This window comes from Klenkia sp. PcliD-1-E (assembly GCF_024124375.1).
In the GTDB taxonomy this organism is placed as follows: Bacteria; Actinomycetota; Actinomycetes; order Mycobacteriales; family Geodermatophilaceae; genus Klenkia.
Map to the genome: position 1 here is coordinate 1 of NZ_JAMXRZ010000024.1, position 42,279 is coordinate 42,279.

Here is a 42,279-nt window from a genome sequence, read left to right on the forward strand (position 1 = left end):
GGGCGCGTACCCGGCGCGGGGCACCTGCACCAGCACCGGTGCGCCGGCGGACAGCGCCTCGCGGGCCACCCGGAAGGCGAGGGAGGGCAACCGGGCGGTGCGGGCGGCCGGGTCGCGGGCCAGCTCGGAGTCCGCACCCAGCGCCTGCACCCGCGGCGCGGCGGCGCGCAGCACCGCCCGGTCGGCCACCAGCTCGTGCGCCCAGCCGGACTCCACCAGCAGCGCGGCCTCGGCGGTGCGGCCGGTCGCGGCCACCACCGCCGAGCAGCCGGCCAGGTGCGCGCGCTGCACCAGGACGTCGCGGGTGTGCGGGTAGGGCGCGCGCGGCTCGGCGTGCAGGTCGTCGCCGTCGTCCCAGACCACGACCAGGCCGAGGTCGCGGACCGGGGCGAACATGGCCGCCCGGGTGCCCAGCACCACCTGCGCGGTGCCGCGGGAGACGGTCAGGAACCGGCCGTAGCGGGTGTCGGGGGCGGCGTCGGCGCGCAGCACAGCGACCGCCTCCTTCGGCAGCGCCGCGGCCGCGGCGTCGGCCAGCCGGTCCAGGTCCTTGCCGTCGGGGACCACGACCAGCGCACCCCGCCCGCCGGACAGCGTCGCCCGGCACAGCTCGGCGAGACGGGTCGGCCAGTCCTCCCCGGGCAGGGCCGTCCACACCGCGCGCACCGGCCGGCCGGCGGCCAGCGCCTCCAGGAACGCCTCGCCGGTCGGGTAGCGGGCGAACCCGGCCGGGTCGGGCGGGTCCGGCGGCGGGGGCGGGTCGGCGACCGGGCGCTTCTCCGGCGCGCCCCGGCGGGGCGGCAGGGCCAGCCGCAGCACGTCGGTCAGCGTGCCTGCGTATCGGTCGGCCACCACCCGGGCGAGCTCGGCCACCTCGGGGGTGAGCACCGGCTCGGAGGACACCAGCTTCGCCAGGGGGGCGAGCTTCCCGGTGTGCTCGGTCGTCGTCCCCACCTCGAGGACGACGCCGTCGACGAGCCGGCCGGCGAACCGCACGCGGACCCGGCACCCCGGGACCACCCCGTCCCCGAGGTCGTCCGGGACGGCGTAGTCGAACGGGCGGTCCAGGTGCGCCAGCGGGACGTCGACGACGACCCGGGCGACCCTCACGCGGTCATGGTGCAGGGCACCACCGACAGGATCAGAGGGCTGCCTCGAGCGCGTCGACGCGGTCGGTGCGCTCCCACGGCAGGTCCAGGTCGCTGCGGCCGAAGTGGCCGTAGGCGGCGGTCGGGCCGTAGATCGGCCGCAGCAGGTCCAGGTCGCGCACGATGGCGCCCGGGCGCAGGTCGAACACCGCGGTGATCGCCTTCTCCAGGACGTCGTCCGGGACCGTGCCCGTGCCGAAGGTCTCCACGAACAGGCCGACCGGGCTGGCCGCGCCGATGGCGTAGGCGACCTGCACCTCGCAGCGGCGGGCCAGGCCCGCGGCGACGACGTTCTTGGCCACCCAGCGCATGGCGTAGGCGCCCGAGCGGTCGACCTTCGAGGGGTCCTTGCCGGAGAAGGCGCCGCCACCGTGCCGCGCCATGCCGCCGTAGGTGTCCACGATGATCTTGCGCCCGGTCAGGCCGGCGTCGCCCATCGGGCCGCCGATGACGAACTTGCCGGTGGGGTTGACCAGCAGCCGGTGGCCGGTGGTGGGCAGGCCGAGCGCGGCGAGCTCGGGCTGGACCACGAGCTCCTCGACGTCGGGGGTGAGCAGGGTGTCGATGGCGATGTCCTCGGCGTGCTGCGAGGAGACGACGACGGTGTCCACGCCGACCGGGCGGTCGTCCTCGTAGACCACGGTGACCTGGGTCTTGCCGTCGGGGCGCAGGTAGGGCACCGAGCCGTCCTTGCGGACCGCCGAGAGCCGCTTGGACAGCCGGTGGGCCAGCGCGATCGGCAGCGGCATGAGCTCGGGGGTCTCGTCGCTGGCGTAGCCGAACATCAGGCCCTGGTCGCCGGCGCCCTGGCTGGCGATGAGGTCCTCGGCCGCGGCGGCGCGGTCGGCGGCGGCCGTGCGGGACTCGTAGCCCAGGTCCACGCCCTGCGCGATGTCCGGGGACTGCGCGCCCAGGGAGACGCTGACGCCGCAGGAGGCGCCGTCGAAACCCTTGCGGGAGGAGTCGTAGCCGATGCCGAGGATGGTGCGCCGGACGACGTCCGCTATGTCTACATAGCCGGCGGTGGTGACCTCGCCGGCGATGTGCACCTGGCCGGTGGTGATCATGGTCTCGACGGCGACCCGGCTGCGGGGGTCCTGGGTGAGCATCTCGTCCAGGATCGCGTCGCTGATCTGGTCGGCGATCTTGTCGGGGTGGCCCTCGGTGACCGACTCGGACGTGAACAGGCGACGTGCCACTTCGGTGCTCCCTGGGGTTGCTGGTCGGACCCGCGACGGCGGGCCCTCTCTCGGCGTTCGTGGTGGGGACGCCCGGCGGACGAGGTTACCGGCGGGTGCCCACCCGCGCCGCGACGGCGTCCCAGATGCCGGCCGCCACGAGGTCCTTGGGGCCGGCCGGGACCTCGGCGGCCGAGCCGTCGGCGGCGAGCACGGTGACGGCGTTGTCGGGCCGGCCGAACACCTGGCCGGCGGAGACGTCGTTGACCACCAGCAGGTCGCAGCCCTTGCGGGCGAGCTTGGCGCGGGCGTGGCCCAGCACGTCGTCCTCGGCGTCCCCGGTCTCGGCGGCGAAGCCGACCACCAGCTGGCCGGCGGGCCGCGCGGCGACGAGCCCGGAGAGGACGTCGGGGTTGCGGGTGAGCGCCACCGACGACGGCTCGCCGGACCCGCCCTTCTTCATCTTGGCGGTGGCGACGTCGGTGGGCCGGAAGTCGGCGACCGCGGCGGCCATCACGACCACGTCGGCGTCCGGCGCGTGCTCGGCCATCGCCGTCCCGAGCTCGGCCGCCGTCCCGACCGGGACGACCCGGCAGCCGAACGGGGCGGGCTCCTCGACGTTGGCCGCGACCAGGGTGACGTCCGCGCCCCGGGCGGCGGCGACCCGGGCCAGCGCCCAGCCCTGCCGGCCCGAGGACCGGTTGCCGAGGAACCGCACCGGGTCCAGCGGTTCGCGGGTGCCGCCGGCGCTGACGACCACCCGGGTGCCGGAGAGGTCCTGGTGCAGCGACCCGCCGGCCAGCACGACGTCCAGGAGGGCGGCGACGTCAGCGGGCTCGGGCAGCCGACCGGGGCCGGAGTCGGGGCCGGTGAGCCGGCCCACCGCGGGCGGCAGCACGACGGCGCCGCGACGGCGGAGGGTGGCCACGTTGTCCTGCGTGGCCGGGTGCAGCCACATCTCGGTGTGCATGGCCGGCACGAACACCACGGGGGCCGCGGTGGCCAGCAGGGTGGCCGTGAGCAGGTCGTCGGCACGGCCCGCGGCGGCCCGGGCCAGGAGGTCGGCGGTGGCCGGGCTCACGACCACCAGGTCGGCGGTCTGCCCGATGCGCACGTGGGCGACCTCGGGGACGTCGTCCCACACCTCGGTGCTGACCGGGTTGCCGCTCAACGCCTCGAAGGTGGCGGCGCCGACGAACCGCAGCGCCGAGGCGGTGGGCACCACCCGCACGTCGTGGCCGCGCTCGGTGAGCGCACGCAGCAGCAGCGCCGACTTGTAGGCGGCGACCCCGCCGCCGACGCCCAGCACGATCCTGCTCATGCGCCCATCCTGCCCCGGGCACGACGAAGCCCCCGGCCCTGGGGCCGGGGGCTCCCCCTGGTGAGGTACTGGAACGGCCCCCTCGCAGGGTCCCGGCGGGCGCGGAGCGTCTGCTGGGGGGCGAGGGGGTCCTTCTAGTTCTCGCCCGCGGTGTGGGTCAGCAGGCCCTCGTTGATCTCGCGCAGCGCGATGGAGAGGGGCTTCTCCTGGGGGGCGGTGTCGACCAGCGGGCCGACGTACTCCAGCAGGCCCTCGGAGAGCTGGCTGTAGTAGGCGTTGATCTGGCGGGCCCGCTTGGCGGCGTAGATGACCAGCCCGTACTTGCTGCTGGTGCGCTCGAGCAGCTCGTCGATCGGGGGGTTGGTGATGCCCTCGGGGGCAGGTGCGACTCCGGACACGGGCGGGTGAGCTCCTCGGTAGGACGGCAGGCGCTGCAGGCGGGACGTCAGCCTGCGGGTGGCGCAGTCAGCAAGAGTACCAACTCGTCCGCGGCGCGGGCGAGGTCGTCGTTCACGACCACCACGTCGTAGTCCCCGACGGCGGCCATCTCGGCCCGCGCGATGGCCAGCCGGCGCTCGATGACCTCGGCCGGTTCCGAACCGCGGCCGGTCAGCCGGGAGGCGAGCTCCTCGAACGAGGGCGGGGCCAGGAACACCAGCTGGGCGTCCGGGGCGGTGGCCCGGACCTGGCGGGCGCCCTGCATCTCGATCTCGAGCAGGGCCGGCAGGCCGAGGGCCAGCTGCTCGTCGACCGGCGCCCGCGGGGTGCCGTAGCGGTTGCCCGCGTACTCGGCCCACTCCAGCAGGCCGTCGGTGGCGACCAGGTGGTCGAAGGCCGCGTCGTCGAGGAAGTGGTAGTGCTCGCCGTCGACCTCGCCGGCGCGGGGACGGCGGGTGGTCACCGACACCGACACCCACACGTCGGGGTGCCGGCGGCGGACCTCGGCGACCACGGTCCCCTTCCCCACGCCCGAGGGACCGGACAGCACCGTCAGGCGGGCACGCGTCACGACCACGGCGGGGCGACCTCGGGCGGGGGCGGGGGCGGTGCTCAGGCGGACTGCTCGCCGGCGAACTCGGCCTCCAGCGCCTTGCGCTGGTTGGCGCCCAGCCCGCGCACGCGGCGGGTCGGGGAGATCTCGAGGCGCTCCATGATCTTCGCGGCGCGGGCCTTGCCGACACCCGGGAGGGACTCGAGGACCGCGGAGACGCGCATCTTGCCGATGACCTCGTCGGTCTCGCCCTGCTTGAGGACGTCGCCGACCGAGGTGCCCTTGCTCTTGAGCCGCTCACGGAGCTCGGCGCGGACCTTGCGGGCCGCGGCGGCCTTCTCGAGGGCGGCAGCGCGCTGTTCGGGGGTCAGCTGGGGGAGAGGCACGGGGACTACCCAATCATCGTCGTGGCGGCCGGAACGCCGCCGGATCGGTTCGGACTGCGGGGTGGTGTGGGTGGGCAGCGGCCCACGGGCTGGAGCCTGGGGAGGAACCTAGTCACCCCGGGCGCGGGGCGGCAGCACCCCCCGGCACCGGATCGACCGGATCGTGCGCCCGGCTCACGAACAGGCGTCACAGTACAACCGACCCCCCTCTCCCCCGGCGGTGGTCCGGCTGGTCAGCCCCCCAGTTCGGCGGCCCAGCGCTGCGCCGCGGCGCGCAGCCCGGCCGGGTCGGGCCCGGCGGCCAGCACGTCCCTCGACACCGTGGGGACGACGGCCCGGCCGGCGCCGAACAGCCGCCGCAGTTCCGCCGGCGTCCCGCCCTGGGCACCGAGCCCGGGGGCCAGCACCGGCCCGCGCAGGCCGGCCAGGTCGACGTCCAGCTCGGTCAGCGTCGCGCCCACGACGACCCCGACGGACCCGGTGTGCGGCCCCCACCTGCCCTGCAGGTCGGCGAAGGCCGCCGGGTCCGGTGCCGGGTCGCCGACCAGCCAGTCGGGGGCGTTCCAGGCACCGACCTGGTCGACCACGGCCTGCGCGACGGTGCGGCCGTCGTCGAGGCGGGCGTGCTGGAAGGTGGCCGCGTCGGGGTTGGAGGTGCGGGCCAGCACGAACAGCCCGCCGCCGTGCGCCCGAGCGGTGCGCACTGCCGGCTCCAGTGACCCGGCACCCAGGTAGGGGCTCACGGTGAGCGCGTCGACCTGCATCGGGTGCCCGGGCGCCAGCACGTCGGCGTAGCCGGCCATGGTGGACCCGATGTCGCCGCGCTTGGCGTCCAGCAGCACCAGGGCGCCGGCGTCCCGTGCGGTGGCGACGGCGTCCTCGAGCACCAGCAGGCCGCGGGACCCGTGCCGCTCGTAGAACGCCGACTGCGGCTTGAGGACGGCGACGGTGCCGGCCAGCGCCCCGACCACGGCGTCGGTGAACCGGCGCAGGCCGTCGACGTCGTCGGTCAGCCCCCAGGCGGCCAGCAGCTCGCGGTGCGGGTCGATGCCCACGCACAGCGGTCCGCGGCCGGCGACGGCGGCGGCCAGCCGCGCGCCGAAGGGCTCGCTCACGCGTGCCGCCCGGGCGGTCCCTCGTCGGGGGCGCGGTGGGCGTAGCCGACGGCGTCGGCCAGCCGGCCGAAGCCCCGCTCCCCCAGCGCCTCGGCCAGCTCCTCGTGGATCCGGGCCGGGGCCGAGGGGTCGTGGAACACCGCGGTGCCCACCGAGACCGCCCCGGCACCGGCCAGGACGAACTGCAGGGCGTCCAGGCCGGTGCGGATGCCGCCCATGCCCAGGATCGGCACGTTCGGCAGTGCGGCGTGCACCTGCCAGACGCAGCGCAGCGCCACCGGCCGGATCGCCGGGCCCGAGAGCCCGCCGGTGACCCCGCCCAGCACCGGGCGCATGGTGTCGGGGTCGATGACCAGGCCCAGCAGCGTGTTGATCATCGACAGGCCGTTGGCGCCGGCGTCGGCGCAGGCCCGGGCGACGGACACGATGTCGGTGACGTCGGGGGTGAGCTTGGCGTAGACCGGGTGCGCGGGGTCGGCGGCCTCCCGGACGGCGGCCACCACCGCGGCGGAGGCGTCGGGGTTGCAGGCGAAGACCTCGCCGCGGCTCTCCACGTTCGGGCAGGAGATGTTGACCTCGATGCCCAGCACGCCGGGCGCCCCGCGCAGCCGGGTGGCGAGCTCGGCGAAGTCCTCGGTGCGCGCACCGGCGATGGACACGAACGACCGCACCCCGCGCTCGGCCAGCCAGGGCAGCTCGTCGGCCAGCAGGCCCTCGATGCCCGGCCCCTGCAGCCCGATCGAGTTGACCATGCCGCTGGGCGTCTCGGCCATCCGCGGCGTGGCCCGGCCCGACCGCGGGCGCAGCTGCACAGACTTGGTGACCACCGCCCCGATCGAGGTCAGGTCGAAGAACGGGTCCAGCTCCCGGCCGAAGGAGGAGCAACCCGATGCGGTCAGCACCGGGCTGACCACCGGCACCCCGCCGATGGAGGCCTGCATGTCCACGCTCGGCGTCTCGACCTCGGGCAGCGTGGTCACGGCGTCTCCCCTTCCTCCGCCGGCGTGTGCGCCAACGCCATCGCGTCGGCGCCCACCAGGTCCGGCGGCAGCGTGCCCACGTCGGCGAAGCGCACCCGGTCACCGGCGAACACCGGGCCGTCGGTGCAGGACCGGGCGAACCGGCTGTGGCCGTCGGCGCCCACCACCGGCAGCACGCACGTCATGCAGACCCCGACCCCGCAGGCCATCGACTCCTCGACGGCCACCCACGAGGGCACGCCGCGGTCGGTGGCGAGCCGGGCGACGGCGGCCAGCATCGGCATCGGTCCGCAGGCGTAGACCACCCCGGCGCCGCTGACCAGCTCGGTCACCGGTCCGGTGACCCGGCCGGCCCGCCCGGCACTGCCGTCGTCGGTGGTGACCACGAAGGGCGCGGCGACCGCGGCCAGGTCCTCCACCGAGCACAGCCGGGCGGCGTCACCGGCGCCGACCACCGCGGCCACCTCGTGGCCCCGGGAGCGCAGCAGCCCGCCCAGCCCGACGAGCGCCGCGGCGCCGTACCCGCCGCCGACCAGCAGCGCGGGCGTGCCCTCCGGGGGCAGCGGGAAGGGCCGGCCCAGCGGGCCGACCACGTCCACCTCGTCACCGGGGCGGCGCGAGGCCAGCCAGCTCGAGCCCTCGGCGCGGGCGCTGACCACCACGGAGAAGCGGCCCTGCCCCACCCCGGCGATGGCGATCGAGCGGCGCAGCAGCATCGCCGACGTCGGCCCGCCGACGGCGAAGGCGACGAACTGGCCCGGTGCCGCGGTGTCGGCGATGTCGGGCGCCTCGATGGTCAGCTCGGTGTAGGCACTGACCGGACGGGAGCCCACGACCACGGCCACGCCCTGCACCGGCGGGTGCGCGGCGGGGGGCGCGGGCTGCCCGAGCGGTGCGCGGGCGGTCCCGGGCACCGGGGGCAGCAGCCGGTCCCCGGACGGCAGCTGCACCACCCGGGTGCCGCCCTCGTCGTCCGCGCTCACGCCTGTGCCCTGCTCGCGGCGAGCGCGGCGTGCAGGTCCTGCAGGCTGCGCACCCCCAGGTCGCCCCGGCGCAGCGCCTCGACGCCCTGCACCGCCGCGGCCAGCCCCGGCACCGTGGTGATGCACGGGATGCCCGCGGTCACGGCCGCCGACCGGATCTCGTAGCCGTCCAGCCGTGGCCCGGAGTTGCCGGGCGCGCCGAACGGGGTGTTGACGACCATGTCGACCTCCCCGGCCAGGATCTTCTCCACGACGTTGCCCGGGCCGTCGGAGAACTTGCCCACCACGGTGGCGGCGACGCCGTTGCGGCGCAGCACCGAGGCGGTGCCGGCGGTGGCCAGCACGGTGAACCCGAGGTCGGCCAGCCGCTTGACCGGGAAGACCGCCGAGCGCTTGTCCCGGTTGGCCAGCGACACGAACACCGTGCCCCCGGTGGGCAGCGACCCGTAGGCGGCGGCCTGGGACTTGGCGAACGCGGTGCCGAACCCGGCGTCCAGGCCCATGACCTCACCGGTGGACTTCATCTCCGGGGAGAGCACGGTGTCCACGCCCGACCCGTCGGTCGAGCGGAACCGGTTGAACGGCAGCACCGCCTCCTTGACCGCGATCGGCGCGTCCTCGGGCGCGTCGGTGCCGTCGCCGGTGGCCGGCAGCACCCCGGCCGCGCGCAGCTGCGCGATCGTCTCCCCCACCGCGATGCGCGCGGCGGCCTTGGCCAGCGGCACCGCCGTCGCCTTGGACACGAAGGGCACGGTGCGGCTGGCGCGCGGGTTGGCCTCCAGCACGTAGAGGACGTCGTCCTTGAGGGCGTACTGCACGTTCATCAGCCCGCGCACCCCGATCCGGGCGGCCAGCTTCTCCGTCGCGGCGCGGATGGCCGCCAGGTCGGCGCCGCCCAGCGTGATCGGGGGCAGCGCGCACGCCGAGTCGCCGGAGTGGATGCCGGCCTCCTCGATGTGCTCCATGACCCCGCCCAGGTACAGCTCGGTGCCGTCGTAGAGGGCGTCGACGTCGATCTCGACGGCGTCCTCCAGGAACCGGTCGATGAGCACCGGGTGGTCGGGGCTGACGTCGGTGGCCTTGGCCAGGTAGGCCTCCAGGGTGCCGTCGTCGTAGACGATCTCCATGCCGCGCCCGCCCAGCACGTAGGAGGGCCGCACGAGCACCGGGTAGCCGATCTCGGCGGCGATCTCTCTGGCCTCCGCGAAGCGGACCGCGGTGCCGTGCTTGGGGGCGGGCAGGCCGGTGTCGGCCAGCACCCGGGAGAACTCGCCGCGGTCCTCGGCGGCGTCGATCGCCTCGGGGGCGGTGCCCAGCACCGGGACCCCGGCGTCCTTGAGCTGCTGGGCCAGCGCCAGCGGGGTCTGCCCGCCCAGGGTGCAGATGACCCCGGCGACCGGGCCGGCGGCGCGCTCGGCCTCGACGACCTCGAGCACGTCCTCGAAGGTCAGCGGCTCGAAGTACAGCCGGTCGGCGGTGTCGTAGTCGGTGGAGACGGTCTCGGGGTTGCAGTTGACCATCACCGCCTCGTAGCCGGCGTCCTGCAGGGCCAGCACGGCGTGCACGCAGGAGTAGTCGAACTCGATGCCCTGCCCGATCCGGTTCGGCCCGGAGCCCAGGATCAGCACCGCCGGCCGCTCCCGGGGCGCCACCTCGGTCTCCTCGTCGTAGGTGGAGTAGTGGTAGGGAGTGGTGGCGGCGAACTCCGCGGCGCAGGTGTCCACCGTCTTGTAGACCGGCCGGATGCCCAGCCGCCAGCGCAGTGTCCGCACGCCGTCCTCACCGGCGAGCTCGGGCCGCAGCGCGGCGACCTGCCGGTCGGACAGGCCGTGCCGCTTGGCCCGGCGCAGCAGGTCCGGGGTGAGCGAGGGCGCGTCGCGGACCTCGGTGCCGATCTCGTGCACCTGGAGCACCTGGTCGACGAACCAGGGGTCGAAGCCCGAGGCCTCCGCGACCTGCTCGACGGTTGCGCCGGCGGCCAGCGCGCGCTCGGCGGTGTAGAGCCGGCCGTCGACGGGGGTGCGCAGCCGGTCCAGCAGCTCGTCGGCGCTCTCCTCCGGCTGTACCGGCCCGGTCCAGAACCCGACCTGCGACGTCTCGGTGGACCGCATGGCCTTGCCGAGGGCCTCGGTGAAGTTGCGGCCCATGCTCATGACCTCGCCGACGCTCTTCATCGTCGTGGTCAGCCGGGGGTCGGCGCCCGGGAACTTCTCGAAGGCGAACCGGGGGATCTTGACGACGACGTAGTCCAGCGTCGGCTCGAACGCCGCCGGGGTGACGCCGGTGATGTCGTTGCGGATCTCGTCGAGGGTGTAGCCGATGGCCAGCTTCGCGGCGATCTTGGCGATCGGGAAGCCGGTGGCCTTGGAGGCCAGCGCCGAGGACCGGCTGACGCGGGGGTTCATCTCGATGACGACCAGCCGGCCGTCGACGGGGTTGACCGCGAACTGGATGTTGCAGCCGCCGGTGTCCACGCCGACCGCGCGCAGCACGGCGATGCCGACGTCGCGCATCGTCTGGTACTCGCGGTCGGTGAGGGTCATCGCCGGGGCGACGGTGACCGAGTCGCCGGTGTGCACGCCCATGGCGTCGACGTTCTCGATGGAGCAGACGACGACCACGTTGTCGGTGCGGTCGCGCATGAGCTCGAGCTCGTACTCCTTCCAGCCCAGCACCGACTCCTCGATGAGCACGGTGGAGACCGGGGAGTCGGCCAGGCCGTGCGCGGCCATCCGGCGCAGCATCGGCTCGTCGGTGGCGAACCCGGAACCCAGCCCGCCCATGGTGAAGCTGGGCCGGATGACCACCGGGTAGCCGACCTCGGCGGCGGTCTCCAGCGCCTCCTCGACGGTGCCGCAGACCTTCGACCGCGGGGCGTCGGCGCCGACCGAGCGGACGATGTCCTTGAACAGCTGCCGGTCCTCGCCGCGGTTGATCGCGTCGGCGTCGGCGCCGATCAGCTGCACGCCGTACCTCTCGAGCACGCCGTTGGCCTGCAGCGCCAGGCCGAGGTTGAGCGCGGTCTGCCCGCCGAGGGTGGCCAGCAGGGCGTCGGGCCGCTCGGCGGCGATGACCTTCTCGACGAACTCCGGGGTCAACGGCTCCACGTAGGTGGCGTCGGCGACCTCGGGGTCGGTCATGATCGTGGCCGGGTTGCTGTTGACCAGGCTGACCCGCAGCCCCTCGGCCTTGAGCACGCGGCAGGCCTGGGTGCCGGAGTAGTCGAACTCGCAGGCCTGGCCGATGACGATCGGCCCGGAGCCGATCACCATCACGTGGGAGATGTCGTCACGCCTCGGCACGGTTGTCCTCCATCAGGTCCACGAAGCGCTGGAAGAGCGGGGCCGCGTCGTGCGGCCCGGCGGCGGCCTCGGGGTGGAACTGCACGCTGAAGGCGGGGACGTCGAGGCAGCGCAGCCCCTCGACGACCTGGTCGTTGAGCCCGACGTGGCTGACCTCCACCCGCCCGTAGGGGGTGTCGACGGCGCGGTCGAGCGGGGCGTCGACGGCGAACCCGTGGTTCTGGCTGGTCACCCGCACCGAGTCGGTGACCCGGTCGAGCACCGGCTGGTTGAGCCCGCGGTGGCCGAAGGGCAGCTTGTAGGTGCCCAGGCCCAGGGCCCGGCCCAGGATCTGGTTGCCGAAGCAGATGCCGAACAGCGGCCGGCGGGCGTCGAGCACCCCGCGCACCGCCTCGACGGCGTAGTCGCTGGCCGCCGGGTCGCCGGGACCGTTGGAGAGGAAGACGCCGTCGGGGCCGGCGTCCAGCAGCTCGGCCGCGGTGGCGGTGGCAGGCAGCACCCGGGTCTCCACCCCGAGCTCGGCCAGGTGCCGCGGGGTCGCGGCCTTGATGCCGAGGTCGAGCGCCGCGATCGTGTACCGCCGCTCCCCCACCGCCGGGACCGTGTAGGGCTCCGGGGTGGTGACCTCCGGGGCGAGGTCGGCACCGGTCATCGACGGCGCCGCCTGCACCCGCTGGAGCAGCTCGTCGGCGGCCAGCTCGGTCGAGATGCCGACCCGCATGGCGCCGCGGTCGCGAAGGTGCCGGGTCAGCGCGCGGGTGTCGACGCCGCTGATGCCCACCACGCCGTGCTCGACCAGCTCGTCGTCCAGGGTGCCGGTGGCCCGCCAGTTCGCCGGTCGGCGTGCGGGGTCGCGGACGACGAAGCCGGCCACCCAGATGCGGCGGGACTCGTCGTCCTCGCCGTTCACCCCGGTGTTGCCGATGTGCGGGGCGGTCATCACCACCACCTGGCGGTGGTAGCTGGGGTCGGTGAGGGTCTCCTGGTAGCCGGTCATGCCGGTGGAGAAGACGGCCTCGCCGACCGTCGTCCCGGCGGCCCCGTAGGACTCGCCGCGGAACGTGCGGCCGTCCTCCAGGACGAGGATCGCTGTGCTCACTTCTGCACCTTCCCGTCGCGTACCGACAGTTCGCCGCGCAGCAGGGTGTGCACCACGCGGGCGGGCAGCTCGCGCCCGGCGTAGGGGCTGTTGCGGCTCTTGCTGGCCAGCGCCGCCGGGTCCACGACCGCGCGGGCGCCGGGATCCACGAGCACCAGGTTGGCCGGCTCCCCCACCTCCAGCGGGCGGCCGTGACCGGCGAGGCGGCCGATGGCGGCCGGGCGGACCGACATGCGGTCGGCCACCTCCCGCCAGGTGAGCAGGCCGGTGTCGACCATGGTCTCCACGACCACCGACAGCGCCTGTTCCAGTCCCAGCATCCCGGGCCGGGCCGCGGACCACTCGCACTCCTTGTCCTCCGCGGCGTGCGGGGCGTGGTCGGTGGCGACGGCGTCGACGGTGCCGTCGGCCAGCCCGGCGCGCAGCGCCGCGACGTCCTCACCGGTGCGCAGCGGCGGGTTGACCTTGAACGTGGCGTCGTAGCCCTCGGCCTGCGCGTCGGTGAGCAGCAGGTGGTGCGGGGTCACCTCGGCGGTCACCTGCACCCCGCGCGACTTGGCCCACCGGATGAGCTCGACCGACCCGGCGGTGGAGACGTGGCAGACGTGCAGCCGGGCGCCCACGTGCTCGGCCAGCAGCACGTCGCGGGCGATGATCGCCTCCTCGGCGACCGCGGGCCAGCCGGTCATCCCGAGCCGGGCCGACCGCTCGCCCTCGTGCATCTGCGCGCCGACGGTCAGCCGGGGCTCCTCGGCGTGCTGGGCGACGACGCCGTCCAGGGCCTTGGTGTACTCCAGCGCCCGGCGCATCAGGGCCGGGTCGGCGACGCACTTCCCGTCGTCGGAGAACACCCGGACCCTCGCGGCGCTGTCGGCCATCGCCCCGAGCTCGGCCAGCCGCTCGCCGCCGAGCCCGACGGTCACCGCACCGACCGGGACGACGTCGACCAGGCCGGCGTCGGAACCCAGCCGCCAGACCTGCTCGACGACGCCCGCGGTGTCGGCGACCGGGTCGGTGTTGGCCATGGCGTGCACCGCGGTGTAGCCGCCCAGCGCCGCGGCGCGGGAGCCGGTGAGGACGGTCTCGGTGTCCTCCCGTCCGGGCTCGCGCAGGTGGGTGTGCAGGTCGACCAGGCCGGGCAGCAGCACCAGCCCGGCGGCGTCGACGGTCTCGCCGGTGGTGGACAGGTCGGTGCCGATGGCGGCGATGACCCCGTCCTCGACCAGCACGTCGACGGCGTCCTCGCCGTAGGGCCTCGCGCCCTTGATGAGCAGGGTCATGCGTTGCCTCCGAGCAGCAGGTACAGGACGGCCATGCGCACGCTGACGCCGTTGCCGACCTGCTCGACGATGGTGGAGCGGGGTGAGTCGGCCACGTCGGCGGCGATCTCCATCCCCCGGTTCATCGGCCCGGGGTGCATGACGATCGCGTCGTCGCCCAGCCGGGCCATCCGCTCGGCGTCCAGGCCGTACCGGCGGCTGTACTCCCGGGCCGACGGGAAGAACGAGGCGTTCATCCGCTCGGCCTGGACGCGCAGCATCATCAGCACGTCGGCGCCGGTCAGCACGGCGTCCAGGTCGTAGGAGACCGTGACCGGCCAGCTCGCCACGCCCACCGGCAGCAGGGTCGGCGGCGCGACCAGGGTGACCTCGGCGCCGAGGGTGTGCAGCAGCCGCACGTTGGACCGGGCCACCCGGCTGTGCAGCACGTCGCCGGTGATGACCACCCGGACGCCGTCCAGCCGGCCCAGCCGCTTGCGGATGGTGAACGCGTCCAGCAGCGCCTGCGTGGGGTGCTCGTGGGTGCCGTCCCCGGCGTTGACCACGCTGCCGGCCACCCAGGTGGCCAGCCGGTGCGGGGCCCCGGAGGCGGAGTGCCGGACGACGATGCCGTCGGCGCCCATGGCCTCCAGGGTCAGCGCGGTGTCCTTCAGGCTCTCGCCCTTGGAGACGCTGGAGCCCTTGGCGGAGAAGTTGATGACGTCGGCGCTCAACCGCTTGGCGGCCAGCTCGAAGCTGATCCGGGTGCGGGTGGAGTCCTCGAAGAACAGGTTGACCACGGTGCGTCCGCGCAGCGTGGGCAGCTTCTTGACCTCGCGGCCGGCCAGCGCGGACTCGATCTGCGCGGCGGTGTCGAGGACCAGGGTGGCGTCGTCGAGGTCGAGGTCGCCGGCCTCGAGCAGGTGCTTGTGCGTCAGGGAGTCAGGCATCGGTGACGCTCACCCCGTCCTCGCCGTCGACCTCGGCCAGCCGCACCTTGACCTGCTGGGCGCGGGAGGTGGGCACGTTCTTGCCCACGAAGTCGGCCTTGATCGGCAGCTCGCGGTGCCCGCGGTCGACGAGGACGGCCAGCTGCACGGCACGGGGCCGGCCGACGTCGCGCAGGCCGTCGAGCGCGGCCCGGACCGACCGGCCGGAGAACAGCACGTCGTCGACGAGGACGACGAGGCGGCCGTCGATGCCGGCGTCGGGCAGCCGGGTGTCCTCGAGCGCGCGGACGCCGCGGGTGCGCAGGTCGTCGCGGTAGAGGGTGATGTCGACGGTGCCGACGTCGACGCGGGCGCCGGAGAAGGCCTCGATGCGGGTGGCGAGGCGGCGGGCCAGCGGGGCGCCGCGGGTGGGGATGCCGACGAGCACGAGGTCGGCGAGGCCGTCCCCGTCCCCGCCGGAGCTGGCCGCCCGCTCGATGAGCTGGTGGGCCATGCGGTCGACCACGCGGGTGACGTCGTCGGCGGTGAGCAGCTGACCGGGCGTGCCCGGCGCAGGGGTCGATGGCGCGGCCATCAGGCCTCCTTCCCCGCCTCACGGGACGGGTCGTTAAAGGAGCGGGTAGGACCGGGTGCGACGCTAGCGCACGTCCGGTTGTGACCTGCGCCCGCACGGCGATCACCCGATCGGGGTGCTCGACGTGCTGCACACGACCCAAATCACGTACTCTCCGTGACCAGCAATCGCCGTGCACGACGACACTGAGTGAGCAGGAACGATGAGCACCGACTACTCCCGAGCGCTGGGCGCTCGCCTCCGGGCGATCCGGAACCAGCAGGGTCTCTCGCTGCAGGGTGTCGAGGACAAGTCGCACGGCCGCTGGAAGGCCGTCGTGGTGGGGTCCTACGAGCGCGGGGACCGGGCGGTGACCGTGCAGCGGCTGTCCGAGCTCGCGGTGTTCTACGGGGTCCCGGTGGCCGAGCTGCTGCCCGACCCGCGGCCGAGCTCGGCGATCACGAAGTCGACCAAGATCGTGCTGAACCTGGAGTCGCTGGGCTCGCTGCCCGCCGACGAGGCCGGCCCGCTGGCCCGCTACGCCTCGACCATCCAGGCGCAGCGGCACGACTACAACGGCAAGGTGCTCTCGATCCGCACCGAGGACCTGAAGTCGCTGGCGATCATCTACGACATGAGCCCGGACGAGCTGACCACCCGGCTCATCGAGTGGGGCGTGCTGTCCCCCGGCGCCGACGGCAGCATCTACGCCGACGAGGACGAGGACGGCTGGAGCGACCGCCGCCGCTCCCCCCGCTGACCCCCGCACCGCAGAGGAGGCCCGCACCGGTGATCCGGTGCGGGCCTCCTCGCGTGCGGGATCAGGCGGTGGGGATCTGGGACTTCAGGATCCCGGCCAGGACGCCGTTGACGTAGCCGGCCGAGTCGTCGGTGGACAGGCTCTTGGCCAGCTCCACCGCCTCGTCCATGACCACCGCGTCGGGGACGTCGTCGACCCACAGCAGCTCGAACACCGCCATCCGCAGGATCGCGCGGTCCACGTCGGGCAGCCGGTCCAGCGACCAGCCCTGGGCGTGCTCGCCGATCAACCGGTCGACGTCGGCGGCGTGCTCGACGACGCCCTCGACCAGCCGCACGGTGTGCTCGTTGATCGGCGGGTGGCCGTCGGCGATCCGCTCGGCGAGCAGCTCTCGCACGTCACGGCTGCGCAGGTCGGCCTCGTAGAGGACGTCGACCGCGCGCTTGCGCGCCTTGGAGCGGGCGGCCACCGGTCAGCTGACGCGGCCGAGGTACCGGCCGTCGCGGGTGTCGACCTTCAGCTTCTCGCCGGTGGTCACGAACAGCGGCACCTGGATCTCCGCACCGGTCTCCAGGGTCGCGGGCTTGGTGCCGCCGGTGGAGCGGTCGCCCTGCAGGCCCGGGTCGGTGTGGGAGACGACGAGCTCCATCGTCACCGGCAGCTCGACGTAGAGCGGGGTGCCGTCGTGCACGGCGACGACGACCTCGGTGTTCTCCAGCAGGTAGTCCTTGCCGGAGCCCAGGGTGGCCTCGGAGACCGGGATCTGGTCGAAGGTGTCGCCGTCCATGAAGACGTAGTCGGCGCCGTCCTGGTACAGGTAGGTCATCGACCGCTTGTCGACGGTGGCCGTCTCGACCTTGACGCCGGCGTTGAAGGTCCTGTCCACGACCTTGCCGCTGAGCACGTTCTTCAGGGTGGTGCGGACGAAGGCGCCGCCCTTGCCCGGCTTCACGTGCTGGAAGTCGGTGACGGTCCACAGCTGACCGTCCAGGTTGAGGACGATGCCGTTCTTGAGGTCGTTGGTGGTAGCCATCTAGAGGACCAGCAGTTCCTTGCTCGTGAGGGTCAACAACTCGGGCTCGCCATCGGTCACGATCAGCGTGTCCTCTATCCGGACACCGCCGTGCCCCGGGAGGTAGACCCCGGGTTCCACGGTGACGGCCATGCCGGCGGCCAGGGTACCCGCGCCCAGCGCCGAGATGCCCGGAGCCTCGTGGATCTGCAGGCCCACGCCGTGCCCGAGGCCGTGCGTGAAGTGCTCGGCGTGCCCGGCCGCGGCGATGACGTCGCGGGAGGCGGCGTCGACCGCGGTGACGTCGGTGCCCACCGCGAGCGCCGCCCGGCCGGCTGCCTGCGACTCCTGCACCAGCGCGTAGACCTCGGTCTGCCAGTCGGCGGCGTGGCCGAGCACCAGGGTGCGGGTCATGTCGGAGTGGTAGCCGTCGACGGTGGCGCCGAAGTCGAGCTTGAGGAAGTCGCCGGCCCGCAGCTCGGTGGTGTCGGGGCGGTGGTGCGGGATGGCGGAGTTCGTGCCGGCGGCCACGATCGTCTCGAAGGACGGCGCCTCGGCACCCAGGGCCAGCATCCGGGCGTCGAGCTCGCGGCCCACGGCCAGCTCGGTGCGGCCCGGGCGCAGCGCACCCTCGGCGGCGAGCTCGGCCAGCGCCTGGTCGGCGACGGTGCAGGCCCGCCGCAGCGCCTCGACCTCGTCGGCGTCCTTGACCGCGCGCAGCGCCTCCACGGCCTGGCGGAGGCTGACCAGCTCGGTCGACCCCACCGCCCCCTCGAGGCCGCGCAGCCCGTCGACGGTGACCACGTGCGACTCGTAGCCCAGCCGGCCCACCCCGGCGGCGGCGCGGGCCAGCGCCCCGACGGTGGCCCGGTCGACGAGCAGCTCGACGTCGGGGACCTGGGTGCCGGCCTGGGTGGTGTACCGGCCGTCGGTGCCGAACACGTCGCTGCCCTCGACCCGGAGCAGCAGGGCACCGTTGGAGCCGGTGAACCCCGTCAGGTACCGGACGTTGACCAGGTCGGTGACCAGCACGGCGTCCAGCCCGCGCTCGGCCGCCAGGGCGCGCAGCCGCGCCCGGCGTCCGGCGTGGTCGTGCCGGGTCACCGCACACCCCGGTCGGCGAGGAAGCGCAGCGCGGCCTCGTAGCCGAACACGCCCAGGCCCGCGACGACGCCGGTGGCGACGGGCGAGACGTAGGAGTGGTGCCGGAAGTCCTCGCGGGCGTGCACGTTGCTGATGTGCACCTCGACCACCGGGGCGGGCACCTGGGCCAGGGCGTCGCGCAGCACCACCGAGGTGTGGGTCCAGCCGGCCGGGTTGACCACCACGGCGGAGCCGGCGTCGGCGGCTGCGTGCACCCAGCCGATCAGCTCGGCCTCGCTGTCGGTCTGCCGCACCGTGACGTCCTGGCCGAGCTCGGCGGCGACGGCCTCGATGCGGGCGACCAGGTCGGGGTGGGTCGTCGTCCCGTACGTCTCCGGCTCGCGGGTGCCCAGCCGGCCGAGGTTCGCGCCGTTCAGCACGACGATGCTCATGGGGTCGCCTCCACAGCGGACCAGGCCTGGCGCACCCAGGCGTCGTCGGGGTCGGTGAGGATGCCCGGGGCGCCGAGACCGTCGAGGACGACGAACCTCAGCGACCGGCCGCGGGCCTTCTTGTCCACCGCCATCGCCGGTCGCAGCTGGTCCAGGTCACCGGCGTAGGTGGTCGGCAGGCCCATCGCGGCGACCAGGTCACGGTGCCGGTCGGCGTCGGCGCGGGACAGCCGGCCGGCCGCGGCGCCCAGCTCGGCGGCGAACAACATGCCCACGGCGACGGCCTCGCCGTGCCGCCACCGGTAGGACTCGCACCTCTCGATGGCGTGGCCCAGGGTGTGGCCGTAGTTGAGGAACTCCCGGCGGCCGGTGTCGTAGAGGTCCTCGCCCACCGCGTCGGCCTTGACCTGCACGGCACGGGTGATGAGCTCGGTGGTGGCCGACCGGCCGGTGGGGTCGGCCGCCAGCAGGTCGAGGATCGCGGCGTCGGCGATGAAGCCGCACTTGACCACCTCGGCCAGACCGGCGCGGAACTCGGCGTCGGGCAGGCCGTCGAGGACGTCGGTGTCGGCGAGGACGGCGACCGGCGGGTGGAAGGCGCCGACCAGGTTCTTGCCGGCGTCGGTGTTGATGCCGGTCTTCCCGCCGACCGCGGCGTCGACCATGCCGAGCAGGCTGGTGGGCACCTGCACGACACGGACCCCGCGCAGCCAGGTGGCGGCGACGAAGCCGGCCAGGTCGGTGAGCGCTCCCCCGCCGACGCCGACGACGACGTCGCTGCGGGTGTGGCCCAACCGGCCCAGCTCGGCCCACAGCCCCGCGGCGACCTCGACGGTCTTGGCGGCCTCGCCGTCGGGCACGACCAGGGCCTCGGCGGCCAGACCGGCGCTCTGCAGGGTGGCGACGACCTCGCCGGCCAGCGCGGCCAGCGGGGGTGCGTGCACCACGGCGGCACGGACGGCGCCGGCGAGGACGGTGCCGGGCAACAGGGCCAGCTCGTGGCGTGCGCCCGGGCCGACCACGACGTCGTAGGGCGCGCTGCCGGCGACGGTGACCCGGTGCAGGTCGCTCACCGGGCACCGCCCAGGGCGGGCACGGCGGCCACGACGTCGGCGACCACCGCGGCGACGGACCGGCCACCGGTCTGCAGGTGCAGGGTGGCGACCTCGCCGTACATCGAGGCCCGGGTCTCCAGCATCCGGCGCAGCATCTGCCGCGGGTTGACCCCCAGGATGGGCCGGTCACGGGACAGGCCCACCCGCTTGGCCGCGGTGGACAGGTCGACGTCCAGCCAGACGACGGTGCCGCCGGCCCGGCCGTGCTCCACGAGCAGGGCGCGGGTGGGCGCGCTGGTCACGGCACCCCCGCCGAGGGCCAGCACCCCGTCGTGCTCGGCCAGGGCCCGGGCCACCGCCCGCTCCTCCAGGGCCCGGAAGTGCGGCTCGCCCGCGGTGACGAACAGGTCGGCGACCGAGGTGCCGGTCTCGGCCTCGACGTCGTGGTCGGTGTCGCGGAAGGCGACGCCCAGCTCGCGCGCCAGCCGCGTGCCCACGGTGGTCTTGCCCGAGGCCGGCGGGCCGACCAGCACCACGGGTGGGTGGGCGGGCGCGTTCACCGCCAGGCCAGCCCGTCGAGGTAGCCGGTGACGTTGCGGCGGGTCTCGGCCACCGAGTCGCCGCCGAACTTCTCCAGCACCGCGTCGGCCAGCACCAGGGCCACCATCGCCTCCATCACGACCGAGCCGCGGGGCACCGCGCAGGCGTCGCTGCGCTGGTGGATGGCGACCGCTGCCTCGCCGGTGGCGGTGTCGACGGTGGCCAGGGCGCGGGGCACCGTGCTGATCGGCTTCATGGCCGCCCGCACCCGCAGCACCTCGCCGTTGGTCATGCCGCCCTCGATGCCGCCGGCCCGGTCGGTGCGCCGGGCGACGGTGCCCGCGCCGGTCACGTCGATCTCGTCGTGGGCGACCGAGCCGCGCCGGCGGGCGGTCTCCAGGCCGTCGCCGACCTCGACCGCCTTGACCGACTGCACACCCATCAGCGCGCCGGCCAGCCGGCTGTCCAGGCGGCGGTCCCAGTGCACGTGGCTGCCCAGGCCCGGTGGCAGTCCGTGCACCACGACCTCGATGACCCCGCCGAGGGTGTCACCGCTGTCGTGCGCGTCGTCGACCTCGGCCTGCATGCGGGCGCTGGTCGCCGGGTCGGCGCAGCGCACCGGGTCGGCGTCCAGGGCGGCGTTGTCGTCGGGGCCGGGCAGCACGCCGTCGGGTGCGCTGACCGCCCCGATGCCGACCACGTGGCTGACCACCCGCACGCCCAGCACCTGGTGCAGGAACTGCTCGGCGACGGCGCCGAGGGCCACCCGGGCGGCGGTCTCGCGGGCGCTGGCCCGCTCCAGCACGGGGCGGGCGTCGTCGAAGCCGTACTTCTGCATGCCGGCGAGGTCGGCGTGGCCGGGCCGGGGCCGGGTGAGGGGGGCGTTGCGGGCGCGGTTCTCGATCAGTGCCGGGTCGACCGGGTCGGCGGCCATGACCGTCTCCCACTTGGGCCACTCGGTGTTGCCGACCTGGACCGCGATCGGTCCGCCCTGGGTCACGCCGTGCCGGACGCCGCCGGTGAGGGTGACGACGTCCTGCTCGAAGGCCATGCGGGCGCCGCGGCCGTGGCCGAGCCGGCGGCGGGCGAGCTGGGCGTCGATGTCGGAGGTCTGCACCTCCACCCCGGCGGGGAGCCCTTCGAGGATGGCGGTGAGCTGCGGACCGTGCGACTCACCGGCGGTCAGCCAGCGCAACATGGGCTGCAGTCTGCCAGCCGGGTCCGACAGGCCCGCTCAGAGCGGTCCGGCCAGCACCACCGCCACCGCGGCCCCCAGCAGCAGGGGCGGCCCGAAGGGCACTGCCGTGCGCCACCCCGCCCGCCGGGTGGCCAGCAGCGCCAGGCTGCCGCCGGCGCCCAGGAACAGCCCGAGGAACAGGCCGGCGACCACCAGTGCGCCGCCGCCCCACCAGCCCAGCAGGACACCCAGCGGCGCGAGCAGCTTGACGTCGCCGAAGCCGAGCCCGGCGGGGGCGACCAGCCGCAGCACGACCCCGACCGCGAACGCCGCGGCGCCCAGCAGGGCACCGGACAGGGCCCGCACCCCACTGCCCTCGACCAGGGCGTCGACGGCGACCGCCCCCAGCAGGACGGCGAGCGCGGGCAGGGTGACGACGTCGGGCAGCCGGTGCACGGCCAGGTCGACGCCGGCCAGGACCACCGCGGCGGCCCCGAGCCACAGCACCCCGGCCAGCAGCGGCCGCGGCCCGGTGAGCGCCGCGGCCCCGGCCAGCACCACCCCGGTCAGCAGTGCCGTCAGGACCGTCCGCGTCCGGCCGGGGGCCGCCGCGGCGTCCCGTCGCGACAGCCGGACGGTGGCCCGGGCCAGCCAGGGGCCCAGCGCTGCACCGAGCAGCCCGGCCGCGAGGGCGAGCACGGCTCAGCGCGGGACGGCGGCGTCCAGCACCGTGCGCATGGCCTCGAGGGGCGCCGGTCGGCCGGTGATCAGCTCGACCTGCACCGTGGCCTGCCAGAACAGCACGTCCAGTCCGTGCACCGGGGTCCCGCCGGCGGCCTGGACGGCGGCGGCGAGCGGGGTGGGCCAGCCGGCGTAGAGCACGTCGAGCACGGTCTGCCCGGGCTGCCAGTGCAGCCCGGCGACGGTGGTCTGGCCGTCGGTGGGCACGGTGCTGACCACCACCGGGGCGGAGACCTCGGGGGTCTCGGCGAACGTGGCCACCCGGGCGGTGACCTCCAGGGCGTCCAGCACGCCGACGACCCCGGCCGCCCGCGCGGGGTCCCGGACGACGACGTCCACGGTGTGCGCGCCCAGGCTGGCCAGCGCGACGGCCGCCGCGCCCGCCGTCCCGCCGGCACCCAGGATCGCGGCGTGGCCGACCTGCTCGACCCCGGCCAGTTGCAGGGCCATGCCCACGCCGGTGACGTCGGTGTTCTCCGCCCGCCAGCCGCCGGGCACGCGCACCAGGGTGTTGGCCGCCCCGAGCAGGCGGGGCAGCGGGTCGGACTCGGTGGCCCAGGCCGCCGCGGCCTGCTTGCACGGCATGGTGACGGAGAACCCGCGCCACTCCTCCGACAACCCGCCCAGCAGCACCGGCAGCTCGTCGGCGCCCAGGTCGAGCGCCTCGTAGGTCCAGTCGGTCAGCCCGAGCGCTGCGTAGGCGGCCCGGTGCAGCACCGGGGACAGCGAATGGGTGATCGGGCGCCCGAGGACGGCGGCCCGCTCAGCCACCCGGGTTCTCGCGCAGCCACTGCTGGAACAGCGCCACGTTGGCCGCGTGCTCGGCGGCGGTGGCCGCGAACCGGGTGTCGCCGGTGTCGGGGTTGACCACCACGAAGTAGAGCCAGTCACCCGGGGTGGGGTCCAGGACCGCCCGCAGAGCCTCCTCGCCGGGGCTGTCGATGGCGCCCGGCGGCAGGCCGGGGTACCGGTAGGTGTTGTACGGGGAGTCGGTGGCGCGGTCCTCGGCGGTGGTGGTGATGCCGCTCTTGCCGGTGGCGTAGTTGACGGTGGTGTCGAACTGCAGCGGCATCCCGATGGCGATCCGGTTGTTGATCACCGTGGCCACCTTGGACATGTCCTCGGTGGTGGCGGCCTCGGCCTGCACCAGGCTGGCCTCGGTGAGCACCCGCAACCGGTCGGCCTCGGGGATGCCGAGCGAGTCGTAGGTCTGCTCGCCGCGGGCCACGACGGCGCTCAGCACGTCGGTGGCGGTCTGGCCGGGCTCGATGTCGTAGGTGGCCGGGAAGAGGTGGCCCTCGAGCATGCCGTTGGCCCAGGCCGGCAGGCCCAGCGCCGCCGGGTCCGCGGCGGCGGCCTGCAGGTCGGCCAGCGGGATCTCCGAGGCGTCGGCGATCCGCTGCAGCGCGGCGTCGACCCGCAGCCCCTCGGGCAGGGTCACCCGCGAGAACAACCGGGACGCCGGGTCCAGCAGCCGGTCCAGCGCGGCCTGCCCGCTCATCTGCAGGGCCATCGAGTAGACCCCGGGCTGAATGCTGGCCGCGGCCGGGTTGGCCGACGCGGCGTCGACGAACGGGCCGGTGGAGGCGATGACGTCGGCGCTCTGCAGGGTGCGGGCGATGGCGGTGAGGGAGTCGCCGCTCTCCACCCGGATGTCCACCTCGCCCGAGCCGGAACCGCTGTAGTCCGCGGCCACCGGGTTGATCCGCTGGTACAGCCACTGGCCGCCGAAGACGATGCCGACGACGAGGCCGGCCAGCACCAGCAGCGACAGCAGGATGGTGACCGGGCGACGCTTGCGGCGCGGACCCCGGGTGCGACCCCTGTCCCGGCGGCCGCGGCGCCCACCGTGGTGGTGGTCGTCGTCGTCGGCCCCGATCACCTCCAGGCCACCGGTCTGGTCCCACACCGGGTGCTCACCGGTGACCGGCCGCGCGTCCCGGTAGTCGTCGGCGTGGTCGACCGGGCCGTCGACGCCGTGGTCCTCGAGGTCACCGTGCGGGTCGTCGCCGTGCAGGTCGTCGGGGTGCTGGTCGTGCAGGTCGTGGTCCCCGTGGCCCTGCTCGTCCGCGTACCGCTGCTCGTCCGCGTACCGCTGCTCGGCGGCGACGGCGTGCTGCTGGCGGGTGGCCGGGTGGTCCTCGGTCGCCGGGTGGCGGGGGTGCCGGTCGGTGTCGTCGTCGGCGCGGACCGCCGGGCGTTCACCCGTCCCGCCGAGGGCCAGGCCCGACAGGGCGGACACCGGCGGCAGCGGCACGGAACCGCGGGCCTGCGGGGCGCCGGGTGCCCCGGGCACCAGGGGCGTGCGCACGGTGGCGTCGTCCTCGGGTGCCGGCGGCTGGGCGGCCCCGCGCCGGGCGGCCTCCTCCTCCAGCGCACGGCGACGGGCGCGACGGCCGCTGGTCACCGGTCCGGTGGGGTCGTCGCTGATCGCCGCGAACTCGCCGGTCTGCCACTCGCGGAGGAACTCCGAGGCAGGGCGGCCCTCGCCGTCGTGCCGGGCCCGGCGGTCGCTGCGGTCGCCAGCGTCGCTGCCCACGATCACGCTCCGCCCGCGGGCCGGCGGCGGTCCAGCCAGCTCTGCAGGATCACCACGGCGGCCTCCTGGTCGATGACCGCGCGCTGCCGCCGGGCGTCGACGCCCCGGGCCCGGAGGGAGCTGGCAGCGGTCACGGTGGAGAGCCTTTCGTCGACGAGACGCACCGGGACGTCCCCGATCCGCGTGGCCAGTGAACCAGCGTAGGCGCCCGCATCGGCGGCGGAAGCCCCGGACGCACCCGACAGGTGCCTCGGCTCCCCCACCACCACCTCCACCACCTCGTGTTCCACCACGAGGGCAGCCAACCGGTCGAGGTCGGAGGCGTCCTTGGCCCGGCGCAGGGTGGTCAGCGGCGAGGCGAGGAAGCCGGTGGCGTCCGACAGCGCGACACCGACCCGCACGGTGCCGACGTCCACCCCCAGCCGGCGGCCGGGGACCCAGGCCCCGGCGTCGTCCCCGGGGCTGCTCACGCGCCCCCGGCCACGGCCTGCTCCACGGCGGCCAGCGCCGCCGGGATGCCGGCAGGCTCGGTGCCGCCGCCCTGCGCCACGTCGGCCTTGCCGCCACCGCGACCGCCGACCGGACCGGCGGCCGCGCGCAGCAGGTCGTTCGCCGACAACCCGCGTTCCTGCGCTCCCGGCGTCAGCGCCGCGACGAGGGCGACCTTGCCGTCGGCCTCGGACGCGAGGACCACGGCGGCGGGTGCGGCACCGAGCCGGCCGCGGACGTCGAGGGCCAGCCCGCGCAGGTCGCCACCGGACAGGCCGGCCGGCGAACCGGTCACCAGCTGCACCCCGCCGACCTCGCGCGCCGCGGCGGCCAGGTCGCCCGCGGCGGCCAGGGTCTGCGCCCCGCGCAGCTCGGCCAGCTCCCGCTCGGCGTCGCGCTGGCGGGCGAGCATGCCGGAGACGCGCTCGACCAGGCCGTCCTGCGGGGTCTTCAGCAGGTCCGACAGCTGCCGGACAAGGTCGCGCTCGCGGGCCAGGTAACGGAACCCCTCGAGGCCGACGACGGCCTCGACGCGGCGGGAGCCCGAGCCGACCGAGCTCTCCCCGGTGAGCGCCAGCGGGCCGATCTGCGCGCTGCCGCGCACGTGGGTGCCACCGCACAGCTCGCGGGACCACTCACCGCCGATCTCCACGACGCGCACCTGCTCGCCGTAGGTCTCGCCGAACAGCGCGAGCGCGCCGAACTGACGGGCCTCGGGCAGCGTCATCCACAGCGCGCGCACCGCCTGGTCCTCGCGGACGGCGGCGTTGGCGACGTCCTCGATGTCGCTGCGCTGCTGCGCGGTGAGCGCACCCTGCCAGGCGAAGTCCAGCCGCAGGTAGCCCGGCCGGTTGTAGGAACCGGCCTGCAGCGCCTGCGGCCCGAGCACCCGGCGCAGCGCGGCGTGCACCACGTGGGTGCCCGAGTGCGCCTGGCAGGCGGAGCGGCGCCACTCCAGGTCGACCTCGGCGGCGAGCTCGGCGCCCTCGCGCAGCTCGCCCTCGAGGACCCGCACCTGGTGGGCGACCAGGCCCTTGACCGGCCGCTGCACGTCGACGACCTCGGCGCGTCCGCCGTCCCAGACCAGGTGACCGGCGTCGGCGACCTGGCCACCGGACTCGGCGTAGAACGGGGTCGCGTCCAGCACGACGCGGGTCAGCTCGCCGGTGCCGGCGACCTCGGCATCGCCGACGACGCCGAGCACGCGCGACTCGGTGCGCAGGGTGTCGTAGGCCCGCCAGTCGGTGGGGCCGTGCTGGGCGAGCAGCTCGGAGAACCGGCTGACGTCGACGCCGCCGCTGCGCTTGGCGCGCGCGTCGGCACGGGCGCGGTCGCGCTGCTCGGTCATCAGCGCGCGGAACCCGGCCTCGTCGACGGACACGCCCTGCTCGGCGGCCATCTCCAGGGTGAGGTCGATCGGGAAGCCGTAGGTGTCGTGCAGCTGGAACGCCTGCGCGCCCGACAGCTGCGGGGTGCCCGAGGACCTCAGCTGGCCGACCGCGGTGTCCAGCAGCGCGGTGCCGGCGACGAGGGTGCGTCGGAACGCCTCCTCCTCGGCGTAGGCGACCGAGGAGATGCGCTCGAAGTCGGCGGCCAGCTCGGGGTAGCTCGGGCTCATCGCGTCGCGGCTGACCGGCAGCAGCTGCGGCAGCGCCGGGTCCTCGACGCCCAGCAGCCGCATCGCGCGGACCGCGCGGCGCAGCAGCCGCCGCAGGATGTAGCCGCGGCCCTCGTTGCCGGGGGTGACGCCGTCGCCCATGAGCATGAGACCGGAGCGGACGTGGTCGGCGACCACGCGCAGCCGGACGTCGGCGTCGTGGTCGGCCCCGTAGGTGACCCCCGCCAGCTCGGCGGCCCGGCGTAGCACCGGCGCGACCTCGTCGATCTCGTACATGTTGTCGACGCCCTGCAGCAGGAACGCGACGCGCTCGAGGCCCATGCCGGTGTCGATGTTCTTGCGCGGCAGCTCGCCGAGGATCGGGAACTCCTTGCCCTCCCCGTCACCCCGCTCGTACTGCATGAAGACGAGGTTCCAGATCTCCAGGAACCGGTCGCCGGCCGGGTCGTTCTCGGGGCCGCCGTCCGGGCCGTACTCCGGACCGCGGTCGTAGTGGATCTCCGAGCAGGGGCCGGCCGGGCCCGTCGCGCCGGTGGACCAGTAGTTGTCGTCCTTGCCGCGCCGCTGGATGCGCTCGGCCGGCACGTAGGCCTGCCAGGCCTCGAACGCCTCGTCGTCGTCGAGGTAGACGGTGGGCCAGATGCGGTCGGCCGCCAGGCCGAGGCCGCCGTCCTCCACCGACCCGGTGACCAGCTCCCATGCGAACTGGATGGCCTCGGCCTTGAAGTAGTCGCCGAAGGAGAAGTTGCCGTTCATCTGGAAGAACGTGCCGTGCCGGGTGGTCTTGCCCACCTCCTCGATGTCGAGGGTGCGCACGCACTTCTGCACGCTGGTGGCCCGCGGGTAGGGCGCGGGCTCCCGGCCGGTCAGGTAGGGGATGAACGGCACCATGCCGGCGACGGTGAACAGCAGCGACGGGTCGGGCGAGACCAGCGAGGCGCTGGGCACCACGGTGTGGCCCCGCTTCTCGAAGTGCTCCAGGAAACGGCGGCGGATCTCGGCGGTCTGCATCTCGACTTCGTCCTCGGGTGGGCGGGGAGCCCGGTGGGTGGTGCGGGTGTCAGGAATCGGCGGCGTGCGCGCCGCGTCGGGCCTGCAGGGCGGCCTGGCCGCCCGCGGTGGCCTGCTCGCGGGTGGGCAGCGGCGCGTCGAGGCCGGTGCCCTCGCGCAGTTCGTCCTCCCGCGAGGCCGCGGCCGCGCGGACGTCGGCGCCGAAGTCGGCGATGGCGTCGCCGAGGTCGCGCAGCCCCTCGGCCAGCTGGCTCGCGACCGACTGCGGCGTCAACCGCTCGGCGGCGGCGGAGAGCTTGCGGACGACGAGCACGCCGATGGTGACGCCCATGGCCAGCCAGAACAGCCGGCGCATCAGGCGGCCCGCCGCGCGGCGCGGCGCGCGCGGCGCTCGGCCTTCTGATCACGCTGCGCGGCGGCCAGCGCCTGGCCCTCGCGCTTCTTGCCGACCGCGCTGCGGACGCCGTAGCTGAAGGCGGCGGCCTTGATCAGCGGGCTGCCGAGGGTGGCGGCGAAGACGCTGGTCAGCGCGGCGACGTTGCTGGAGACGTTCGCGGCGTTGCCGGTGATGTCGTCGACCCGCTCGAGGTTGGCGTTGACGTGGGTGACCGTGGTGGAGGCCTGGCTGAGGATCGGCTGGCTCTGCTCACGGACCTGGCGGATGGTCAGCGTGGTCTCGTCGAGGGTGCGGCCGAGCTTGAGCAGCGGCACCGCGAGCAGCACCACCAGCAGCACCAGTGCGGCCGCGGCGATGAGCCCGGCGATCTCTCCTGCGGACACGTGGTGTCTCCCCTTGCTCGGCTGTGCACGACTGCGGTCCCGGCTGTCTCCAGGTCGGGGGCCACCCTAACTGCGGGGTCCGACACCGGGCGCCGGCATTCAGCGGCGGCGGCGGACGATGGCGCGCAGCTTGCCCAGCCGGGCCCCGATCGCGGCCTCGGCACCCCGGCCGGTGGGCCGGTAGTAGTCGCGGCCGACGAGTGCGTCGGGCGGGTACTGCTGGGCCAGCACGCCGTCGGGGTGGTCGTGCGGGTAGGCGTAGCTGGCGCCGTGGCCGAGCTTCCCCGCCCCGGCGTAGTGCGCATCGCGCAGCCCCGGCGGCACCGGCCCGCCGAGCCCGGCCCGGACGTCGGCCACGGACTCGGAGATGGCGACGGTGAGGGCGTTGGACTTCGGCGCGGTGGCCAGGTGCGCGGTGGCCTGGGCGAGGGCGAAGTGGCCCTCGGGCATGCCGATGAAGGCCACCGCGTCGGCGGCGGCGACGGCGACCTGCAGCGCGGTGGGGTCGGCCATCCCGATGTCCTCGCTGGCGCTGATGACCAACCGCCGGGCGATGAACCGGGGGTCCTCGCCGGCCTCGACCATCCGGGCCAGGTAGTGCAGCGCGGCGTCCACGTCGGACCCCCGGATGCTCTTGATGAGCGCGCTGGCGACGTCGTAGTGCTGGTCGCCGGCCCGGTCGTAGCGGACGGCGGCCTGGGCGACCGCGGTCTCCAGGGTGGCCAGGTCGAGCGTGCCGGTGCCCGCAGCGGCAGCAGCCCCGGCGCCGGACTCCAGGGCGGTGAGCGCCTTGCGGGCGTCGCCGCCGGCCACCCGCACCAGGTGCTCCTCCGCCTCCTCGGTGAGCGTGACGGCGCCGGCCAGCCCGCGCTCGGACGTCAGCGCCCGGTGCAGCACGGCGCGCACGTCGCCGTCCGAGAGCGACTGCAGGGCGAGCACCAGCGAGCGGGACAGCAGGGGCGAGACCACCGAGAAGAACGGGTTCTCGGTGGTGGCCGCGACGAGGCTGACCACCCGGTCCTCGACGGCCGACAGCAGGGAGTCCTGCTGGGTCTTGGAGAACCGGTGCACCTCGTCGATGAACAGCACGGTGCGGCGGTTGCCGTGCACCAGCTCGGACTTCGCCCCCGCGATGACCGCACGGACCTCCTTGACCCCGGCGTCCAGGGCCGACAGCTGCACGAACTTGCGCTTGGTGGCCAGCGAGATGACGTGCGCGAGGGTGGTCTTGCCGGTGCCGGGCGGGCCGTAGAGCACCAGCGACATGGGCTCGTCGCCCTCGACGAGGCGGCGCAGCGGGGCGCGGGGGCCGAGCAGGTGCTGCTGGCCGACCACCTCGTCGAGGGCGCGCGGGCGCATCCGCACGGCGAGGGGGGCACCGGGGTCGACGCCGGGGTCCGCGGTCGGCTCCGGGTCGAACAGGGTGCTCACGCGTACGACGCTACCGCCGGGGGCAGACAGTCCCCCGACGATCCGGATCGAGGAGAGGACCCCTCCGTGCAGCACCGCACCATCGGCAACGACACCGTCGGCCGGGTGACCGTCTCGGCCATCGGCCTGGGCGCCATGCCCCTGTCCGTGGGCGACCGGCCCTCGCCCGAGGACGCCGAGCGGACCGTGCACGCCGCGCTGGACGCCGGCGTGACCCTCATCGACACCGCCGACGCCTACTGCCTCGACGAGTCCGAGGTCGGCCACAACGAGCGCACGGTCGCCGCGGCGATCCGCTCCTGGGGCGGGTCGGACGACGTCCTGGTGGCCACGAAGGGCGGGCACACCCGCGAGGGCAGCGAATGGGCCCTGGACGGCAGCCCCGAGTACCTGCGCCGGGCCTGCGAGGCCTCGCTGCGGGCGCTGGGCACCGACGCAATCGGCCTCTACCAGTTCCACCGGCCCGACCCGGAGACCCCCTGGGAGGAGTCGATGGGCGGGATGAAGGAGCTGCACGACGCCGGCAAGGTGCGGATGGTCGGCATCTCCAACGCCGACGTCGGCCAGATCGACGCCGCCCGGGCGATCCTGGGCGACGCCCTGGTGAGCGTGCAGAACCAGTTCTCCCCCGGCTTCCGGTCCTCGGCCGACGAGCTCGCGCACTGCGCGGCCACCGGTCTGGCCTGGCTGCCGTGGAGCCCGTTCGGCGGGATGGGCGGGGCGGGCTCGCTGGCCTCGACGGCGGCGGAGTTCGCCGCGGTGGCCGGCGAGCTGGGCGTGTCGGTCTACAAGGTGACGCTGGCCTGGCACCTCGCCCAGGCCGACGTCGTCATCCCGATCCCGGGCGCCAGCAAGCCGCGCTCCATCCAGGACAGCGCGGCAGCCACCCACGTCCAGCTGAGCCCCGAGCAACTCGCGAGGCTCAACACCGCCACCTGACCCCTGCCCCACCCCACCCCACCCATGCAGTTGATCATCGCCATCGGCAGGTGGGACGCGCTGATTCCCGGCCTGTCCCACCTGCACCTGGCGATGATCAACGCGGGGTGGACGGCTAGCAGACCTGCGCGCGAGCCGCTGGCGGGCGTCCACACCCGCTGGCCCTGTCCACAGATGGGGCGGACGGCGGCCGTGCGCCCGCTCCTGGCGGCACGGTCGAGGGGTGCAGCCACCCCACGTCGTCACCGCCGCGCAGGCCACCGCCCTCGGCGCCGGCCGCGGTCGGCGGCAGGGCGCCGACTGGCTGCACCTGGCACACGACCGTTGGGTCCAGCTGCCCGACGCGGTCGACGCCCGCGAACGCCTCGCGCTGCTGGCCCAGGGCCTGCCGCCCGACGCCGCCTACAGCCACCTCGCCGCCGCACACCTGCTCGGGGCGCACGTCGACCTGCCGGCCCGACCGACGATCGCGCTCACCCCGCGCCGGGTGCTACCGCAGCGCGCCGAGGTCGTCACCCGCACCCGCTCGCTCGCCGCCGACGACGTGGTGGTCGTCGACGGCCTGCGCGTGACCAGCGGCGCCCAGACCTTCCTCGACTGCGCCGCGGCGATGTCGGCCGACGAGCTGTGCGCGGTGGGCGATGCACTGCTCCGGGCCGGCACCCTGGACCCCGCGGAACTGGCGGCACGGCTGACCCGCGCGGGCCGCACGCGAGGCGTCGTCCGGGCCCGTGCGGTCGCCCCCCACCTGGACGGCCGGGCGATGTCGCGCCCAGAGAGCCAGGTGCGGTGGTGGCTCATCGACAGCGACCTGCCCCCGGTCGAGCTGCAGGTGCCGGTCCGCGACGCGAGGGGCGAGGTGGTCGCCCACGGCGACCTCGGCTGGGAGGCGTGGAAGGTGCTGGGCGAGTACGAGGGCCGCCACCATGCCGAGGCCGACCAGTTCGACAGCGACATCGACCGCTACTCGCTGATGGCCGCCGACGGCTGGCTGGTGCTGCGCTTCGCCAACCGCCACCGCAACCGGCGAACGGTGGTCGACCGCTGCCGCCGCGCCCTGGTCAGCCGCGGCTGGCAGCCCCCGCCCCGCCCCCGTTGATCACCGCCATCCGCGGGTGGGACGCGCCGGGGTGCGGCGTGTCCGGCCTGCAGCGGACGATGATCAACTGCGGGAGGCGCACGGACGAAGGGCTCAGGCGAGGACGTCGTCCAGCGCGGCCAGCACCAGGGCGACGGTGTCGGGGCGGGCGTTGTGGCCCATCATCCCGATCCGCCACACGGTCGCGGCGAACTCGCCCACCCCGCCGCCGATCTCGATGGAGTACTCCTCCAGCAACCGCTTGCGCACGCCCGCGGAGTCCACGCCGTCGGGCACCCAGACCGTGGTCAGCTCGGGCAGCCGGTGGCCCTCAGCGGCGAACAAGCGCATGCCGCGCTCGACCAGACCGGCCTGCAGCGCCCCGCCGGCGGCGGCGTGCCGGGCGTGCACGGCGGGCAGGCCCTCCTCCAGCACCCGGCCCAGGCCCGCGTGCAGCGAGACGACCATGCCGGTGGGCGCGGTGTGGTGGTAGGTCCGCCCGCCCGAGCCCGCGGCCTCGCCGGCGTACCCGCCGAGCATGCCGAGGTCGAGGTACCAGGACTGCGGCTTGGTGATCCGCCGCTCCCAGGCCCGGTCGGAGATCGTGAACGGCGCCAGGCCGGGGGCGACGCCGAGGCACTTCTGCGAGCCGGAGTAGGCGATGTCCACGCCCCACGCGTCCAGCTCGACCGGGATCCCGCCGAGGGAGGTCACGCAGTCGGCGATGAGCAGCGCGTCGCCCTTGCCGGCGCCGAGCGCCGCCATGTCGGACTCCACGCCGGTGGAGGTCTCGGCGTGCACGGCGGCGATGACCTTGGGCGAGGGGTGCGCGGCGAGCACGCGCTCGGCGTCGACCGGCTGGCCCCACTCGTGCTCGACGGCGACCACCTCGGCGCCGGTGCGCGAGGCGACGTCGACCATCCGCTGGCCGAACAGCCCGTTGACGGCGACCACGGCGACGTCGCCGGGCCCCACGGTGTTGACGAAGGCGGCCTCCATGCCAGCCGACCCGGTGGCCGACAGCGGCAGGGTGCGCCGGTTCACGGTGCCGAACACGGTGCGCAGCCGGTCCGAGGTCTCGTCGAGCACCTGGAGGAACAGCGGGTCGAGGTGGCCCAGCAGCGGCTGCCCGAGGGCGACGGTGGCCTCCGGGTAGGGGTTGCAGGGACCGGGACCGAGCAGGGTGCGGGCGCGCAGCATGTGCCGCACGTTACCCAGCACCCCAGCACCCCAGCCACTGTTGATCATCGTCATCCGCAGGCCGGGCACGCCCACGGGGGCGTGTCCTCAGCTGCGGATGACGATGATCAACTACGGGTGAGTCTCCGGCGTCGCGTCGATGCCGGCTTCCTTGCGCTGGGCGGCGCTGATCGGGGTGGGGGCGCCGGTGAGCGGGTCGTAGCCGGCCCCGGTCTTGGGGAAGGCGATGACCTCGCGGATGGACTCCACCCCGGCCAGCAGCGCGACCAGGCGGTCCCAGCCCAGCGCGGCGCCGGCGTGCGGCGGCGGGCCGTAGGCGAAGGCCTCCAGGAAGAAGCCGAACCGGTCCCGGGCCTCCTCGGTGGACATGCCGAGGGTCTCGAACACCCGCTCCTGCAGCGCCGCGTCGTGGATGCGGACCGAGCCGGACATGCACTCGTTGCCGTTGATCACCAGGTCGTAGGCGTCGGACAGCGCCGCGCCCTTGTCCTCGGCGAACCGCTCCCGCCACTCGGGGGTCGGCGAGGTGAAGGGGTGGTGCATGAAGGTCCACCCGCCGTCCTCGGTCTCCTCGAACATCGGGAAGTCCACGACGAACAGGAACGCCCACGAGCCCTCGGGGACCAGCTCCAGCCGCTTGGCGATCTCGTTGCGCGCCGCGCCGAGCAGCTCCTGGGCCGGCCGGCGGGGGCCGGCGGCGAAGAAGATGCAGTCGCCCGGCTGCGCGCCGACGGCGGCGACCAGGCCCGCGCGCTCGGTGTCGGAGATGTTCTTGGTGACCGGGCCGCCGAGCGTGCCGTCCTCGGCGACGGTGACGTAGGCCAGTCCCTTGTGGCCGCGGGAGCGGGCCCAGTCCTGCCAGGCGTCGAAGGTGCGCCGGGGCTGCGAGCCGCCGCCGGGCATCACGACAGCGCCGACGTAGGCCGCCTGGAACACCCGGAACGGGGTCTCGGCGAAGAAGTCGGTCAGCTCGGTCAGCTCGACCCCGAAGCGGGTGTCGGGCTTGTCGGAGCCGAACCGGTCCATCGCCTCGCGGTAGGTCATCCGCGGGATCTCGCCCACCTCGTGGTCGGCCAGCTCGCGCCAGAGCGCGGTGACCACGGCCGAGGCGACGTCGAGCACGTCGTCCCGGTCGACGAAGCTCATCTCGAAGTCCAGCTGGGTGAACTCCGGCTGCCGGTCGGCGCGGAAGTCCTCGTCCCGGAAGCAGCGGGCGATCTGGTAGTACCGCTCCAGCCCGCCGATCATCAGGAGCTGCTTGAACAGCTGCGGGGACTGCGGCAGGGCGTACCAGGAGCCGGGCTGCAGCCGGACCGGGACGACGAAGTCGCGGGCGCCCTCGGGGGTGGAGCGGGTCAGCGACGGGGTCTCGACCTCGGTGAAGCCGAGGCCCGCCATGACGCCGCGGGCGACCCGGTTGACCTCGCTGCGCAGCTTCATCACCGAGGCCGGGCCCTGACGGCGCAGGTCGAGGTAGCGGTGGGCGTAGCGGACGTCGTCCCCGGCGGCCTGCGCGGTCTCGATCGGGAAGGGCAGCGGGGCCGACGCCGAGAGCACCTGCAGCGTCGAGGCGACGACCTCGATCTCGCCCGAGGGCAGCTCGGGGTTCTCGTTGCCCTCGGGCCGGCGCTGCACCTCACCGGTGACGAGCACGCAGAACTCGTTGCGCAGCGCGTGCGCCTCCTCCTCGCGGACGACGACCTGGGCGTAGCCCGAGCCGTCGCGGACGTCGAGGAAGACCACCCCGCCGTGGTCGCGACGGCGGGCGATCCAGCCGGCGAGGGTGACGGTGGTTCCGGCGTCGGACGCCCGGAGGGTGCCGGCGTCGTGGGTGCGCAACAAGGAAGTGCCTCTCAGGGTTACCAGCGGGAGTGGACGTGGGTGCGGATGCGCTCGTCGTAGAGCCGCTCGAGGTCGGCCAGCTCGGTGTCGGTGAGCGGGGGCAGGTCCGCGGCGGCCGCGTTGGACGCCGCCTGCCGCACGCTGCTGGCGCCGGGGATGACGGCGGTCACGCCGGGCTGCTGGATGATCCAGCGCAGCGCGACCTGGGCGGGGGTGCGGTCGCCGGCGACCTCGACGAACTCGCGGGCGGCCGCGACGCCGACCTCGTAGGGCACCCCGGCGAAGGTCTCGCCGACGTCGAAGGCCTCGCCGTTGCGGTTGAACTGCCGGTGGTCGTCGGCGCCGAAGGTGGTGTCCTCGGTGAACCGGCCGGTGAGCAGGCCGGAGGCCAGCGGCACCCGGGCCAGGATGCCGACCCGTGCTGCGGCGGCGGCGGGCAGCAGCTCCTCCAGCGGCTTGCGGCGGAAGACGTTGAGGATGACCTGGATGGACTGCACGCCCTCGTGCTCCAGCGCGGTCAGGCCCTCGGCCACCGTCTCGACGGAGACGCCGTAGGCGGCGACCGAGCCGTCGGCGACGAACCCGTCGAGGGTGTCGTAGACGCGCTGGTCGGAGTAGACGGCGGGCGGCGGGCAGTGCAGCTGCACCAGGTCGAGGGTGTCGACGGCGAGGTTGCGGCGCGACCGGTCGACCCAGGCCCGCAGGTTCTCGGGCGTGTAGGTCTCGGCGACGAAGGGGTCGGCCCGGCGCCCGGCCTTGGTCGCCACGAACGGCCGGTCGCCGCCGCGGTCGGCCAGGGCGGCGGCGATGCGCTGCTCGGAGCGGCCGTCACCGTAGACGTCGGCGGTGTCCAGCAGGGTGACCCCGGCGTCCAGGGCGGTGTCGAGAGCCTGGCGGGCGGTGGCGTCGTCGACGTCGCCCCAGTCGGCGCCGAGCTGCCAGGTGCCGAGGCCGACGACGGAGACGGACGCGCCGGTGCGGCCCAGGGGGCGGGTTTCCATGCTCACACGCTCGCACGCAGGCGGTCGGCCAGCTCACCGAGGGGGACGGCGACCTGCTCGCCGGTGGCCATCGTCTTCACCTGGGCGACGCCCTCGGCCAGGTCGCGCTCCCCCACCACGACCACGCGTGCGGCGCCGGAGCGGTCGGCGGCCTTCATGGCGCCCTTGAGCCCGCGGCCGCCGTAGACGGTGTCGGCGGCGACGCCCGCGGCCCGCAGCTGCCCGACCAGCCGGACGGCGAACCGCTTGGCGTCGGCGCCCAGGTGGACGACGAACACGTCCGTGCCGCCGGTGACCGGGACGTCCAGGCCCTCGGCCTGCACGGCGAGCAGGGTGCGGTCCACCCCGACGGCGTAGCCGATGCCCGAGAGGTCAGGGCCGCCGAGGGCCGCGGACAGCCCGTCGTAGCGCCCGCCGCCGCCGATGCTGGCCTGCGCGCCCAGGCCGCGGTGCACGAACTCGAAGGTGGTCTTGGTGTAGTAGTCCAGCCCGCGCACCAGGCGGGGCGCCTCGACCCAGGTCACCCCGAGGTCGGACAGGTGCTGGCGCACGGCGTCGTAGTGCGCCCTGGTCCCCTCGGACAGGTGGTCGACCATCAGCGGGGCGTCGGCGAGCTGGGCCTGCACCTCGGGCCGCTTGTCGTCCAGCACCCGCAGCGGGTTGATCGCGGCCCGCGCCCGGGTCTCCTCGTCGAGGTCCAGGCCGGCCAGGAAGTCCACCAGCAGCTCGCGGTACTGCGGCCGGCAGGTGGCGTCGCCCAGCGAGGTCAGCTGCAGGTCGTAGTCGGTGAGCCCGAGGCCGCGGAAACCGGCGTCGGCGAGGGCCACGAGCTCGGCGTCCAGGGCGGGGTCGTCGACGCCGAGGGCCTCGACGCTGACCTGGGTGAAGTGCCGGTAGCGGCCGGCCTGCGGCCGCTCGTAGCGGAACGCCGACCCGACCGTCCACAGCTTCGCGGGCAGGGCGCCGGCGAAGAGCCGGTGCTCGATGAAGGCCCGCATGACCCCGGCGGTGAACTCCGGCCGCAGGGTCAGCGAGCGGCCGCCGCGGTCGTCGAAGGTGTACATCTCCTTGGACACGACGTCGGTGGACTCGCCCACGCCGCGGGAGAACACCGCGGTCTCCTCGAAGACCGGGGTCTCGATGTAGCCGTAGCCGGCGGTCAGCAGCGGGGCGACCAGCCCGTCGCGCACGGCCAGGTAGGTGGCCGAGTCGGGGGGCAGCCGGTCGAAGGTGCCCTTGGGGGCGCGCTGGACGTCGCTCACAGCCCCCGCCCCCTCGGTGCGGCGGCGGCCTCGGCCAGGTAGGGGTTGGTGGCCCGCTCCCGCCCGATGGTCGTGGCCGGGCCGTGACCGGGGAGGACGACGGTGGCGTCGTCCAGCGGCAGGACGACGTCGCGCAGCGACCCGAGCATCGACTCCCACGACCCACCGGGCAGGTCGACCCGGCCCACGGAGCCGGCGAACAGCACGTCGCCGGCCAGCAGCCCCGGGGCGTCGTCCAGGTCCAGGGAGAACATCACCGAGCCCGGCGTGTGGCCGGGGGCGTGCCGCACGACCAGGTCGACGCCGGCCAGCGACACGGTGGCGCCGTCCTCGAGGGTCAGCACGTCGGCCGGGTCGGGCAGCCGCACCCCGGAGACCAGGGGCGCCAGCTGCGGGCCGTGCCAGCGGACCGGGTCGGCGAGCATGCCGGCGTCGTCGGGGTGCAGGTAGGCGGGGATGTCGTAGCCGTCGCAGACCGGCAGCACCGAGAAGGTGTGGTCCAGGTGCCCGTGGGTGAGCACGACGGCGACCGGCTTCAGGCCGTCGTCGGCCAGCATCCGCGCGAGCGGCTCGACGGCGTCCATGCCGGGGTCGACGACGACGCACTCGGCGCGCGGACCGGTGGCCACCGCGTAGCAGTTCGTACCGAATGCCCCGGCGGGGAACGAGCGGATGAGCACCCGAGCAGGGTACGTGGCACCGCCGACACGTCCGGCGTCCCGATCGGCGTCCCAGCAGGTCGCCAGTGAGGCCCGCCTAGACTGCCCCCTCGTGGTCAGCAACAAGCAGCGCCGTCAGTCCGCCCAGCGTCACCTGCAGCGGCAGCTGGAGCGGCGGGCCGCGCAGCAGCGCAAGCGCCGCCGCAACCTGCTGGTCGGGGCCACCGTGGCCGCCGTCGTGGTCGTCGTGGGCGCCGCGCTGCTGATCACCGGCATCGGCGGGGACGACGACACCACCGCCACCGCCGACGCCACCTCGACCAGCTCGGCGGCCGCCCCCACCGCTGGCCCCGGCGCCGAGCGGGCCGGGCAGACCACCACCGCCGGGTCCTGCACCTACACCTACGACGCGCAGGGCAGTGCCGGCTCCTTCGCCGTCGACGCCCCCTCGGGCGACCTGCCCACCGGGCAGCAGGCCGAGACCATCGCCACGAGCGCCGGCGACGTCCCGGTCACCCTGGACTTCTCCGGCCCCGGCGCCTGCGCGGCCGAGAGCTTCACGTCGCTGGCCTCGCAGGGCTACTTCGACGGCACCCCCTGCCACCGGCTGACCACCTCCGAGGGTCTGCAGGTGCTGCAGTGCGGGGACCCGTCGGGCACCGGTACCGGCGGCCCCGGCTACACCTTCCCGACCGCCACCTCGGGCAGCGAGACCTACAGCCGCGGCGTGCTGGCCATGGCCAACAGCGGACAGGGCACCGACGGCAGCCAGTTCTTCCTGGTCTACGGCGACAGCCAGCTCCCGCCGAGCTACACCGTCTTCGGCTCGATCGGCGACGCCGGCCTGGGCGTGCTGGACACCGTCGCCGCGGGCGGTGTCGCGGACGGCAGCCAGGACGGCGCCCCCGCCACCCCGGTCACCATCACCGGAGTCACCCCGGCCGCCTGACCCGCGGCCCGGCGGCCACCGCCCGGCCGGTGACCGCGGCGACGACCTGCTCCAGCGGACCCCGCCCGACCAGCCGGGACCAGGCGGTGCACGCCACGAGGGCGGTCACCGCGAAGACCAGGTAGACCGCCCAGCGCTGGTCCGCGGTCAGCGCCGAGCGGTCACCGCCGGCGGCGAGCCCGAGCAGGTGCACGCAGTAGGCGGTCAGCGGCATGGAGCCGACGGCGGCCAGCGGGACCAGCACCGGCCGCACCCGGTCGGCGAGCCACAGGCACCCGGCCAGCACGAGCAGGGCGAACCCGCCGGACCCGACCACCTCGGCCACCGACCCGCTGTGCGGGTCGGCCACCAGCAGCTGGTCGGCGGCCGGCACCAGGTCCCGCCAGGACGTCGCGCCCTCCTGCAGCACGAACCCGGGGACGGCGGGGTCGGCCCGCACGCCCAGCAGGGGCCCGACCCCGTACCCGACCACGGCCAGCCCGAGGCCGGCGCCGGCCAGGCGCACCCGGGTGCCGGCCGCGGTGAGGTCCAGCCGCCCGACACCCAGCCCGGTGACGACGAACGCCGCCCAGACGACCACCGGGTAGTAGCCGGTCACGGCCAGCTCACCGAGCACCCCGCCGCCGGGGCCGGCGGCGACCCAGGGCAGCAGCAGCTGGTGGAACAGCGGGACGACCACCGCCACCCACCCCGCGGCGAGCGCGAACAGCCGGCGCGGCGACCAGGTCAGCAGCGGCACGCACAGCGCGAGCAGCACGGCGTAGAACTCGAGGATCACGTACACGCCGGTGGTCAGCAGCTGCACCAGGCCACCGGCCACCAGCAGCAGGGCGGCCCGGGTGAGCACGACCAGCCGGGCCCGCACGAGCGCCTCCCCGGCCGGTGGCGCCGTGCGCCCGGTCAGCAGGGCGACCGAGACGCCGGCGAGCACCGCGAACAGGATCGAGGACCGGCCGTCCACCAGCCCGGACCAGGTGCCCGGGTCGGTCCACACCAGGTCGTCGGTGGCCAGCAGGTGCGCCCCGAACATGCCCAGCACGGCGAGCCCCCGGGCGACGTCGACGCCGACCAGGCGGGACGGCGCCCCCGCGCCGCTGGTTACGCCGTCACCCGTTCCACGTCGAAGACGCCGTCCACGTTGCGCACGGTCTGCAGCACCGCGCCCAGGTGCGCGGGGTCGGCCAGCTCGAAGGTGAACCGGCTGACCGCCACCCGGTCGCGGCTGGTCTGCACCGACGCCGAGAGGATGTTGACCCGCTCGTCGGCGAGGGCCTTGGTGACGTCGGAGAGCAGCCGGTGCCGGTCCAGTGCCTCGACCTGGATGGCGACCAGGAACACCGCGCCGGGCTGCGCGGCCCAGGCGACCTCGACGAGCCGCTCGGGCTTGCGCTGCAGGTCCGCGGCGTTGGTGCAGTCGGTGCGGTGCACGCTGACCCCGCCGCCGCGGGTGACGAAGCCGAGGATGTCGTCGCCGGGCACCGGGGTGCAGCACTTGGCGAGCTTGGCCCACACGTCGTCCATGCCGGTGACGACGATGCCGGGGTCCCCGCCGGCGCTGCGGGCCACCGAGCGTCGGGCCGGGATGGCGGTCTCGGCGATGTCCTCGGTGGCGCCCTCGGAGCCGCCGAGGGCCACCAGCAGCTTCTCCACGACCGAGGACGCCGAGACCCGGCTCTCCCCCACCGCGGCGTACAGCGCGCTGACGTCGGGGTGGTGCAGGTCGGCTGCGAGGGTGGCCAGCGCCTCGCCGCCCATGAGGCGCTGGAGAGGCAGGCCGGCCTTGCGCATGGCCTTGGTGAGCGCGTCCTTGCCCGCCTCGACGGCGTCCTCGCGGCGCTCCTTGGTGAACCACTGCCGGATCTTGGTCCGGGCGCGGGAGGAGCCGACGAACTCCAGCCAGTCGCGGCTGGGCCCGGCGGTCGGGGACTTGGAGGTGAAGACCTCGACGGTGTCGCCGTTGGACAGCTTCGAGTCCAGCGACACCAGCGACCCGTTCACCCGCGCGCCGATGCATCGGTAGCCGACCTCGGTGTGCACCGCGAAGGCGAAGTCCACCGGGGTGGAGTTGTCCGGCAGGCTCATCACGTCGCCCTTGGGCGTGAAGACGAAGACCTCCTGCGGACCGAGGTCGTAGCGCAGCGTCTCCAGGAACTCGCCGGGCTCCTGCGCCTCGCGCTGCCAGTCCAGCAGCTGGCGCAGCCACAGCATGTCGTCACCGGCCGTGCCCGGACGCGGCCCGGCGGCGACCCCGCCCTTGGCCTTCTCCTTGTACTTCCAGTGCGCGGCGATGCCGTACTCGGCGGTGCGGTGCATGTCGTGGGTGCGGATCTGCAGCTCCACGGGCTTGCCCTGCGGGCCGATCACCGTGGTGTGCAGCGACTGGTACATGTTGAACTTCGGCATCGCCACGAAGTCCTTGAAGCGACCGGGCACCGGCTGCCAGTGCGCGTGCATGATGCCCAGCGCGGCGTAGCAGTCGCGCACCGACTCGACCAGGATGCGGATGCCGACGAGGTCCCAGATGTCGGTGAAGTCGCGTCCGCGGACGATCATCTTCTGGTAGATCGAGTAGTAGTGCTTGGGCCGGCCGGTGACGGTGGCCTCGACCTTCGCGCCCTTGAGCTGCTCGGTGACCGCGCTGGTGACCTCGGCCAGGTAGGTGTCGCGGGAGGGTGCGCGCTCGGCGACCAGCCGGACGATCTCGTCGTACCGCTTGGGGTAGAGCGTGGCGAACGCGAGGTCCTCGAGCTCCCACTTGATGGTGTTCATGCCCAGCCGGTGGGCCAGCGGGGCCAGGATCTCCAGCGTCTCGCGGGCCTTCTTCTCCTGCTTCTCCGGCGGCAGGAAGCGCAGCGTGCGCATGTTGTGCAGCCGGTCGGCGAGCTTGATGACCAGCACGCGGGGGTCGCGGGCCATCGCCACGATCATCTTGCGGATGGTCTCGGCCTGCGCGCCGTCGCCGAACTGCACCTTGTCGATCTTGGTGACGCCGTCGACGAGGTGGGCGACCTCGGGCCCGAAGTCGGTGACGATGGACTCCAGCGAGACCCCGGTGTCCTCGACGGTGTCGTGCAGCAGCGCGGCGACCAGGGTGGTGGTGTCCATGCCCAAGCCGGCCAGCACGGTGGCCACCGCGAGCGGGTGGGTGATGTAGGGGTCGCCGGACTTGCGCTTCTGGGCGGCGTGCGCGGCCTCGGCGACGTCGTAGGCGCGCTGCAGCAGGGCGAGGTCGGCCTTGGGGTGGCTCTGCCGGTGCAGCGCGGCCAGCGGCTCGAGCACCGGCCGGACGACGGTGGAGCGCTGGCCCGCGACGATCCGGCGGGCCAGCCGGTCCACGACCCGGCGGCGGCGCACCGACTCCAGGGCCGGGCCGTCGACGTCGGCGGCGGGCTCGGT

General features: G+C 74.7%; 39 protein-coding genes and 1 pseudogene. 4 read left to right on the top strand and 36 right to left on the bottom strand.

The features are described from left to right. From NH342_RS06850 to pyrR, 14 genes and pseudogenes are all read right to left on the bottom strand, one after another. Positions 1–1,110 (bottom strand): annotated as a pseudogene (locus tag NH342_RS06850) (primosome assembly protein PriA); the annotation flags it as partial. A gap of 31 nt (positions 1,111–1,141) precedes the next feature. Continuing rightward, positions 1,142–2,347 carry a methionine adenosyltransferase gene (gene metK / locus NH342_RS06855; protein ID WP_253013032.1) on the bottom strand — a complete coding sequence of 402 codons (1,206 nt, stop codon included), beginning with the start codon at positions 2,345–2,347 and terminating at the stop codon, positions 1,142–1,144. Between the two features lie 85 nt (positions 2,348–2,432). After that, on the bottom strand, positions 2,433–3,647 hold the full coding sequence (gene coaBC / locus NH342_RS06860; RefSeq protein ID WP_253013034.1) for a bifunctional phosphopantothenoylcysteine decarboxylase/phosphopantothenate--cysteine ligase CoaBC: 1,215 nt from the start codon (positions 3,645–3,647) through the stop codon (positions 2,433–2,435). Positions 3,648–3,781: 134 nt separating this feature from the next. Then, a complete protein-coding gene (gene rpoZ / locus NH342_RS06865; protein WP_014741310.1) occupies positions 3,782–4,045 on the bottom strand; it encodes a DNA-directed RNA polymerase subunit omega in 264 nt (87 codons plus the stop codon). Positions 4,046–4,092: 47 nt separating this feature from the next. Then, entirely contained in the window at positions 4,093–4,656 is a 564-nt protein-coding gene (gene gmk / locus NH342_RS06870; protein ID WP_253013036.1) for a guanylate kinase, read from the bottom strand. A 41-nt stretch (positions 4,657–4,697) separates the two neighbouring features. Then, positions 4,698–5,024: an integration host factor, actinobacterial type gene (gene mihF, locus NH342_RS06875; protein ID WP_165629012.1), complete on the bottom strand. Its 327-nt coding sequence runs from the start codon at positions 5,022–5,024 to the stop codon at positions 4,698–4,700. 233 nt (positions 5,025–5,257) lie between these two features. Continuing rightward, positions 5,258–6,139, bottom strand: a complete 882-nt coding sequence (pyrF, locus tag NH342_RS06880; RefSeq protein ID WP_253013038.1) for an orotidine-5'-phosphate decarboxylase — start codon at positions 6,137–6,139, stop codon at positions 5,258–5,260. Beyond that, positions 6,136–7,119 carry a dihydroorotate dehydrogenase gene (locus NH342_RS06885; RefSeq protein WP_253013040.1) on the bottom strand — a complete coding sequence of 328 codons (984 nt, stop codon included), beginning with the start codon at positions 7,117–7,119 and terminating at the stop codon, positions 6,136–6,138. Before NH342_RS06885 ends, pyrF begins: the two co-directional genes overlap by 4 nt. Beyond that, entirely contained in the window at positions 7,116–8,102 is a 987-nt protein-coding gene (locus tag NH342_RS06890; protein WP_253013042.1) for a dihydroorotate dehydrogenase electron transfer subunit, read from the bottom strand. Before NH342_RS06890 ends, NH342_RS06885 begins: the two co-directional genes overlap by 4 nt. Beyond that, positions 8,099–11,404, bottom strand: coding sequence for a carbamoyl-phosphate synthase large subunit (carB, locus tag NH342_RS06895; RefSeq protein WP_253013044.1), 3,306 nt, complete (start codon positions 11,402–11,404; stop codon positions 8,099–8,101). Before carB ends, NH342_RS06890 begins: the two co-directional genes overlap by 4 nt. Then, positions 11,391–12,503 (bottom strand): glutamine-hydrolyzing carbamoyl-phosphate synthase small subunit, encoded by a 1,113-nt coding sequence (carA, locus tag NH342_RS06900; protein ID WP_253013046.1) that lies wholly within the window; start codon positions 12,501–12,503, stop codon positions 11,391–11,393. Before carA ends, carB begins: the two co-directional genes overlap by 14 nt. Continuing rightward, positions 12,500–13,783 carry a dihydroorotase gene (locus NH342_RS06905; RefSeq protein WP_253013048.1) on the bottom strand — a complete coding sequence of 428 codons (1,284 nt, stop codon included), beginning with the start codon at positions 13,781–13,783 and terminating at the stop codon, positions 12,500–12,502. The genes carA and NH342_RS06905 overlap by 4 nt, the downstream gene beginning before the upstream one ends. After that, positions 13,780–14,712: an aspartate carbamoyltransferase catalytic subunit gene (locus tag NH342_RS06910; RefSeq protein WP_253013050.1), complete on the bottom strand. Its 933-nt coding sequence runs from the start codon at positions 14,710–14,712 to the stop codon at positions 13,780–13,782. Before NH342_RS06910 ends, NH342_RS06905 begins: the two co-directional genes overlap by 4 nt. Next, positions 14,705–15,286, bottom strand: a complete 582-nt coding sequence (gene pyrR, locus NH342_RS06915) for a bifunctional pyr operon transcriptional regulator/uracil phosphoribosyltransferase PyrR (RefSeq protein WP_253013052.1) — start codon at positions 15,284–15,286, stop codon at positions 14,705–14,707. Before pyrR ends, NH342_RS06910 begins: the two co-directional genes overlap by 8 nt. A 202-nt stretch (positions 15,287–15,488) precedes the next feature. Between pyrR and NH342_RS06920 the strand changes: the two genes are divergently transcribed. Continuing rightward, positions 15,489–16,025 (top strand): transcriptional regulator, encoded by a 537-nt coding sequence (locus NH342_RS06920; protein WP_091064617.1) that lies wholly within the window; start codon positions 15,489–15,491, stop codon positions 16,023–16,025. A gap of 61 nt (positions 16,026–16,086) precedes the next feature. On the opposite strand, the gene nusB is transcribed toward NH342_RS06920, so the two are convergent. From nusB to NH342_RS06995, 15 genes are all read right to left on the bottom strand, one after another. Next, positions 16,087–16,494: a transcription antitermination factor NusB gene (gene nusB / locus NH342_RS06925; protein ID WP_253013053.1), complete on the bottom strand. Its 408-nt coding sequence runs from the start codon at positions 16,492–16,494 to the stop codon at positions 16,087–16,089. 3 nt (positions 16,495–16,497) lie between these two features. Then, complete coding sequence (gene efp / locus NH342_RS06930; RefSeq protein ID WP_253013055.1) at positions 16,498–17,058, bottom strand: elongation factor P; 561 nt, start codon at positions 17,056–17,058, stop codon at positions 16,498–16,500. Further along, positions 17,059–18,141, bottom strand: coding sequence for a Xaa-Pro peptidase family protein (locus NH342_RS06935; RefSeq protein WP_253013057.1), 1,083 nt, complete (start codon positions 18,139–18,141; stop codon positions 17,059–17,061). Then, complete coding sequence (aroQ, locus tag NH342_RS06940) at positions 18,138–18,572, bottom strand: type II 3-dehydroquinate dehydratase (protein ID WP_253013059.1); 435 nt, start codon at positions 18,570–18,572, stop codon at positions 18,138–18,140. The genes NH342_RS06935 and aroQ overlap by 4 nt, the downstream gene beginning before the upstream one ends. Then, positions 18,569–19,645 carry a 3-dehydroquinate synthase gene (gene aroB / locus NH342_RS06945; RefSeq protein ID WP_253013061.1) on the bottom strand — a complete coding sequence of 359 codons (1,077 nt, stop codon included), beginning with the start codon at positions 19,643–19,645 and terminating at the stop codon, positions 18,569–18,571. The genes aroQ and aroB overlap by 4 nt, the downstream gene beginning before the upstream one ends. Beyond that, positions 19,642–20,187, bottom strand: coding sequence for a shikimate kinase (locus NH342_RS06950; protein ID WP_253013063.1), 546 nt, complete (start codon positions 20,185–20,187; stop codon positions 19,642–19,644). Before NH342_RS06950 ends, aroB begins: the two co-directional genes overlap by 4 nt. Beyond that, a complete protein-coding gene (gene aroC, locus NH342_RS06955; protein ID WP_253013065.1) occupies positions 20,184–21,365 on the bottom strand; it encodes a chorismate synthase in 1,182 nt (393 codons plus the stop codon). Before aroC ends, NH342_RS06950 begins: the two co-directional genes overlap by 4 nt. A gap of 36 nt (positions 21,366–21,401) precedes the next feature. Beyond that, the gene (locus NH342_RS06960) at positions 21,402–22,043 is read right to left on the bottom strand and encodes an A24 family peptidase (protein WP_253013067.1); all 642 of its coding nucleotides are present in this window, start codon (positions 22,041–22,043) and stop codon (positions 21,402–21,404) included. Between the two features lie 3 nt (positions 22,044–22,046). Beyond that, the gene (locus tag NH342_RS06965) at positions 22,047–22,856 is read right to left on the bottom strand and encodes a shikimate dehydrogenase (protein WP_253013069.1); all 810 of its coding nucleotides are present in this window, start codon (positions 22,854–22,856) and stop codon (positions 22,047–22,049) included. Beyond that, positions 22,849–24,624 (bottom strand): endolytic transglycosylase MltG, encoded by a 1,776-nt coding sequence (gene mltG, locus NH342_RS24130; RefSeq protein WP_253013071.1) that lies wholly within the window; start codon positions 24,622–24,624, stop codon positions 22,849–22,851. Before mltG ends, NH342_RS06965 begins: the two co-directional genes overlap by 8 nt. A gap of 2 nt (positions 24,625–24,626) precedes the next feature. Further along, positions 24,627–25,094, bottom strand: coding sequence for a Holliday junction resolvase RuvX (gene ruvX, locus NH342_RS06975; RefSeq protein WP_253013073.1), 468 nt, complete (start codon positions 25,092–25,094; stop codon positions 24,627–24,629). Continuing rightward, on the bottom strand, positions 25,091–27,742 hold the full coding sequence (gene alaS, locus NH342_RS06980) for an alanine--tRNA ligase (protein WP_253013075.1): 2,652 nt from the start codon (positions 27,740–27,742) through the stop codon (positions 25,091–25,093). The genes ruvX and alaS overlap by 4 nt, the downstream gene beginning before the upstream one ends. A gap of 49 nt (positions 27,743–27,791) precedes the next feature. Beyond that, positions 27,792–28,097: a hypothetical protein gene (locus NH342_RS06985; RefSeq protein ID WP_253013077.1), complete on the bottom strand. Its 306-nt coding sequence runs from the start codon at positions 28,095–28,097 to the stop codon at positions 27,792–27,794. After that, positions 28,097–28,522, bottom strand: a complete 426-nt coding sequence (locus NH342_RS06990; protein WP_253013079.1) for a DUF948 domain-containing protein — start codon at positions 28,520–28,522, stop codon at positions 28,097–28,099. Before NH342_RS06990 ends, NH342_RS06985 begins: the two co-directional genes overlap by 1 nt. 99 nt (positions 28,523–28,621) lie before the next feature. Then, positions 28,622–29,953 carry a replication-associated recombination protein A gene (locus NH342_RS06995; protein WP_253013081.1) on the bottom strand — a complete coding sequence of 444 codons (1,332 nt, stop codon included), beginning with the start codon at positions 29,951–29,953 and terminating at the stop codon, positions 28,622–28,624. Positions 29,954–30,019: 66 nt separating this feature from the next. On the opposite strand from NH342_RS06995, the gene NH342_RS07000 reads away from it, so the two are divergent. Together NH342_RS07000 and NH342_RS07005 are read left to right on the top strand one after the other, a co-directional pair. Next, positions 30,020–30,892, top strand: a complete 873-nt coding sequence (locus NH342_RS07000; RefSeq protein ID WP_253013083.1) for an aldo/keto reductase — start codon at positions 30,020–30,022, stop codon at positions 30,890–30,892. Between the two features lie 223 nt (positions 30,893–31,115). Continuing rightward, positions 31,116–31,991: a hypothetical protein gene (locus NH342_RS07005; RefSeq protein WP_253013085.1), complete on the top strand. Its 876-nt coding sequence runs from the start codon at positions 31,116–31,118 to the stop codon at positions 31,989–31,991. Between the two features lie 93 nt (positions 31,992–32,084). Here the strand turns inward: NH342_RS07005 and NH342_RS07010 are convergent, their stop codons facing one another. The 5 genes from NH342_RS07010 to NH342_RS07030 all read right to left on the bottom strand — a co-directional run bounded on the left by NH342_RS07010 (position 32,085) and on the right by NH342_RS07030 (position 37,955). Further along, positions 32,085–33,191 carry an aminotransferase class V-fold PLP-dependent enzyme gene (locus tag NH342_RS07010; RefSeq protein WP_253013087.1) on the bottom strand — a complete coding sequence of 369 codons (1,107 nt, stop codon included), beginning with the start codon at positions 33,189–33,191 and terminating at the stop codon, positions 32,085–32,087. Positions 33,192–33,281: 90 nt separating this feature from the next. Then, positions 33,282–35,009, bottom strand: coding sequence for an aspartate--tRNA ligase (gene aspS, locus NH342_RS07015; RefSeq protein ID WP_253013089.1), 1,728 nt, complete (start codon positions 35,007–35,009; stop codon positions 33,282–33,284). A 20-nt stretch (positions 35,010–35,029) separates the two neighbouring features. Then, on the bottom strand, positions 35,030–36,013 hold the full coding sequence (locus NH342_RS07020) for an aldo/keto reductase (RefSeq protein ID WP_253013091.1): 984 nt from the start codon (positions 36,011–36,013) through the stop codon (positions 35,030–35,032). 2 nt (positions 36,014–36,015) lie between these two features. Beyond that, a complete protein-coding gene (hisS, locus tag NH342_RS07025; protein WP_253013093.1) occupies positions 36,016–37,275 on the bottom strand; it encodes a histidine--tRNA ligase in 1,260 nt (419 codons plus the stop codon). Further along, a complete protein-coding gene (locus tag NH342_RS07030; RefSeq protein ID WP_253013095.1) occupies positions 37,272–37,955 on the bottom strand; it encodes an MBL fold metallo-hydrolase in 684 nt (227 codons plus the stop codon). Before NH342_RS07030 ends, hisS begins: the two co-directional genes overlap by 4 nt. 91 nt (positions 37,956–38,046) lie before the next feature. On the opposite strand from NH342_RS07030, the gene NH342_RS23310 reads away from it, so the two are divergent. Then, complete coding sequence (locus tag NH342_RS23310) at positions 38,047–38,883, top strand: peptidylprolyl isomerase (RefSeq protein WP_308200620.1); 837 nt, start codon at positions 38,047–38,049, stop codon at positions 38,881–38,883. Here the strand turns inward: NH342_RS23310 and NH342_RS07040 are convergent. Both NH342_RS07040 and NH342_RS07045 read right to left on the bottom strand, forming a co-directional pair. Then, complete coding sequence (locus NH342_RS07040; protein ID WP_256479662.1) at positions 38,867–39,955, bottom strand: heparan-alpha-glucosaminide N-acetyltransferase domain-containing protein; 1,089 nt, start codon at positions 39,953–39,955, stop codon at positions 38,867–38,869. The two genes, NH342_RS23310 and NH342_RS07040, sit on opposite strands and share 17 nt — an antisense overlap. 26 nt (positions 39,956–39,981) lie before the next feature. After that, positions 39,982–42,279: bifunctional (p)ppGpp synthetase/guanosine-3',5'-bis(diphosphate) 3'-pyrophosphohydrolase (locus NH342_RS07045; RefSeq protein WP_253013099.1), on the bottom strand; the 2,298-nt coding region annotated here is incomplete at its 5' end.

Coding starts and splice junctions, on each gene's coding strand:
- NH342_RS07020 (WP_253013091.1), bottom strand. CDS start 36,013: ATGGAAACCCGCCCCCTGGGCCGCACCGGCGCGTCCGTCTCCGTCGTC.
- efp (WP_253013055.1), bottom strand. CDS start 17,058: ATGGCTACCACCAACGACCTCAAGAACGGCATCGTCCTCAACCTGGAC.
- NH342_RS06920 (WP_091064617.1), top strand. CDS start 15,489: ATGAGCACCGACTACTCCCGAGCGCTGGGCGCTCGCCTCCGGGCGATC.
- aroC (WP_253013065.1), bottom strand. CDS start 21,365: ATGTTGCGCTGGCTGACCGCCGGTGAGTCGCACGGTCCGCAGCTCACC.
- aroQ (WP_253013059.1), bottom strand. CDS start 18,572: ATGAGCATCGTCGTGCTGAACGGCGCGAACCTCGGCCGGCTGGGCACC.
- NH342_RS06910 (WP_253013050.1), bottom strand. CDS start 14,712: ATGCCTGACTCCCTGACGCACAAGCACCTGCTCGAGGCCGGCGACCTC.
- NH342_RS06905 (WP_253013048.1), bottom strand. CDS start 13,783: ATGACCCTGCTCATCAAGGGCGCGAGGCCCTACGGCGAGGACGCCGTC.
- NH342_RS06985 (WP_253013077.1), bottom strand. CDS start 28,097: ATGCGCCGGCTGTTCTGGCTGGCCATGGGCGTCACCATCGGCGTGCTC.
- pyrR (WP_253013052.1), bottom strand. CDS start 15,286: ATGGCCGCGCCATCGACCCCTGCGCCGGGCACGCCCGGTCAGCTGCTC.
- coaBC (WP_253013034.1), bottom strand. CDS start 3,647: ATGAGCAGGATCGTGCTGGGCGTCGGCGGCGGGGTCGCCGCCTACAAG.
- alaS (WP_253013075.1), bottom strand. CDS start 27,742: ATGCAGACCGCCGAGATCCGCCGCCGTTTCCTGGAGCACTTCGAGAAG.